The organism is Mucilaginibacter dorajii (assembly GCF_024808255.1).
In the GTDB taxonomy this organism is placed as follows: domain Bacteria; phylum Bacteroidota; class Bacteroidia; order Sphingobacteriales; family Sphingobacteriaceae; genus Mucilaginibacter; species Mucilaginibacter dorajii.
The window spans coordinates 1-57,671 of record NZ_JANTYS010000033.1; the positions used below are offsets into that span (position 1 = coordinate 1).

At 42.2% G+C, this 57,671-nt stretch carries 42 protein-coding genes (1 of these 42 running past the window's edge); 25 read left to right on the top strand and 17 right to left on the bottom strand.

The window, feature by feature from the left end; genetic code table 11:
- Nucleotides 1-188 precede the first annotated feature (188 nt).
- The 4 genes from FHS10_RS26985 to FHS10_RS27000 form a co-directional block, all read right to left on the bottom strand.
- On the bottom strand, nucleotides 189-1,751 hold the full coding sequence (locus FHS10_RS26985; protein WP_259097119.1) for a M20/M25/M40 family metallo-hydrolase: 1,563 nt from the start codon (nucleotides 1,749-1,751) through the stop codon (nucleotides 189-191).
- 146 nt (nucleotides 1,752-1,897) lie between these two features.
- Nucleotides 1,898-2,287 (bottom strand): LiaF domain-containing protein, encoded by a 390-nt coding sequence (locus FHS10_RS26990; RefSeq protein ID WP_259097120.1) that lies wholly within the window; start codon nucleotides 2,285-2,287, stop codon nucleotides 1,898-1,900.
- A 140-nt stretch (nucleotides 2,288-2,427) separates the two neighbouring features.
- Complete coding sequence (locus FHS10_RS26995; RefSeq protein ID WP_259097121.1) at nucleotides 2,428-3,378, bottom strand: GNAT family N-acetyltransferase; 951 nt, start codon at nucleotides 3,376-3,378, stop codon at nucleotides 2,428-2,430.
- Nucleotides 3,365-4,372 (bottom strand): polysaccharide deacetylase family protein, encoded by a 1,008-nt coding sequence (locus FHS10_RS27000; RefSeq protein ID WP_259097123.1) that lies wholly within the window; start codon nucleotides 4,370-4,372, stop codon nucleotides 3,365-3,367. Before FHS10_RS27000 ends, FHS10_RS26995 begins: the two co-directional genes overlap by 14 nt.
- 228 nt (nucleotides 4,373-4,600) lie before the next feature.
- Here FHS10_RS27000 and FHS10_RS27005 point away from each other — a divergent pair, with 228 nt between their 5' ends.
- Nucleotides 4,601-6,967 (top strand): ABC transporter permease, encoded by a 2,367-nt coding sequence (locus FHS10_RS27005; protein ID WP_259097124.1) that lies wholly within the window; start codon nucleotides 4,601-4,603, stop codon nucleotides 6,965-6,967.
- Nucleotides 6,968-7,033: 66 nt separating this feature from the next.
- Here FHS10_RS27005 and FHS10_RS27010 read toward each other — a convergent pair whose 3' ends face one another.
- Entirely contained in the window at nucleotides 7,034-8,215 is a 1,182-nt protein-coding gene (locus FHS10_RS27010) for an acetyltransferase domain-containing protein (protein WP_259097126.1), read from the bottom strand.
- Between the two features lie 251 nt (nucleotides 8,216-8,466).
- On the opposite strand from FHS10_RS27010, the gene kduI reads away from it, so the two are divergent.
- From kduI to FHS10_RS27065, 11 genes are all read left to right on the top strand, one after another.
- Nucleotides 8,467-9,297, top strand: coding sequence for a 5-dehydro-4-deoxy-D-glucuronate isomerase (kduI, locus tag FHS10_RS27015; RefSeq protein WP_259097127.1), 831 nt, complete (start codon nucleotides 8,467-8,469; stop codon nucleotides 9,295-9,297).
- A gap of 29 nt (nucleotides 9,298-9,326) precedes the next feature.
- Nucleotides 9,327-10,142, top strand: a complete 816-nt coding sequence (locus tag FHS10_RS27020) for an SDR family oxidoreductase (RefSeq protein ID WP_259097128.1) — start codon at nucleotides 9,327-9,329, stop codon at nucleotides 10,140-10,142.
- A 201-nt stretch (nucleotides 10,143-10,343) separates the two neighbouring features.
- A complete protein-coding gene (locus FHS10_RS27025; RefSeq protein WP_259097129.1) occupies nucleotides 10,344-11,387 on the top strand; it encodes a LacI family DNA-binding transcriptional regulator in 1,044 nt (347 codons plus the stop codon).
- Nucleotides 11,388-11,554: 167 nt separating this feature from the next.
- Nucleotides 11,555-12,361 (top strand): hypothetical protein, encoded by an 807-nt coding sequence (locus FHS10_RS27030; RefSeq protein WP_259097130.1) that lies wholly within the window; start codon nucleotides 11,555-11,557, stop codon nucleotides 12,359-12,361.
- Between the two features lie 23 nt (nucleotides 12,362-12,384).
- Nucleotides 12,385-13,413, top strand: a complete 1,029-nt coding sequence (locus FHS10_RS27035) for a LacI family DNA-binding transcriptional regulator (protein WP_259097131.1) — start codon at nucleotides 12,385-12,387, stop codon at nucleotides 13,411-13,413.
- Between the two features lie 44 nt (nucleotides 13,414-13,457).
- On the top strand, nucleotides 13,458-14,786 hold the full coding sequence (locus tag FHS10_RS27040; protein WP_259097132.1) for a BNR repeat-containing protein: 1,329 nt from the start codon (nucleotides 13,458-13,460) through the stop codon (nucleotides 14,784-14,786).
- An 18-nt stretch (nucleotides 14,787-14,804) separates the two neighbouring features.
- On the top strand, nucleotides 14,805-16,037 hold the full coding sequence (locus FHS10_RS27045) for a DUF2264 domain-containing protein (protein WP_259097133.1): 1,233 nt from the start codon (nucleotides 14,805-14,807) through the stop codon (nucleotides 16,035-16,037).
- Nucleotides 16,038-16,053: 16 nt separating this feature from the next.
- Complete coding sequence (locus FHS10_RS27050; RefSeq protein WP_259097135.1) at nucleotides 16,054-17,160, top strand: glycoside hydrolase family 43 protein; 1,107 nt, start codon at nucleotides 16,054-16,056, stop codon at nucleotides 17,158-17,160.
- Nucleotides 17,161-17,164: 4 nt separating this feature from the next.
- The gene (gene rhaM, locus FHS10_RS27055; protein WP_259097137.1) at nucleotides 17,165-17,479 is read left to right on the top strand and encodes an L-rhamnose mutarotase; all 315 of its coding nucleotides are present in this window, start codon (nucleotides 17,165-17,167) and stop codon (nucleotides 17,477-17,479) included.
- 465 nt (nucleotides 17,480-17,944) lie between these two features.
- Nucleotides 17,945-18,880 (top strand): ring-cleaving dioxygenase, encoded by a 936-nt coding sequence (locus FHS10_RS27060; RefSeq protein WP_259097139.1) that lies wholly within the window; start codon nucleotides 17,945-17,947, stop codon nucleotides 18,878-18,880.
- A 2-nt stretch (nucleotides 18,881-18,882) separates the two neighbouring features.
- Entirely contained in the window at nucleotides 18,883-19,509 is a 627-nt protein-coding gene (locus FHS10_RS27065) for an alpha/beta hydrolase (RefSeq protein ID WP_259097140.1), read from the top strand.
- A gap of 402 nt (nucleotides 19,510-19,911) precedes the next feature.
- Here FHS10_RS27065 and FHS10_RS27070 read toward each other — a convergent pair whose 3' ends face one another.
- The 8 genes from FHS10_RS27070 to FHS10_RS27105 all read right to left on the bottom strand — a co-directional run bounded on the left by FHS10_RS27070 (nucleotide 19,912) and on the right by FHS10_RS27105 (nucleotide 30,206).
- Complete coding sequence (locus FHS10_RS27070; RefSeq protein ID WP_259097142.1) at nucleotides 19,912-20,244, bottom strand: DUF5655 domain-containing protein; 333 nt, start codon at nucleotides 20,242-20,244, stop codon at nucleotides 19,912-19,914.
- Between the two features lie 65 nt (nucleotides 20,245-20,309).
- Complete coding sequence (locus tag FHS10_RS27075; RefSeq protein WP_259097144.1) at nucleotides 20,310-21,077, bottom strand: DUF6882 domain-containing protein; 768 nt, start codon at nucleotides 21,075-21,077, stop codon at nucleotides 20,310-20,312.
- Nucleotides 21,078-21,284: 207 nt separating this feature from the next.
- Entirely contained in the window at nucleotides 21,285-22,691 is a 1,407-nt protein-coding gene (locus FHS10_RS27080; RefSeq protein ID WP_259097145.1) for an efflux transporter outer membrane subunit, read from the bottom strand.
- 31 nt (nucleotides 22,692-22,722) lie between these two features.
- Entirely contained in the window at nucleotides 22,723-25,884 is a 3,162-nt protein-coding gene (locus FHS10_RS27085; protein ID WP_259097146.1) for an efflux RND transporter permease subunit, read from the bottom strand.
- A gap of 30 nt (nucleotides 25,885-25,914) precedes the next feature.
- A complete protein-coding gene (locus FHS10_RS27090) occupies nucleotides 25,915-27,102 on the bottom strand; it encodes an efflux RND transporter periplasmic adaptor subunit (RefSeq protein WP_259097147.1) in 1,188 nt (395 codons plus the stop codon).
- 192 nt (nucleotides 27,103-27,294) lie between these two features.
- Nucleotides 27,295-27,882, bottom strand: coding sequence for a TetR/AcrR family transcriptional regulator (locus FHS10_RS27095; RefSeq protein ID WP_259097148.1), 588 nt, complete (start codon nucleotides 27,880-27,882; stop codon nucleotides 27,295-27,297).
- Between the two features lie 92 nt (nucleotides 27,883-27,974).
- Entirely contained in the window at nucleotides 27,975-29,018 is a 1,044-nt protein-coding gene (locus FHS10_RS27100) for a ligand-binding sensor domain-containing protein (protein WP_259097149.1), read from the bottom strand.
- Between the two features lie 81 nt (nucleotides 29,019-29,099).
- A complete protein-coding gene (locus FHS10_RS27105) occupies nucleotides 29,100-30,206 on the bottom strand; it encodes a WD40/YVTN/BNR-like repeat-containing protein (protein ID WP_259097150.1) in 1,107 nt (368 codons plus the stop codon).
- A gap of 711 nt (nucleotides 30,207-30,917) precedes the next feature.
- On the opposite strand from FHS10_RS27105, the gene FHS10_RS27110 reads away from it, so the two are divergent.
- On the top strand, nucleotides 30,918-33,638 hold the full coding sequence (locus tag FHS10_RS27110) for an NACHT domain-containing protein (RefSeq protein ID WP_259097151.1): 2,721 nt from the start codon (nucleotides 30,918-30,920) through the stop codon (nucleotides 33,636-33,638).
- Nucleotides 33,622-34,998, top strand: a complete 1,377-nt coding sequence (locus FHS10_RS27115) for a hypothetical protein (RefSeq protein WP_259097152.1) — start codon at nucleotides 33,622-33,624, stop codon at nucleotides 34,996-34,998. Before FHS10_RS27110 ends, FHS10_RS27115 begins: the two co-directional genes overlap by 17 nt.
- Nucleotides 34,999-35,540: 542 nt before the next feature.
- Here the strand turns inward: FHS10_RS27115 and FHS10_RS27120 are convergent.
- From FHS10_RS27120 to FHS10_RS27130, 3 genes are all read right to left on the bottom strand, one after another.
- On the bottom strand, nucleotides 35,541-36,392 hold the full coding sequence (locus tag FHS10_RS27120) for an SDR family NAD(P)-dependent oxidoreductase (protein ID WP_259097153.1): 852 nt from the start codon (nucleotides 36,390-36,392) through the stop codon (nucleotides 35,541-35,543).
- Between the two features lie 9 nt (nucleotides 36,393-36,401).
- Nucleotides 36,402-37,517 carry an aldo/keto reductase gene (locus FHS10_RS27125; RefSeq protein ID WP_259097154.1) on the bottom strand — a complete coding sequence of 372 codons (1,116 nt, stop codon included), beginning with the start codon at nucleotides 37,515-37,517 and terminating at the stop codon, nucleotides 36,402-36,404.
- A 63-nt stretch (nucleotides 37,518-37,580) separates the two neighbouring features.
- Nucleotides 37,581-38,456 (bottom strand): helix-turn-helix domain-containing protein, encoded by an 876-nt coding sequence (locus FHS10_RS27130; RefSeq protein ID WP_259097155.1) that lies wholly within the window; start codon nucleotides 38,454-38,456, stop codon nucleotides 37,581-37,583.
- Nucleotides 38,457-38,945: 489 nt separating this feature from the next.
- Between FHS10_RS27130 and FHS10_RS27135 the strand changes: the two genes are divergently transcribed.
- From FHS10_RS27135 to FHS10_RS27180, 10 genes are all read left to right on the top strand, one after another.
- The gene (locus tag FHS10_RS27135; RefSeq protein ID WP_259097156.1) at nucleotides 38,946-39,383 is read left to right on the top strand and encodes a MarR family winged helix-turn-helix transcriptional regulator; all 438 of its coding nucleotides are present in this window, start codon (nucleotides 38,946-38,948) and stop codon (nucleotides 39,381-39,383) included.
- A 236-nt stretch (nucleotides 39,384-39,619) separates the two neighbouring features.
- Complete coding sequence (locus FHS10_RS27140) at nucleotides 39,620-40,117, top strand: ester cyclase (protein ID WP_259097157.1); 498 nt, start codon at nucleotides 39,620-39,622, stop codon at nucleotides 40,115-40,117.
- 68 nt (nucleotides 40,118-40,185) lie between these two features.
- Nucleotides 40,186-41,112, top strand: a complete 927-nt coding sequence (locus tag FHS10_RS27145) for an SDR family NAD(P)-dependent oxidoreductase (protein ID WP_259097158.1) — start codon at nucleotides 40,186-40,188, stop codon at nucleotides 41,110-41,112.
- A 117-nt stretch (nucleotides 41,113-41,229) separates the two neighbouring features.
- Nucleotides 41,230-41,985, top strand: a complete 756-nt coding sequence (locus FHS10_RS27150; protein WP_259097159.1) for an SDR family oxidoreductase — start codon at nucleotides 41,230-41,232, stop codon at nucleotides 41,983-41,985.
- A 99-nt stretch (nucleotides 41,986-42,084) separates the two neighbouring features.
- A complete protein-coding gene (locus FHS10_RS27155) occupies nucleotides 42,085-42,369 on the top strand; it encodes a zf-HC2 domain-containing protein (RefSeq protein WP_259097160.1) in 285 nt (94 codons plus the stop codon).
- A gap of 305 nt (nucleotides 42,370-42,674) precedes the next feature.
- Nucleotides 42,675-45,629: a discoidin domain-containing protein gene (locus FHS10_RS27160; protein ID WP_259097162.1), complete on the top strand. Its 2,955-nt coding sequence runs from the start codon at nucleotides 42,675-42,677 to the stop codon at nucleotides 45,627-45,629.
- A gap of 375 nt (nucleotides 45,630-46,004) precedes the next feature.
- Nucleotides 46,005-46,880, top strand: coding sequence for an alpha/beta hydrolase (locus FHS10_RS27165; RefSeq protein WP_259097164.1), 876 nt, complete (start codon nucleotides 46,005-46,007; stop codon nucleotides 46,878-46,880).
- 322 nt (nucleotides 46,881-47,202) lie between these two features.
- Nucleotides 47,203-49,344 (top strand): glycoside hydrolase family 43 protein, encoded by a 2,142-nt coding sequence (locus FHS10_RS27170; RefSeq protein WP_259097165.1) that lies wholly within the window; start codon nucleotides 47,203-47,205, stop codon nucleotides 49,342-49,344.
- A 669-nt stretch (nucleotides 49,345-50,013) separates the two neighbouring features.
- Nucleotides 50,014-53,157, top strand: coding sequence for a SusC/RagA family TonB-linked outer membrane protein (locus tag FHS10_RS27175; RefSeq protein WP_259097166.1), 3,144 nt, complete (start codon nucleotides 50,014-50,016; stop codon nucleotides 53,155-53,157).
- Nucleotides 53,158-53,168: 11 nt separating this feature from the next.
- Nucleotides 53,169-54,722, top strand: coding sequence for a RagB/SusD family nutrient uptake outer membrane protein (locus tag FHS10_RS27180; protein WP_259097167.1), 1,554 nt, complete (start codon nucleotides 53,169-53,171; stop codon nucleotides 54,720-54,722).
- Between the two features lie 700 nt (nucleotides 54,723-55,422).
- Here the strand turns inward: FHS10_RS27180 and FHS10_RS27185 are convergent.
- On the bottom strand, nucleotides 55,423-56,901 hold the full coding sequence (locus tag FHS10_RS27185) for an RICIN domain-containing protein (RefSeq protein WP_259097168.1): 1,479 nt from the start codon (nucleotides 56,899-56,901) through the stop codon (nucleotides 55,423-55,425).
- A 717-nt stretch (nucleotides 56,902-57,618) separates the two neighbouring features.
- Here FHS10_RS27185 and FHS10_RS27190 point away from each other — a divergent pair.
- Nucleotides 57,619-57,671: the 5' portion of a hybrid sensor histidine kinase/response regulator transcription factor gene (locus FHS10_RS27190; protein ID WP_259097169.1), read on the top strand. The gene runs 4,054 nt beyond the window's last position; 53 of the gene's 4,107 nt are visible here — the first part of the coding sequence; the start codon lies at nucleotides 57,619-57,621; its stop codon lies beyond the right edge, outside the window.

A 57,671-nucleotide genomic window follows, 5' to 3' on the forward strand; every position in this document is an offset into this window, starting at 1 on the left:
TTGCTGAGAAATTCAACGAAAACAGATAAACATGGAGCCAATACGTTGCAAACATAGAGGCCGCATCATTTGAATTATGATACGGCCTCTTTTAGATATATTTAAGGGGCTGTCGAATAAAAAGAGTCCTTATTCTTCTGTCCAAAAGTCTTTTGTCCAAAAATCCTTTCTCCTTAATTCCAAAAAAACTATTTATCCAATCCGCCCCTTCGTGTGGCCTTGGTTTGAACAGGCCATTTTAAGCCCTCTGTTTTGGTATTGGTTGTTTTAACCGGGTCTTCGCTGGCCATGTAAGTCATAATTGCCGCTAAAATCGCGTTGTTTTTAAGATCGTCGAAAACCACCTTATCGTAAGTATCACGGTTGGTATGCCATGTATAAGCACCGTACGACCAGTTAAGCGAGCTTAATGAAAACCCAGGTGCGCCGACAGCCACAAACGAAGCAAAGTCAGATCCACCACCACCTGGAGTTCCTGGAAAATTGGTTTTTATCCTGTTTTTAATGGTATCGGGCACTGCTGCAAGCCATTTGGTTAAGTAATCTTTTGATTCAACAAAACCCTGGCCGCCAATATTAACCACACGGCCGGTGCCGTTATCCTGGTTAAACAAAGCCTGCAGGTTTGCTACAATTTCGGGATGATCTTCAACAAACGCGCGTGAACCGTTTAATCCTTCTTCTTCGCTGCCCCAGTGGCCAACTAAAATGGTACGTTTTGGGTGCGGGTAAAATTTCTTTAGCAAACGCATGGCCTCCATCATGGTTAACGTACCTGTGCCGTTATCTGTTGCACCGGTGCCACCGTCCCATGAATCAAAATGTGCCGATAGCATTACGTACTCATTTGGCTTTTCGCTGCCCTTAATCTCGGCAATGGTATTGAAGGTTGGTACTACGCCAAGCTCTTTTGATTCGCAGTGGATAGCAATTTTAGGGCTTTGGCCGCCATCAGTTAGCCGATAAAGCATGCTGTAATCTTCCAGGGCAATATCAACCGTAGGCACTATTTTGGTATAAGCGCCAAAAATCTTATCAACCCCAAATCCTGCCGACCAATTGCTGGTAATTATACCCGCTGCGCCCGCGTTTTCAAGTGCTACCGGTAAGGTTTTATTATTAAAACCGGTTTTGCTAATACGTTTTTTCCAGGCATCCGTTTGGGTAGTACGGTCGGCCTTCATTTTATCAAATGATTCTTTGGTGGCAAATTCCGTCCAGTTGTAATCCGGGCGACCAGTTGGCTGGCACATGGAGATCATGACAAACTTGCCTTTAACCTTTGGCAACCATTGCTGAAAAGCAGCAGAATCGGCCAGATCAGGTAAAATGATCAGCTCGGCAGTAACTGTTTTATTGCCCATACCGGGGCTCCATGCTAATTGCGTACCTTCTAATGATTTTACACGGGGCGAAATCATATCAATATGCGAAACGCCGCGTTCCCAACCGCGCCACTCGCCCCATTTTTCGTTATGGGCCTGTATATCCCAGGTTTTATATTTGGCTACTGCCCAATCATTGGCCTGCTTCATTTGTGGTGTACCCACTAAACGCGGCCCGATACCATCAAATAGCTCATGTGCCAGTTTTTCCAGCTGTGAGCTGCTGGTTTCTTCGGTCATGATGTTGTTAATAACAGGATTGCTTGATTGCGCGCCAGCAATGCCGCCGCAAAGCATCATGCCGGCAACAATTGGCAGTGCCTTTTGCCATAAATTGAAGCCCAAATTTGTGTTAAAGTGTTTCATGAACCTAATTTATAAAAAAGCGGGGAGCTTACTGTCAAACAGGTTCCAGGTAGAATAATTGTTACATAAAACCATGCCTGTAAATGAAAAATCCCGCTTATAGAATAAGAGGGGCGTGATTATATATGTCGTTTAGCTCAAAGAATTTAATCATCCTCTTCTAACTCATTCACAATTTCAACAGCACCGAAAACAGAAAGGCCTTTAAGCACCAATACTTTGCTTGATCTGTTTTTGCGTACAAGGTAGCTCCGGTCGTCTTCTACTTCAGATAGGATGTGCGTAGTGTCACTTTCAACTCTCCAATCAATTGGTATAGCTATGGTTACCTGGCCAAAGGCCTGTGAAATATCTAAGATGGCTGTGCCGATAATATCGGCATGGGTAAAATCAAGCTCGGTGCTGCCAAATACATTTTTAACACTGCCGCCTTTAAAATCTTTTGAAAGGATGGTCCTTTTTATTTCGCCGAAAATTGTGGTGGTATTAAAGCTGCTATCGGCATTTTGTATGGCTGTTCCTGATAAAATATTCATGAGCTTGATGTTTAATGTGATACAAAAGTATGCACTATCGTCGCCCTAAAAAGTGTATGTCTGTGGGATGAACAAAGTTGTCGGTAAAAGCCGGGAAAATATCGGTGAAAAAGTATTGACCGGTAATTATGGTTAGCCGTTCAAAAAATATCGATATCAGCAAAGGTAAACCTGATACTATCTGTAGGGATTCCGCTTCCCAGGTCTTTAAAAATAACAGGAAAGGAATTTATGGCTTTATAGCGTTCTGCAAATAATTCATGAAGTTGTGTGCCACGGCTGGTGTGATACTGTATTTGCTGCAAGCCAAGCTTTTGAGCGAGTTTTATTAAATTGTCAATTGTCCCGGCGAAGTTCGCCGGTGTTACTGATAAATCACCGATGATGAGGCCGCTGTTTATTTTGATCCATATTTGAGCATTATTAATACTAATCACCTTTGTATGCGAGTAGGTTTTATTTTGCAGGTAACCATCGTTTCTGCTCAATCCATCAAAACCCTCATTTAAAACGGTGCTGCTTATCCCTGATTTTGGCGAGCGATATTTTCTAAGAATCATGGTAGTATAGCCCGTATACAGCCTTTTTAATACCGGCAACTTTGCAACAAGTTTAGCCAGGGGAATGGTCTTTACCGGTATCACAAAACAATCCATTTGCGCAGTCATTTGCCAGTCAAGTTTATTAACAAAACCGGGTAGTGAATTTTGATTGGGGAAGCCAAACAGAAATTTGATACCGGATTGCGTACATAGTTCAAAAGTGCGCTTAGCCAACTCAACAAAAAGACCTTTGTTACGATAATCAGGATGCGTCATGGTATCTGCCGATTGCGCGCATAATACTTCCTTGCCGTCAATCAGCATAAAACATGGGATCACCCCATAAAAAGCGATAGGTTTAATCTGCCGGTTGTAGGCTATAAAACCAATGTGCTCAGCCGAGGCGTAAGCCGTATTGTATTTGCGTTCAAAAAATCCCGGGGCCGGTGTTTTGCCATAAACGGCCGCGTGCAATTTGGTAACATCGCCCAGGTTGGCTGCGCTCAGTTTGTTAATGCAAAGGACGCCACTGTTATCAATGTTGCTCATACCTGCGGGTTATAGTAGCGTGCATCTGATTAATTGGCGATATAAATGGGTTTACGGTGAATCGCTCGCGCATGGCATCATCGTATTGATCTGTATCTAACAAAAAATCCATAGCCAGTAATTGACCGTAGCCGGCATTTTTAGCCGTGTCAATCACCGGTTGTGAATAGCTGCCATAAGGGAAAGCCAGGCTGTTTACCGGCTTTTGAATTATATTTTCAAGGAATTTTTTCGACGATTTTAGCTCCCACATAACATCGCTGATATTGGCGCGCGCCAGGTCATTATGGTAATAGCCATGTGCACCAATATTCACCAATGGCGATGCTGCTAATTTCCTGATTTCATCGGTTGTCATCTGTAGCCAATAATCTTCAACTGCTTTGTTGCTTTTAAAGGGGACTAAAGGATATAGCACATCCATCATCTCCGCTTTTTCATTAAAACCAGCCGACCGGAGTTTTTCTGTCAAGCCGATCCCATCGATTGTCGAAATGTATTTATCATACAGTCCCTTAATATATTGCTCACCTTTATAGTCAATTGCGCCTGGCCCATATTTGCCTACGATCCCTAAAAAATCGTTCCATAAAACATCGTAGCCGGCATCTCGGATGCCGGTTATAAAAAAAGTGGCAGGCAACTGGTATTGCTCCAGTAAGGGCAACACGTATTTATAATTGTTGGCAAAGCCATCATCGAAAGTAATGCAGATGTTAAACTTATCACTGCTGAAATTTTGGCTATAGTAGTCATCTAAAGAAACTACGTTACAATACTTTTTATACAAAGCCAGGTGCGCTTCAAAAACCTTGGCCGTTAAAAATATAGGGTTAAACAACGTATGATTTTTTTGGCAAATACCGTGATAAATCATGATCCGGCTTCCCCTGGCGTTTTTTAAAAAGCGCTCGTAAAACCCCAGCGCATAGCCTATATCCATGCTTAAGTACTTGGCTTCCCGGTAAAGTTTTGCGCGGATCCTGTAGATCATAAGAGTGTTTATATAATCAATACGCCTATCGGTACAAATGGTTGCCTGTACAGACTCGTCCGGAAAAAACTATACATTAAAAACGAACGGCAAATGTACGCTTTCGATACAATAAATTACAAAGTATACTGATGTAAGTATTTGATTATAAATTACTTGTGATTAAGGCATGGTATTTTCTGCTTTAGATTCCGGTAGTCCGGTGTTAAACTCCTAAAACTCAGCATTATGTTCAAAAACTATTTAAAGATCGCGTTTCGTAACCTTAAAAAGGATAAGCAGTTTACGTTTTTAAATGTACTTGGTCTATCGGCCGGTTTGGCTTGTACCTTGTTAATTTATTTGTGGGTACATGATGAGCTGAGCTACGATCAATTTTTTGACCATAACGACCAGGTGTACCAGGTAATGGAACACCGTACCGGTAACGGCGGCCAACAACTTACCGATGAATCATCGGGCCTGGTGAGTGAGTCTATTAAGTTAATAGCACCCGAGATTTTGTATGCCGCCCCGGTGGCCCCGGCAGATTGGTGGCAAAAGTTTACGCTCACCGTTGGTGATAAAAACCTCAAAGCCAGCGGGCAGTACGCCGGTAAAGACTACTTCAATATTTTTTCCTTCAAAATGCTTAATGGCGAAAAGAGTAAAGTGCTCGATGAGAAAACCAAAATAGTAATATCCGACGAACTGGCTAAGAAGCTTTTTGGCACCACACAAAACGTTATTGGCAAGGCAGTAAAGTTTCAGCACGATAAAAACTTTTTTGTATCGGGGGTATTTGAAAAAACGCCGGTGCATTCATCGCAGCAGTTTGATTTTGTGCTATCATTTGATTACCTGGCCGATGTGCAGCCCTGGGTAAAAACCTGGGAAAATGGCGGTCCGCATAATTTTGTATTACTCAAAAAAGGAACTGATGTTGATGCCCTGAACCGAAAAATTGCAGCTGTGGTTTCAAAAGGGAGCGGCGATACTACCCGAAGCGCCTTTGCCATGCGTTTTGCCGATAATTACCTGCAAAATACCTTTAATCACGGTTCGCGGGTTGGCGGCAGGGGCGAGTATGTGAAGTTGTTTTCTATTATCGCCATATTTATACTGCTGATAGCCTGTATCAACTTCATGAACCTGTCAACCGCCAAAGCGTCCGGCCGGATGAAAGAGGTAGGTATCAAAAAGGTGGTAGGAGCCGACCGCAGCCAACTCATCATCCAGTTTTTATCAGAATCGGTGCTGATGGCTGTGTTTACCATGCTGATAGCCATTGGTATTGCCTGGTTATTATTACCCCAGTTTAACCAGCTTACCGGCAAGGATATTCAATTGCGCTTTGATACGCAGCTGATTATGATGCTGATAGGGATCACCCTGTTTACCGGCCTGCTATCCGGTAGCTACCCTGCACTTTATCTTTCCAAATTCAATCCATTGGCTATTTTAAAAGGAAAGCTCAGCTCGTCATTTGCTGAGCTGGTTGCCCGTAAAGGTTTAGTAGTTTTCCAGTTCACGTTATCGGTTGTATTGATCGTATCGGTATTGGTGGTTTATAAACAGATCCAGTTTATCCAGTCGACAACGCCGGGCTATAATAAAGATAACGTGATCCGTTTTGACTCGGAAGGCAGACTGGCCGGTAACGAAGAAGCATTTACGGCCGAACTGCGCAAACTGCCCGGCGTAGTAAATGCAAGCTTTACACAACATAACCTGGTTGGTCGTAACTACGGTACTGCCGCGCTTAACTGGGATGGTAAAAACCCCAACCTGGATGTATATTTTGAAGGATTTTATGGTGGCTTTAATTTTATTGAAACTATGGGCATGCAAATGGCAGCAGGGCGTTCATTCTCAAAAAGTTTTGGTGCCGAGAGCGGTAAAGTAATGATCAATGAAGCGGCTGTTAAAGCCATGCACATTACAAACCCCGTTGGCCGTACTATTCGCATCTTTAACAACCCGGTGCAGGTTGTTGGCGTGGTTAAGGATTTTCATTTCGAATCATTACATGAAGTTGTGCGGCCATCGTTTATATTGTTGGCGCAGGGCAGCAGCCCTTATTTTAAGATCATGGTACGCCTGAAGGGTACACAACAAAAAGAAACTATAGCGCAAATACAAAAACTGTACGAAAACTATAACCCAGGTTTTCCATTTACGTTTGGTTACCTTGATGAAGCCTATCAAAAACAATATGAAACCGAGGTACGGGTTTCAACGCTATCAAAATATTTCTCATTTCTGGCCATTCTAATCTCTTGCCTGGGCTTGTTTGGTCTGGTGGCATTTACAGCGCAAAAACGTCAAAAAGAAATTGGCATCCGTAAGGTAATTGGTGCTTCGGTAAACAGCATTACGCTAATGCTTACGCAGGATTTTCTGAAACTGGTAGCCATAGCGATACTAATAGCTTTCCCGATGGCCTGGTACATGATGCAACAATGGTTGCAGGGTTTTGCTTACCGTATAGATATTGGTCCGCTGGTATTTATCATTGCCGGCTTATCAATTATCGCCATTACGGTGCTTACGGTAGGTTTCCAGGCTATTAAAGCGGCGATTGCAAACCCTGTTAAAAGTTTGAGGAGCGAATAGTTGGTCATTGGTCATTTGCTTCGCGTCATCAGTCATTGGATTTGAATTGCGCGGCGATTTTAGCTTCTACAAATAACTTAGCCACCATTGGGTATGCGTTTTTTTGTATTGGCTGAACCACCTGCAGGGCAGGTAAAGGGCGGTAATTACAATAATCCAGATGACGTATACCCCAAACAGCGAAAAGCCATAAACTGCAGGGGGATCAAAAGCGCCTATCAGATCTTTGATTTTGAAACCCTGTATGGGGAAAGTAATGATGTTAATAACCCTGAGCAGGTACCAATGACATACGTAGTAAAAGAAAGGCACATTGCCGTATACTATTAAAATCCGGGTAAACTTATTGTCTGCATTTTCTAAAAGTGATAAAGCGCTTATCGAGATGCCGAGCGTCATACAAAGGTACAGGAGCGAGCAGGGATATTTGGAGACATTAAAAAACGAAATGATGGATAATGCGGTGTTTTTTTGAACCGACCACGGGGCTGGATCGCCATAAATATTAAATGCCCTTAACACAACAAAAATCAACAACAGGACAATTCCCGTATACAGTAATACGCGTTGCCGCCGGGCCGCTTCAACAGTTTTTTTGTATAACGAACCAAATACGTAGCCTAAAAGCATAACGCCCGTCCACGGCAGCACGGCGTAAGCAATAAGTACGCCATGGGTTTTATCTAAAGCCCAATACTCACCAAAACCTTTCGACGAAACCATCATTTTCCAACAAAATGTCTGTCCAAGGGAGCCAACATTTACATAATCGAATATGTTATGACCGAAGAAAATAATGATGCCAATGATGCCTGTTACAGGTAGTGGTGCCAATACCAGCAGCCCAAGCAAAATCATACTGCTACCAATGGTCCAGATCACCTGCAATACAAAAAGGTGATAACCGGGATCGAGTGTCATGGCAAAATTGATAATCAGGAGTTCTACCACCAGTAGCCATGCACCTCGTTTAATAAGGAAGGCGCTAAGCTGCCCTTTTGTGCGCCGTGTGCCGGCAAGATAGGCAGATACGCCACTCAGAAATACAAACGTAGGTGCGCAAAAATGCGTGATTAAGCGGGTGAAAAACAAAAAAGGGGTTGTTATGGCCAGGTCAGTAGCATCGGGATGCCCTATGTGAAAATAATCGCGGCAATGATCAATGGCCATGATCAGCATAATAAATCCTCTTAAAATATCAATGGAGGTAATCCGGTTTTTTACCGGCGCAACGGCAATTGATGTCATTGTAATAAGTGATTGGTAAGGGCTTGTAATTCAGTAATAACCAACGGGAAATTACACTTTATTTTAAATAAAATAATATACTTTTTTGAGATACATGCTTGTGCTGTAAATAGCAGGTTTAAGTTTCTTTATGGGCAATGGTAGCCCTGCACTATAACGATGAAGTGAAAATAAAAGACCAATACTTTCATAAATAATGGTTAAGGTTGTACAATTGCAATTTGTAAATTGAATCTTTAAAACATACCGCCTTGAAAGTTTTACACAGCGTACATCCCCAGGATTTTAAAACCTATCAAACCGGGCTCATTCGTGAGCGCTTTTTGATAGATAAGCAGGTGCAGCCAAACCAGGTTAACTGTACTTATACGCATTATGATAGGATGATAGTAGGCTTTGCCAACCCGGTTGATACCGAACTGGAGCTGCCGAATTACCCGAATTTACGCGCCGGATATTTCCTGGAACGCCGCGAAATAGGCATCATTAACGTTGCTGGCGATGGTGTTGTAATTGCCGATGGACAATCATTCGAAGTGAAAAAGCTGGATTGCCTGTATTTGGGTAAGGGCATTAAAAGTGTAAAATTTGCAAGCAAAAATGCGGACGCGCCTGCGGTGTTTTATATGTTATCGTCGCCTGCCCACGCGCCAAAGCCTACAACTTTGTTAACCCATGCCGATGCCGTAAAGGTTACTTTAGGTTCGGCATCTACAGCCAATCATCGTACCATTAATAAATACATCCACCTGGAGGGTATTCAAAGCTGCCAATTGGTGATGGGCTTAACCATTTTGCACGATGGCAGTATTTGGAACACCATGCCATCGCATGTGCATGACCGCCGTATGGAAGCTTACTTTTATTTTGATGTGCCGCAGGGACAAAAGATATTCCATTATATGGGCGAGGGTAACGAAACCAGGCACATCACTATGGATAATTACGATGCGGTGGTGTCGCCGCCATGGAGTATCCACTCGGGTAGCGGTACAGCAAGCTATAGCTTTATATGGGGCATGGCCGGCGAAAACCTCGATTATACCGATATGGACCCCATCGCCATTACAGATCTCAGGTAAATTATTATTAATTAACAAAGAATTTTAAAGTGGAAAATAACTTCTCATTAGCCGGTAAGGTAATTGTAGTAACCGGCGGTACAGGAATATTAGGCAATGCTTTTGTAAACGGTATTGTTGCCGCGGGCGGCGCGGTTGGTATTTTAGGCCGCAACGCGCAGGTTGCCGAAGAACGCGCAGCAGCTATTAACCAAAACGGTGGTAAAGCAGTAGCCCTGGTTGCCGATGTTTTGAATGAGGCTGATTTAGAAGCCGCAAAAAACAAACTGTTGGATACCTTTGGCAAACTGGATGGCCTGGTGAATGGGGCAGGGGGCAACATGCCGCAAGGCGTTTTACAACCCGATGAAGATATTTTTAAAATGAACATAGCCGGCATGAAAACCGTTATGGATTTGAATACCTGGGGAACCATCATTCCTACCCAGATTTTTGGCGAAGCTATCGCCCAAACAGGTAAAGGGAGCATCGTCAATATTTCGTCAATGAACTCCAAACGTGCTATCACCAAAGTGTTGGGCTATAATATTGGCAAGGCTGCGGTTGATTGTTATAACCAATGGTTTGCGGTTGAGCTGGCTAACCGGTATGGTGATGCCATCAGGATGAATGCCCTTGCACCCGGCTTTTTCCTTACCGAACAAAACCGTAACCTGTTAACCACGCCCGATGGAGGATATACCCAAAGAGGGCAACTGGCCATTAACCAAACGCCGTTTAAACGTTTTGGTCACCCCGATGAATTGATTGGTGCATTGGTATGGCTGTTAAGCGATGCCTCAAAATTTGTAACCGGATCTATGATCTGTGTGGATGGGGGATTTTCGATATTTGGCGGGGTGTAGATTTCTTTTTCTGTAGAGACGCAATATTTTGCGTCTCCCGCTATACAGGGCGAATTTACATAGCCCATTTGCTTATTCGATTTGCACGCGGGAGACGCAAAATATTGCGTCTCTACGGGGGGCAGCCCTTTAAATTTTAGGTTTATTTCACATTTTTAGCTATTAGTTTTAAACTTGTGAAATAAATCTAAAGATCTGCTGATGAAGTTTGGGGCTGTTACTATAAAAGATATTGCCAGGGAATTAGGGATCTCCACTTCGGCGGTTTCAAAAGCGCTGAAGGATAGTCACGAAATAGGCGAGAAAACAAAAAAACTGGTGCTTGAATGTGCCCAGCGCCTAAATTATACACCAAACTCTATGGCCCAGAGTTTAAAGCAGGGCAACAGCAAATTAATAGGCATCGTAGTATCTACTTTTGATAATAACTTTTTTGCGCAGGTAATTGACGGTATCGAATCTGTGGCTTATGATAGGGGCTACAACGTGTTTGTTACCCAAACGCATGAATCATACGAATTGGAGAAGTTAAACGTTCATCATTTAACTTTTCGTTCTATCGACGGGTTGTTGATCTCTCTATCAACTGAAACCCAGGATATCAGCCACCTCAAAGTATTACACGAACAAGGTTTACCTATTGTTTTTTTTGACAGGGTGAGCGATCAGATCGAAACCCACAAAGTAACCTCCGATAATTTAAAAGGGGCTTACGATGCCACAACGCAGCTTATAGAGGCTGGTTATCACAAAATCGCACATATCACCAGTTCGCACAATGTTTCTATTACTACCGAAAGGTTAAAAGGCTACAGCCTTGCATTAGAGCACCATGGCATCGCCGTAAATGAAAATTACATCAAATACTGCCTGCATGGCGGCAAGGATGTGCCCGAGATTGAAAACGCGCTAAACGAATTGTTTTTATCTGCAGATAAGCCCGATGCCCTTTTTACCGCGTCTGACAGGATCACCACCACAACCCTTAAACTATTGCACAAACTGGGATACCAGATCCCGACTGACATAGCGCTGTTGGGTTTTACCAATACCCAACTGGCCGATGTAATGAACCCATCCTTGAGCACAGTATACCAGCCTTGTTTTGAAATGGGTAAAAAGGCCACCGAAATGCTTATTAACTTAATAGAAAGCCGGCGACCCGTTACCGAATTTGAAACAATAGTGCTGCCAACCGAGGTTTTTATCCGCGACTCATCGCAACCAACCAAATTTAACCTCTAAAACGATTTTTTTTCAATCAAATGGCTTTTTTTCAATTTCTTAAGCTATCTTGCTACGCAAACGATGTAGTAAATTATCTTTGCTCATATTTTGGTAAAGCCTATGCCCCGCAATATATTTGATAACCAATTGTTAAAATAATTAATTCAAAAAACGAAGTCGTAATTATGAATCAGAATCACAGGTTATCTTTTAAAAAAATATTATTGTGGTGCCTTCTGGTATTGCCTGCATGTTTTTCAGCAAACGCGCAGGTAGTTACTTTAGATTATTATTTTAATCACGAAGTACACACCAATGCCGATGGCCAAAAGCAACGCTTTCACTATTTGTGGGACGAAACCGCAAACACAGGTTTTTCTATATGGAGGTATGCCTTTAAAAAATTGGGGGCAACATTGGATACCCTTGGCGAAGCCCCAACCGTAGCTAACCTCAAAAAGTCGGCGGTATATATTATTGTCGATCCGGATACCAAAAAAGAAAACCCCGATCCTAATTATATTAATGAAAACGATGCCTCGGCTATTGCCAGATGGGTAAAAGGTGGTGGAGTACTGGTAATGCTGGCTAATGATAGTGCCAATGTGGAACTGCCTCATTTTAATATCCTGGCTGCAAAGTTTGGAATGCATTTTAACAACGATTTGCAAAACCACGTGATAAATGACGATCATTTTGATGACGGCGCCATTGTTACCACTGGTAACGCCATGTTTGCCACTGCGGGCAATATTTTCATGAAGGACGTATGCTCTATAGCAATCAGCGGCCCTGCAAAGGCGGCCCTAAAAAAGAATGGAGTGGTTATCATAGCCACGGCAAAATATGGCAAAGGAACAGTGATGGCCGTTGGCGATCCCTGGTTATACAACGAGTATACAAACGGGAGGCTGCCCGTCCGTTTTGAAAATGATAAGGCAGCAAATGATGTATCGGCCTGGTTGTTAAAACAAATACCGGCCCCCCAATAGACGTATTTTATATCGCGGCGTAAATGAAAAAAAAGGTTTCCATTAAAGATATTGCTGCACAGCTAAATATTTCTATCACTACCGTTTCGTTGATCTTAAACGGTAAATCAAAACAGGTTGGCTTAAGTGAAGCCCAAACCGAACGGGTTTTAAAGTATGTGGAAGAAATTGGTTACAAACCCAATATGCTGGCTAAAAGCCTGCGTACCGGTAAAACCAAAATTATCTGCCTGCTTATTGAAGATATTGCCGATCCGTTTTTCTCAACAGTGGCAGCCCACGTAGAAGAATTGCTGAATCAGCATGGCTACAAGATCATCTACGGCAGCACCAAAAATCAAACTGCCAAAGCCATCGAACTGATAGACCTGTTCAGAGACAGGCATGTAGATGGCTTTATTATATGCCCGCCAGAGGGTTTAGAAAGTGATATCACCGGTTTGCTTAATGAGCGTATCCCCCTGGTTTTGTTTGACAGGTATTATAAAACAATCGATACCGATACGGTAATAGTTGACAACCTGGAAAGCGCCTGCAAAGCGGTGAACTATTTAATTGAGCATAATTATAAGAATATTGGCTTCGTAACGCTCGATTCTGAACAAACCCAAATGCAGGACCGTTTGCAGGGCTATGAAAAAGCTATTACCGATCACGGTTTTACATCTTATATCAAAAAGCTAAGTTTTTCCAAGGTAAATCAAACCGGTATTGACGATATTGTTCAGTTCCTTACCGAAAATCCACAAATAGACGCGCTTTTTTTTGGAACAAATTATCTTACCCTTAAGGGTATTGAGGCGCTTGATAGATTGGAGTTGAGTATCCCCGGGAACATGGGCGTGATTTCTTTTGACGATCATGATGTGTTTAAACTGTTTAAGCCCGGTATCACCGCCATGGCGCAACCCATATCGCAAATATCAGAGCAAATGGTGAACCTGCTTTTAGAGCAGATAGACAGTACCGAAGCAGATCGTAAAAGGAAAAAGATCATTGTTCCTGCCATTATCAGGATCAGGCAATCATCGGTAACAAAAACCGATAATTAATTACCCGATCTGCGTAAATATTATCCTTTAGCTTGAATATATAGATGCTGCTAAACCATTATAAAATTAAAAGGATATTTTTGTGTTTGCTGATGGCAGTGGTTTATCAAACAGCCATTGCGCAGGTAAGCACCATTGCTGCTAATGGTTGGGCCAGTAATTCTATCAACACAGTTATCTTTCGTAAAAACTCATTGGTTACGTTCAAGGGGATTCAATATGCTGCCTTTTATGATGATGAGCAATATGTGGTGCTGGCAAAAAGGAAACAAACCTCATCAACATGGCAAACCCGGCGCACGGTTTATAAAGGCGATGTGGCCGATGCCCATAAAAGCATCAGCATTATGGTTGATGGCGATGGATATTTACATGTAACCTGGGGGCACCACAACCAGCCCCTGAATTATTGCCGGAGTTTAAGTCCGGGCAGTTTGGAGCTAACCCCAAAAATGCAGATGACCGGTGCAAAAGAGGATAAACTAACTTATCCCGAATTTTATAAAATGCCAGGTGGCGATCTGTTGTTTTTTTATCGCGATGGTGCATCGGGTAATGGCAACCTGGTGTTGAACAGGTACCAGCTAAAAACAAAAACCTGGGTACAAGTGCAAAACAACCTTATTGATGGCGAAGGCAAGCGTAACGCTTACTGGCAGGCCACCATAGATGCAAAAGGTACGTTGCACTTATCGTGGGTGTGGCGCGAGTCGCCGGATGTAGCCAGTAACCACGACCTTTGTTATGCGCAATCTACCGATGGCGGTCTAACCTGGCAAAAGCTTTCCGGCGAGAAATATGTACTCCCCATTACCGCGACAACTGCCGAATATGCCTGTATCATCCCGCAAAAAAGTGAGCTGATTAATCAAACTTCTATGTTTGCCGATGATGAAGGGCATCCCTATATCGCCACTTACTGGCAAGGCGCAAATGATAAGGTGCCACAGTATCAGCTTGTTTATAATATTGGCAACCAGTGGCAAATAGCCGATCTTGGTTTTCGTAAAACGTCATTCAGCCTGGGGGGGACGGGTACCAAAAGCATCCCTGTTTCGCGGCCCCAGATATTGGCCTGGAAGCGCGGAGCAAATATAGCTGTCGCGCTGGTTTTTAGAGATGAAGAGCGGGGTAGTAAGGTATCTATAGCTATAAATGATAATTTGAAAAGTAACAACTGGCAACTTAATGATCTCAGTACTGAGTCGATAGGATCCTGGGAGCCAACTTATGATACTGAACTTTGGAAGGATAAAAAGATCCTTAACCTGTTTGTGCAGAAAACCACGCAAATAGATGGCGAAGGCAACGCCAAAACTACACCACAGCCGGTGCAGGTGTTAGAATGGAAACCATCACCAGAAAAAAAGTAATGTTTAATTGAATTGCTGATGAAAAAGATCATATTTTATTTTCTGCTGATAGCCTCACCCTTTGTATCATCGGCACAAAAAAAACATGATGAACCAGCATCAACCCGAAAACTTTGGCTAAACTACCTGGATAGGGTAGCCCGCCCGGTAATGTCAAACCTGGCTGCCGATCAGTTGAAGGAAAAAATGCCCATGCTGCTATCCGATAGGGTAGATAACAAAGAAAGCCGTACTAAAGTGGGTTACCTGGAAGCTTTCGGCCGCACGTTAAGCGGTATATCCCCGTGGCTGCAGCTGGAAGGTGGCGATGCTGATGAGGTAAAGCTGCGCGATCAATACCGCCAATGGGCATTAAAGGCTATTGCCAATGCCGTAAACCCGCAAGCTAAAGATTATTTGCAATGGACAGGTGGGCAACCGCTGGTTGACGCATCATTTGTAGCCCTGGCATTGGTGAGGGCACCCTGGCTATGGGAACATTTGGATGAAAAGGTTAAGGGACAGGTAACCGATGTGCTGAAAGCCACCCGTAGCACAGTGCCGGTATACTCAAACTGGATATTATTTTCGGGGATGATAGAAGCCTTTTTATGCAAGTATGATTTGGGGTACGATCTCGTACGTGTGGAGTTTGGCATCCGCGAATTTACCCAGCACTGGTATGTAGGCGATGGCATGTACGCCGATGGGATGAATTTCCATTTAGATTATTATAACAGCATCGTCATTCAACCCTATCTGAGCACTATTCTGGATGAAATAAACGCTAAAAAGAAGACCTATCTGCATGAGCAGCAACAGCAACTCATCATCGGTCAGCGTTATGCCGAAATATTGGAGCGCTTGATCAACACAGACGGCAGTTATCCTGCAACAGGCAGGTCAATTGTATACCGGAGTGGTGTTTTTCATCACCTGGCCAATGTGGCCTATAAAAAGCAATTACCCGAAAGTTTGAAACCGGCCCAGGTACGATGCGCCTTAACCGCCATGATCAAAAAAACATTAGGTGCCCCGCAAACTTTTACTGCAGATGGCTGGCTTAACATTGGCTTATATGGTAAACAACCGGGTTTGGCCGATTTTTATATCACCACGGGCAGCCTGTATATCTGCAGCAATGTATTTGTGCCGCTTGGTTTGCCCGCAACGGATTCGTTCTGGGCCGATCCTGATGAACCCTGGACTGCAATAAAGATCTGGAGCGGACAGGATGTGCCCGCCGATCATGCCCTCGACATTAAAAAATAACTGGATACACTATACTATGAAACCATACCGATTTTTATTGTCTGCCTTATTGCTTTTAAGCAGTCTGGCAAACGCCCAAAGCAAATTAATCGCTTTTACCCCAGGCACTATATGGCCCGATAATAATGGCTTACATATCAATGCGCACGGCGGCGGAATGCTCTATAAAAATGGCACCTACTACTGGTTTGGCGAACATAAAATAGCTGGCGATGCCGGTAACCGGGCAATGGTTGGCGTGCATTGCTATTCGTCGAAAGATTTGTATAACTGGAAGGATGAGGGAATAGCGCTGGCTGTTTCGCCCGATTCTACCAATGATATTGCCAAAGGTTGTATCCTTGAGCGCCCCAAGGTGATTTATAACCCAAAGACAAAAAAATATGTAATGTGGTTTCACCTGGAATTGCGTGGCCAGGGTTATAAAGCCGCCCGCGCCGGGGTAGCCACGGCCGATAAAGTTTCTGGTCCGTATACTTTTATCAAAAGCTATCGCCCTAACGCGGGGTTTATGCCGCTATATCCTGAAGGAACGCCCGATAATGAGAAGGTAAATTGTACCCATCCAACAAATGAAAGTGAAGGCTTCTTTTGCCGTGACCTACCCGGTGGACAAATGGCCCGCGATATGAATGTGTTTGTAGATGATGACGGTAAGGCTTATCACATATTTTCGGCAGAAGAGAATTACACGCTGGATATTGCCGAGTTAAATGATAACTACACCGGCCATACAGGCAAGTTTGCCCGGGTATATGCCGGTCACCAAACCGAAGCGCCTGCCATATTTAAACATAAGGGCATTTATTACATGATTGGCTCGGGCACAACGGGCTGGGCACCAAACCCGGCACGCTGGTTTACAGCCAAATCTATTTATGGTCCCTGGACGTACCACGGTAATCCATGCATAGGTAAAGGATCTGAAATTACTTTTGGGGGCCAAAGTACTTACGTGCTGCCGGTAACCGGTAAAAAAGACGCCTTTATTTTTATGGCCGATAAATGGACTCCTAAAGATGCGATAGATGGTCGCTACCTGTGGCTGCCTGTTACTTTTAAAGGTGATGATATCGAGATCAGCTGGATGGATAAATGGGATTTAAGCGTATTTAAAAAGTAAGCATATGCAACAATTGGCTTTTAAAATGAAACTCTTCCCCGGCAAAGCGCAGGAGTATAAAAAGCGCCATGATGAGATCTGGCCCGAGCTTGTGGCATTGCTAAAACAAAGTGGCATCAGCGATTATTATATTTACCTGGATGAAGAAACCAATATCCTTTTTGGTACTTACAAGGTAGCCGATATTGATGCGCTTGAGGTATTGCCGCGAAACCCGGTTATGCAAAAATGGTGGCAGCACATGAGCGATATCATGGAAAGCAATACCGATCATTCGCCGGTTAGCAGTCCGTTGGTTGGTATGTTTTATTTGGAGTAGGTTTTAGATTTAGAAAACGTTTTTTACGAATCGTCGTTCCTTCCCTCCATTACAAATCTACGATGTCATTGCGAAGCAATCGCGAACTATGCAGATCCGCCCTGTATAGCATGCGATTGCTTCGTTCCTACCCATGACAAATATAAAAATATGTCATTGCGAGCGCAGCGTGGCAATCTCGTAGCCATACAGAGCGAATATGCATGGCGACGAGATTGCTTCGTTCCTCGCAATGACAAGAGGGCGATGTTGTCATTTCCACCTTCACAGTCCGCGGATTTTACTACTCGCAATGACATGGCTTTATATTGTGATCCCACCTCTATAGTCCCCGGATTTAACACCAGCAATCCCAATCCATTAAAGCCCGTACAAAAAATTCGGACCTTTTCATTTCTTGTTGTAGGTCAAGTTTTGTGGGGATATTGCACCGTAAATTTGATGTCAATAAACAAAAGCAACATCATGGAAAATACAATCAACGGCATTCACCACATTACAGCAATAGCAGGTAATGCTAAACGCAATTATAATTTTTATACCAATGTTTTGGGACAGCGGTTAGTTAAAAAAACAGTGAATTTTGACGACCCTGAAACATATCACTTATACTACGGTGATAAACAGGGTACTCCCGGTTCAATATTAACTTTCTTCCCCTGGGAAAACATCCAGACCGGCAGGAGGGGGGCACGCCAGGCTACCGAAATTGGTTACTCTGTGCCAGAAGGCAGCTTTGATTTTTGGCTGAACCGTTTTGAAAAACATAACGTGATCTACAACAAAGTATCCGAAAAATTTGGCGAGCCATATCTTACCTTTTTAGATCCTGATGGTTTAAAACTGGAACTGATAGCATCAAAAAGTACGGATACCCGTTTACCATGGGAAACAGATGAAGTAAAGGCCGAAAACGCTACCAAAGGTTTTCACAGCGTTACCATCACGACCAATAAAATGCAGCCTACTGCCGATATTTTAACCGGCGTATTTGGTTACCGTTTGTTGGAGCAACACGTAAACCGCTACAGGTTTATTACCAACGCGGTTGAAAACGCAGCCATAGTCGACCTGGTTGAAGTTGCAGGCGAAGTTGCCGGGCATGTAGCAGGCGGTTCTGTACACCACGTGGCATTTAGAGTTAAAAACGAACAGGTGTTGATGGAATACCGTGAAAAAATAGCCGCACTTGGTTTACACATAACCGATAAAATTGACAGGAGCTATTTCTATTCATTATACTTCCGTGAACCAGGTGGTGTGTTATTTGAATTGGCTACCGATAATCCAGGTTTTGATGTAGATGAACCGGTTGATGAATTGGGCACGCATTTGAAATTACCTGCACAACACGAAAGGTTCCGCAGTACACTCGAAAAAACATTACCTCAATTATATTGATCATGTACACACATCAATTTAAATATATAACAGCAGGCACCCCGGCAAAAAGCGCCGGGGCTGCTTTGATCATGATTCACGGCAGGGGCGGTACCGCGCAAAATATAGCCGCTTTGGCAAATGAGTTGAATGTAAAGGATTTTGCCATTTACGCCCCGCAGGCCACCAACAACAGCTGGTACCCATATAGTTTTATGGCACCCGACGAGGAAAATCAGCTCGCGTTAAATTCGGCTATTGAAGTGATAGGTGAACTGGTAAATCAAGTTAAGGCCGATGGCATTCCCGAAGAAAAGATCTATTTCCTGGGTTTTTCGCAAGGCGCTTGTCTTACGCTTGAATACATTACCCGCAATGCTCAAACCTACGGTGGCGCGGTAGCCTTTACAGGTGGACTGATTGGCGAAAAACTTATCGCCGGTAACTACAAAGGCAATTTTAACGGCACCCCCGTATTGATCACCACCGGCGACCCTGACCCGCATGTACCGGTTAGTAGGGTAGAGGAGAGTGTAAAAGTGATGCAGGGCCTGAATGCCAGCGTTACCCTTAAAGTATACAAAGGCAGGCAGCACACCATTTCGATGCCCGAGTTAGTGTTGGCTAATGAGTTGATTTTTAATAAGTAATAAGGGGGCCTTGAATTGAGTTTGTAATGTTCGATGTAGGTGCGTATGTATCTTATTCCTTATAAAAAGGAATCGCACCACCAAACAAAAATATGGTCATTTCGAACAAACCGTTAGGCAGGGGGCAGGGCAAACGCATCTAATTGGGTTAACATAACTTAACATATTTCAAGTATTTATTTATAAATATTTAATAATCAGTGTTTTATATTTTTACATGGTTAACACAAAATTGATGTATTTCGAAATTTAGGCGCATCTAAATATTGGGGCCTGTTATTGCCCAATCCATCTCTGGTTTATCGAAATGACATTTTTTTACTAAGAAAGATGTGCACACAAAGTAGGTTTAAGAAGAATTTTTGTTTTCTAAATATTATACCGTAAACTACTATCAATGTCCTACAATAATTCATATGATTCCCTGATGTATTTGAACATGATAGGGGTTAGGTCTTCCAATTTTGAAACCCTGAAATGGTTGGCGTATCTGCCCGAATAAATTAAGCTTTTATATGGAACAAGTCCGGCTAATGGTGAGGTTGAATAAAACTTTACATCCAATGTGGCTTTCATGGGCTTCACCACTAAAAAGGTTTGATCGTGTACAAATACCACGCAGTTTGGCGTGGTGCTGATGGCTACATCGTCCCAATCGGCTACAAATAAAAGCAGTTTATCAAACGTAAGCAACAACTCGTCGCTTTTGCCTTTAAACAATGTATCGAGGTTCACTTTGGCACAATAATGTGTCTGTTTCTCACTCTTTAGCTCCCGCTCGCATTTTGGACAAACCCAGGTCATTGCAGTTTTTTATTTGTTTGGTTTCTTTCTTTAATTTCAAAATAGCATTGATCGCAAACCACTTTAATATTTGCGAAAGCCATAGCCTCCTCAGTCCATTCACCTTCCTTAAGTCTTGTTTTTTCACATTTATTACACCAGGCCTGGTGCTCATCCTCGGTTTCTATCGCCGGATCGGAATCGAAAGCTTCATTAAAGCCGGCACAAGTATTCGTGATCAAGTGCTGGCACACAAACGCCGTCCGGGCCGAAACATGATTGTCGCATTCGATATATTTATCTTTTAATGCGTCGCATTGTTCTTGTGTTAACTCATTCGTGAAAATGAAATAAATAAAAAGATGTTCATGAGGGACCTGATAAGCGCCAATCGCATTTAACAACTTTAACGCGATAGCAGTCATTTCCCAGCCTGTATATTCATCACCTTCAAAAAGACCGGTGGTTAATTGCTCAAAGTTGTGTATTGCTCCAAAATCCTTTACTTTTTCAAGGGCCCGGCTGACGTGTTTGGGGGTAGTTGGGTTATCCCATGCCCAATTCCATGTATTAGTTTTAGTTGAAAATGAGCCAACATCAACATATTTAAAATACAGGTTTTTTCCACTGATTGATTTAAAATGGAAGGCTCCTGTGCCATGATCATAAAACCAATCCTCATATGCGTTAACGTCATGCAGCTTTATAAATTCAGGCTGTAATGACGTTAGATCTGCTACACAATTATCTTTATAATCTTCAAAACTTTGCCCTGATAAATACATACGGTTTGGGTTACATGTAGTTTATTCAAATTAAACAATATTTCTCATAACAAAAAAAATTTAATGCGGGTATAACTCCAATATATGTCATCCGTTTTAAACCCTGTGCAGAAGTCGGACCCACAAAAATCAATCTCACCCAATATACTTTAAACCAACAAAGCCCTCCCGATTTCCCAGGAAGGCTTTGCTTTTTATTTTACCTCTTTATTTCCAGCCGCCGCCCAAAGCACGGTAAAGGTTTACCGCCGCCTGTAGTTGTTGTAGCTTATCATTTACGCCACTTAACTGCGCTGCCAATAAGCTTTGTTCAGATGTTAATACATCGGTATAGTTGGTTGCCGAACTATATTGCATTAACTTTTTGGTAAAATCAACCGATTGTTCAAGCGCTTTCACTTGTTTATCGCGGGTTTGTTGTTTACTTACCGCGTTTTGGTAGGAGTAAAGCGCGTTTGATACTTCCTGCCCGGCAGTTAATATCGTTTGCTGGAAGGTGTTAAACGCTTCGGCCTGCTGTGCCTGTGCAATATGATAGCGCGATTTGTTTTGCCCCTTGTTAAATATTGGCTGTGTTAAGCCACCCACCAGGTTATAAAAAATGGAATTATCAAACAGGTTTTTCAATTGCAATGATGATATCCCACCCTCGGCTGTAATGGTAAGCGTTGGATAAAAGTAGGAGTGGGCCACATTGGTATTCTCAAACGCCGAGCGGAAGGCGTACTCAGAAGCCTGTACATCGGGCCTGTTACGCAACAGCTGGGTAGATAAACCTTGTTTTAAATCGGTTACCGGTTGTTGCTGGCTAAGGGTAGCGCGTTTGATAGGGCCGGGGGCACGGGCCAGCAGCACGCTCAAAGCGTTCTCTGTTTCGCGGATGCTTTGTTGCAGGTCGGGTATCGTAACCTCTGCCGCGTAGCGGTTGGCTTCGCTTTGTACAACAGCCGCGCCGTTTACAACCGCGCCTTCTTTAAGTACCTTCATGGTTTCAACATCGGCAATCCTGTTTTTTACCGTTTGCTGTGTTATGGCCAGTTGCTGATCGAGCGACAGCAGGGTATAGTAATAATTTGCAATATCGGCTATCAGCTGGGTTTGCACGGCCCGTTTGGAGGCGTCGCTTTGCAAAAAGTTAGCCAGTGCCTGCCGTTTCAGGCTGCTTAGTTGTCCCCATACGTTTACTTCCCAGCTTGCACTTAGTGATCCCTGGTAGGTGGTGGTATTTAGGTTGATGCCTGTACCTGCCGGGAAGTTAAGCGCCGCCTGTGATGTTTTGGCCTTGGTAACCTGCACCCCTGCGCTCAAAGTAGGCAGATAAGCCATTTTTGCCGACCGCAACGTAGCCTGCGCTTCGGTTATCTTCAATATGGCGGTTTTCAGGTCAAGGTTTTTATCGATGCCCTCCTGTATCAGCCTCTGTAAAACAGTATCGGCAAATAATGATCGCCATGGCAAATCGGCCATTGATGTGGTATCGGTTCCTGTGCTATCGCGATACAGGTTGGATGCGGCTACATCCGGTCGTTTATAGGTTTTGGTAACCTGGCACGATGCTATGATAGTTACCCCGGCTACAGCCAGGATAATATGTTTAAAATATGTTGTTGTCATTGCTTTTTAAAACTTAAATAATTGTCCCTTACTATTCCTCGTCGTCATCATCATTATCCACAACTTCGGGCACAAACTTGGGTTGCCCGCTGATGCGCTCCTGTAAACCCTGGAAAATGATAAACAATACCGGGATCACAAACAAGCCGAACAGTGTACCGATGAGCATACCGCCAACAGCACCAGTACCTATAGACCGGTTACCCACCGCGCCTGCACCAGATGCCACCATCAGCGGCACCAAACCCAGTATAAACGCGAAGGAAGTCATCAGGATTGGCCTTAAACGCGCGGTTGCGCCTTCAACTGCCGCCTGCACAATGCTTAAGCCATGCCGCCTGCGGGCCACGGCAAATTCCACAATAAGGATGGCGTTTTTAGCGAGCAGGCCGATGAGCATAATGAGGGTGATTTGCAGGTAAATGTTGTTCTCTACCCCGAAGATCTTAGCGAAAACAAACGCCCCGGCTAAACCTATTGGCAAGGAAAGTATTACCGCGAATGGCAGGATATAACTTTCATACTGCGCGCTTAACAGGAAGTAAACAAATATCAAACACAGCATAAATATAAAAATGGTTTGGCTGCCGCTTGATAGCTCCTCCCGGGTAAGGCCCGAGTATTCATAACTATAGCCGGCAGGCAAGGTTTTGGCCGCAACCTGCTCAATAGCCTTGATCGCGTCGCCGGAGCTGAAACCCGGTTTGGGCGAACCCTGTATGGCGATAGAAGTAAACAGGTTGAAACGGTTAATAGCCTCCGGACCGTAAACCCTTTTCAAAGTCACGAATTCAGATATTGGCGACATCACGTTATTGCTGTTGCGCACATAAATGTTGTTCAGGCTTTCGGGGGTGCCACGATATGGCGCGTCGGCCTGTATCATTACCCGGTATTGTTTGCCAAACTCATTAAAGTTTGAGGCATATAAACCACCGTAATAGCCCTGCAGCGTACTTAAGATAGTACTAACTGATACACCAGCATCTTTACTTTTAGGTACATTAACATCTACCTGGTATTGCGGAAAATTAGTATTGAAGGATGTAGCGGCGTACAATATTTCGGGGCGTTGATTAAGCGCGCCCAGGAATTTCTGGCTTACCTCGCTAAACTTGGTTACATCGCCGCCGGTTTTATCCTGTAGCTGAAACTCAAAGCCACTGCTGTTACCAAAGCCTTGTAAAGTAGGGGGAGCAAAAAATAGCACCTGTGCCGATTTTATGCCGGCCGTCATCCCAAATAGTTTACCCGTTAAACTATTGATATCCTGCCCGTTTTCTTTACGTTGGTCCCAGGGTTTTAGTTTGATAACGATCATAGCATAAGAGCCGCCTGCGCCCGCGATGAAGTTTTGGCCGGTTATGCGCAGCGTCATATCTACTTCGGGTAGTTTCCTGATGATGTTGTCAACCTCTTCGGCAACAACCGCGCTGCGCTCTAATGATGAGCCCGCCGGCAAGCTAATGTTGGCAAACATTACACCCTGGTCTTCATTAGGCACAAAGCCGGTAGGGGTGGTTTTAATCAGGATCCAAAAAATAACGCCAAATACTACAATGCCCACTACAGCCAGCCATTTGCGGCCGATAAGGAATTTAACTGAACTTTTATACTTGCCGGTAACCGACTCAAAAGCGGTGTTAAAGGCATCGTAAAAACGTTGTAAGAAGGTGGTTTTATGGTGCTCGCCTGTTTTATGCGGTTTAAGCAGCAAGGCGCATAAGGCCGGGCTTAGGGTCAAAGCGTTTACTGCCGATATTACAATGGCTATGGCCAGCGTTAAACCAAACTGTTTGTAAAATACCCCTGCCGAACCGGTAATGAAGGATACAGGCACAAACACCGCCGCCATTACCAGTGTAATGGAAACAATAGCCCCGCTAATACCGTTCATGGCGTTAATGGTGGCTTTTCTGGCCGATTTTGCGCCTGCATCTAACTTGGCGTGCACGGCCTCGACCACCACAATGGCATCATCCACCACAATACCAATCGCCAGCACCAAAGCAAACAGGGTAAGCAGGTTTATGGTAAAGCCAAACAGGTTAAGGAAAAAGAAAGTGCCCACGATAGCAACCGGCACGGCTATGGCCGGGATCAGCGTCGACCGGAAATCCTGCAGGAATATAAATACTACGATAAATACCAGTATAAAGGCTTCTATTAAGGTATGTACCACTTTTTCTATCGAGGCATCTAAAAAGTCGTTAGCGTTAAGTAACGATGAGTATTTAATCCCCGGAGGGAATGATTTTGACTGCTCATCAATAGTTTTTTGCAATTGTTGGATAAGCGCATGCGCGTTTGAACCGGCGGTTTGGTTAATAGCCACGCCGATAGATGGATAGCCATTGGTTTTGGTATTGCCCGAATAGCTTTGCGCCCCCAGTTCAATGCGGGCCACATCTTTCAACCGTAACAGCTGGCTCTTATCTGCCGATTTGATCACGATGTTTTCAAACTCGGCAACGGTTTTTAAACGGCCTTTATATTTAATGGTGTATTGAAACGATTGGTTATCATTCTCACCAAACTTACCTGGTGCAGCTTCCACGTTTTGCTCGGCAAGGGCGGCGTTGATGTCATCGGGTATTAAACCATAGGTAGCCATTACCGATGGTTTTAGCCAGATACGCATGGAATAATCTTTAGTGCCAAACACGCTGGCATCGCCCACGCCGCTAATCCTTTTAATTTGCGGCAGCAGGTTAATGTTGGCATAGTTTTGCAAAAAAGTTTGATCATATGATTTATTCTCGCTGTATAACGAGAAGATCATCACCATACTGCTTTGGCGCTTACTGGTTGTAACGCCGGCCTTGGTAACTTCGGCAGGCAATAAACTGGTAGCTTTTGATACCCGGTTCTGCACGTTTACCGCGGCCAGGTCCGGGTCGGTACCTAATTTAAAGTAAACAGTAATGGTAGCCGTACCATCGTTGCTTGATGTTGATGTCATGTAGGTCATGTTTTCAACACCGTTTATTTGTTCTTCAAGCGGTACAATTACGCTGTTCATCACCACATCGGCATTGGCACCGGTGTATGCGGCCGAAACCTGTACCGTTGGCGGCGCAATTTCGGGATATTGAGAGATGGGTAGTGAGGTAAGCCCCAGGATACCCAGTATAACTATGATAACGGATATTACGGTAGAGAGTACCGGCCGTTCTATAAATTTTCGTAACATGGCAAATTTTTTAAAGTTTTGGGGATGCTTTTAATTGTTAAGCTGTTGGTAAACTTTGTCGGGCGTGAGTAATTCTGGCTTTATCTGGGCCGAATCTTTTAAAGAAGTTGTACCATCCAAAACAACTTTATCGCCATTTTTAAGGCCCGATGTCACTACATAGTATTGGCCCGCGGTAAGGCTCATGATCTCTATTTCGGCGCTTTTTACGATGTTGTTTTGATCAACAACGTAAACAAAATGCTTGCCCTGTAATTCATAAGCCGATTTTTGCGGTATCAGGATGCCATCTTTTATTTGTTGCGGAATACGAACGCTGGCACTGCCGCCACTGCGGATAAGACCAACGGGGTTGGGGAATGAAGCCCTGAAACTTGCCGATCCGGTTTCGGTATTGATGAGGCCGGCAATGGTTTCAATGCGGCCTTTTTCGGGATAAACAGACGCGTCTGATAAAATCAGCGTAACCTGTGGTGTATTGGCCAGTTTTTGGTTAAGGGTGCTGCCTTTAACATTGCGCGAAAAATCAAGCAGCTGCTTTTCATTTAAAGAGAAATAGGCATAAATTTTCCCGATGTTTGAAATGGTGGTTAAGGGGTTGGTATTGGTGCTGCTTACCAAACTTCCGGTTTTGTAGGGCAGCGTACCTACTACGCCATCAACCGGACTGGTTATTGCCGTGTAGCCTAAGTTTACTTTGGCGGTTGCCAGGTTGGCTTTGGCCTGTGCCAGCGCTGCCCGGCGCGATTTTAAGGTGTTTTCTGCCGATTCCAGTTCATAATGACTGATGATATTGCCCTCAACCAACGGCCTGGTTTTATTAACCGTTAATTCTGCCGAGCTAACATCCGCCTCGGCACTGCTGATGGCTGCTGCATAGTTATTTACATCCTGTTGGTACTGCGGCGCGCTGATGCGAAACAGTAATTGTCCTTTTTTTACAACGGCACCTTCGTCTATATAAATTTTATCAACAAAGCCATCTACTTTGGGCCTGATCTCAATGTTTTGTTCGCCCTGTAAGGTGGCCGGGTAATCGCTGTTTAAGGTAGCCGATTGTGCCGAAATGGTAAATACCTGGTAGGCGGCCGGCGGCTGTGCCGCTGCGGCAGCCTGTTGTTTGTTACTCCCTCCGCAAGAGGATAGGGCCAATATGCTGATGCCTGTAATGGCAATGGGAGCTATCGTTTTTCTGATGGTTATTAAGAAGGTTATCATATGAGTTGCTATTGTGTTGTTTTTTATTTGAAGTTTTAGTTTGACGTTTGTGTCAGTTTTTGGAGCAAAAAAATATTCTTTCTGGTGTGTTGTAATTAAAATTGTGAGTGCTTTTGATGATTTTCATATGTGATATAATTAATGTATTGAAGTTTTAGTTTGACACTTTCGTCAGTTTTTGATCAAAAAAAATTAATTGAATAAAATATCGACTATCATTTTTTTACGCTCGTTAAGCAGTTTGGTGTATTGCAGGTCATCAAGCTCAAATATGATTTTGAAAAGCGGGCGGGTTAGTAAAGGGTAAGCCATTAACGCAAACAGGTTAAGTAAAAAATTCATTGGCTTCATTTTTTTTACAGCATCCTTTTCCATCTCGGTCTGAATTTCTTTCAAAAAGGCGGCAAGGACGTTTGGCCTATCTTTCTTTTGGAAGCTAAATCCGTTTGAATTGATCTCGGCAATCATGAAGCTTTCCTGGTAAGGGTAAGTGGCAAGCTGTGTGTAAAATACCTCTATAAAGCGTTCAATTTTTTTCTTGAATGGAAGTGTCGATTGGATCACTTCGTCCATTCGGTTACCCATATCGTGCATCGATTCGTCAAAAACCTGTCTAAACAAAACGTCTTTTGACCGGAAATAATAGTTAACCAAAGTACGGGTAACACCCGCGGCATCTGCAATATCCTGGGTGGTTGCATTGAGTTTGCCTTCTGCAAAAAAGATCCGTTTGGCGGTGTCTTTTATCAATTGCTCGGCCCCTGTATCTCTTATTGCCATGGCTGACTATTTTGTTTGACTAATTTGTCAGACAAAGAACGGGGTTTCCCGCTTTTTTATTGCCAGTTTATTGTCATTATTAGCTACCCAAATTATCTGTGATCCTGTTTCTCTTTAAAGTTGGTAATGGTATTTCCATCATAACGATGCACCCCGTCAAATGTGCCAAACCAAATACTTCCTTTATCATCTTCTAAAATCCCGAAAATCATTCCTTTATTTGTTATTTCGGTTACAGTTGGCTTTTTATCAGACAAGGACTTTTCGTCATACCGGGAAAGTGCCCAAGCTTGGATATTCCCCGTTTCTGTACTAACCCAAGCCGGGCTATTAGCGCTTTCTGAACTGGTCCAAATATTACCTTTTTTATCCTCGATTATATGACCAACAAACTTCTGGGTAAAATTAGTAAACGTTTTGCCGTCATAACGCCAAAGGCCATCACCTCCGCCAAGCCAGATATTGCCTTTTTTATCTTCGATTATAGAACGAACATTGGTAAAAGGTTTACCGTTATGGATGAAAGCGGCAAAAGTCTTTCCATCATATACGAAGGTATTGCCTCCTGTAGCAAACCAAAACTTGCCTGTTTTATCTTCAATAACAGAATTAACATTGTTATTGGAAAGCTCGTCTTTCGCTGTGAAATTTCGAAATGATTTGCCATCGTAACGACTTGCTCCGAACCAAATATTGCCTGTTTTATCTTCATAAATACAAGTAACGCTGTTTCCGGCAAGTCCATCTTTAGTTGTAAAATTTTGAAAGGATTTGCCATCATAATAATAGACACCTGAACCAATACTTCCGAACCATAAGTTGCCTCTTCTATCTTCTAAAACAGAAAAGAACCGGGCCGAACTTACTTTACCGGTAATATTGGTAAAAGATTTTCCATCGTATTTAAAAATACCATCAAATGCAGCAATCCAAATGTTGCCCTTTTTATCCTGTATGATATTACGGGTGATGAGGTTAGGTCCGCTGGAAGTGATCACGCTTTTGGTTGCGGACTTAATAGTGTCTTTTGGCATCTCTGTTTTGACTTGTCCTCTGCAGGAAGTACAAAAAACAAGCATCAGGAACAAAGGAGCACTAATTAAAATTAAGTAATTGGTTGTTAGCTTGTTGTTCATACTACAGAAATGATATTGATTAATAATGATTACCAATGCTTTAAAATCGGCGATACACATTGTTTCTGAGTTTGGATTTTTTTAACATCCTTTATTTGGTATGGCATACATCACGTTGCCCGAAACAGATAAATTGAAGCCATAATTTTCTATAGCAGGAAGTAGTGATAGTTTTTCCCATGTTTTGCCCATGTCGGCTGACCGGAATATGCCATCTGAGCGGCCACATATTAAATATTTACCCATTTGTTTAATTGATAAAATATCCGATGAAGATTTAAGTAAGCCTATTTTTTTCATTAATAAACTACCCCAGAAAGGTTGAAGTTCTTCGCCTATGGCATTCCAGGTTTTTCCACTATCCAGTGAAATGTGCATGCTGTTTGTGTGGGTTATTGTGTTGTTGACTATAGCAGCAAATCCTCCATCTATACGCTCCACAGCGGTGCCTGCACTCCCTTCACTAATCACACGATCCCAGTTTTCACCATCATCGGTCGATCTTAATATTCCCTGTGTGCTGACAGCCAGGAGTACACCGTTTGACTCTACCAATTTCATTACCCAGCCTCTAACATGCACATATTTCCAGGTTTTTCCACTGTTAGTGGATTTAAAAATGGCGTTGTTGGAGCCGATGAAAACTGTGCCTCCCGTAGTTTCAAAAACGCTGCTTACTTGTCTCTCTTTATAGTTTTTGTACATCCAATCTATCGTTTTGTTAAGGCGTACGGCTTGCTCTTGAAAATTGGTGTACACGGGCGACCAATCACTCTTTCCGTTTGTTTTTTGTAAAAATTGACCCCTGAAATTATATGCAAGTATCCTATTCTTGCCAGGAGCAATGTTACGTTGCTCACCAGGGAAAATTTCTTTTGTCCAAAAAGGAGTTGTAGAATTTGGTTCATTGTGATAAACCCCATTGCCGGCACGTAAATATAGCCCACGGTCATTTGCAAATAGACCATCTCTCCACACACCTTCTCTCTGCAAATTTTCAGGCAGTCCTTCGCTAATGTCCTGCCATGTTTGTCCGCCATCAGCAGATTTAAAAATGATGTTGACAATCGCCGATGATTTGCCTTCTTTTATTGGTTTCTTTTTTGCTTCCTTTTCTTTTAGCACAAAAGAATTTAGTAGAAATAATACCAGGAAGATTGCCGGAACAAATACAAATAATCTTTTCATTTTTTTAAATTTAAGTGAAACATATGCTTCATAATCTATTTGATGATCCTATCAGAATTGATGCAGCAAAATTACTTTGATATCATCCGGCGCAGGGAATTTGGATTGTAAATAAAAGTGTAAACTTTGTAAATAAAACGTTGATAGGATGCCTGATGCCCGAAATCTCCTTGCTGGAAACTAATACCTGAAATTTAGAGGGTTAACATAACTTAACACATTAAAAATGTAATTAGTTGATTATGAGTAATTTGTGTCGTTTTTCTTTAAAAAGTGTTAACCCAAACTGCGGGCTGAATTATAGCATAAACTAAATACGGGGACGCGACACATTTAGTAGAATCACAAGTCGTCGTTTTAGCGCGGGGGCTTGTGTTGAGGAAAGAAGTGATAGCTGAGCTGTGCTTTACGATGTGATTGGTTTACTAATTCACATAGGTTATCCCACATTGCATCGTTCAACACTTGCGATAAGGAGGGGGCGTTTTGCCCGTTGTTGGTGTTGTCACCAATAACTTTTCCGGCGCTATTTCGCTAAGGAATATTTAGGTAGTCGCAAAAAGCAGGCAGTCGCTATCCCAGTTGCTTTATAGGAAACGACAACAGTTGGCTGTCCGACTCTGTTGTTGGTGACAATACCAACAACGGGCGGAATTATTTCTAATATATTTTATAACAAATCTACTATCGATAAATATTATTGTATTTTTAATGTTAGATAAAATTGTTATTGAGCCAATGACCTATCATTCTCCTGAACTCCACTTTCCTGAACGGTTTACCCAAAAATTATCTCAAGGTACAACCTTTGATTATCAACAGATTTTAAAAAACTTAAAGACAAAAATTACCGAATTTATTTCAACAGGAAATACTTATCAAGAGTTTTTTAAAGACTACACTAATCATGGCATTAGCCATATTAACGAAGTACTATTAAACGCGGATTTTTTAATACCGGCTCATACCTTTGAGCAACTAAGCGTAAGTGAGGTGTTCTATCTGACATCATCGATACTTTTACACGACATCGCGCTACATATACCTTGGCCGGTATTTTATTGCTTACTAACAGGGAGTAATGTCAAAATTATCGAAAATAATAAATCGTTGGACGATGGGCTATCCTGGGAAGCCGCATTTGAAAGTTATTTAGCGGAACGGAAAGAACTACAATTACTAAATAAACCAAAAGAATGGGAACCAGGCGATAAAGAAAAAAGAATCGTTGGCGAATTTATACGGAAGAACCATCACCGTTATGCTCAGGAAATTGCGGAAGTTGGTATTTGTGATCCCGGGCGAGGTCGTTGTGAAAGTATTTTTTATCCGGATATCCGGATAGAGGAAAAACGGATTATTGGGATTATCGCCCGAAGCCACAACCATAATATGAATGATCTAAAATTGCAAGCATATATGGAACAAAATTGGGGAGAAACGGAACGGCCGTTTGGTGTACGTATTAAATATTTGATGGCTGTTTTGCGTATTGCTGACTATATGGCAATAGACTCTGAACGATCTGGCTTGAATTTATATCGTTATATCGAATCTAAGAGATCGTTTATTGAACATTTAAAACATAAGATGATCAAGCCGGTTATTCGATCCGAAATTGTTAATAAAGTATTAGAAGTGCATGTTTATGATCCCACAAGCATACTGGAGGCCTATACTTTGGCAAGTGAGTTACATAAGCAATCGTTTTCTTTGCCCGACGTTGTAAACGAAGTCAGGTTATTGCTGATTGATATTCAACGTGAAATTAATGGTGGAACAGAGATTGTTGCAGCGCTGAATAAAGAATATCGTGAAGATAGGTTTGAATTAAATCTCGAGGAGATTAATTGGAAAGGGCTGTCATATTGTCCTAAATATAAAAACCCGACGAAAGGCATTTATAAATTGCTTCCTTATCGTTATCCTGGTTATTTAATTGACAACTATCTGCAATCTGTTACTAAAACGACCAATAATATTGACTTTTACGTAAACGACGACTGGCACCCTGTCAAAAGTCCTGATTTGCAGGAAATTTACTATCCGCTTTCGTTCAAAAAACTTAAAGGTACATTTTCAAAAAAAATTGTTTTTGAATCAGATATAGAAACACCCATTGAAAATATTATGGCGAGCGAACGCCCGCTTACATCAGTCAAGGAAATCTCTCAAACTGTATCAGGTAATGTTATCGACGCAGTAGAAACAAGTAGCCATATTGAAATGGTTCGGGACATTTTCAGAAAAGAAAACATGGGAACCGGTATTATTGCTGACCTTGGTTTCGGAAAAACTGTACTTTGCAAAGCGCTGCTCCATTTTTTTAAACTTCGCTCCACAAATAAAAGAGAATTGGAAAAGGAATTTTGGGAAGATTTAGGTCATCTTGAAGAACTGCAATATATTCCTTTGTTATATACTTGTCGTTCATCACGACGAGTAAGAAAATACACATCTGTAAGGGATTTTATCGCTGATGCACTCTCGGAGATAATTGATGAGGATAGTAAAAAGTATAATCTACTGATTAATGAGTTTGCGAAGATATTCCACGAAAAGTCCCACCGAATCTTGTTTATTGTAGATGCCATTGACGAATTAGAAGATCGTTTGGATGGCGATATTATACGTGAGTTCATGAAATTTTTAATGACACATATTGTTGATGATGGTTTTCACACGCTGGTTTTTACTAAAAGAGATGGATTAGAAACCCAACATAAGGAAGATACATTAAGATATTCTATTGAACAATTAAATGAAGAACAACAACAATGCATCGTGTTGAAATTATGTAATTTATATGATATAAAAGATGAGGAGCAAATTCGTGACTACTTGGATGTTTTAACTGGCAATAATACAAGCCTACAGCTAAAAAAAAACGTGCTTAATCTTACAAACAGCTTTATTTATTATCATAAATTCAACAAGCCACCAACTATAGATCAATTTGAAAAGGAATTAATACGAATTTTTTTTGCCAGAAAGAACGTCGTTTATACAGAAGAAATGCGTCTATTTTTAACTGAAATAGCTTTAAAAATACGGGCTCAAGGAGATGGAAGATATGTCAAAGAGAATGAATTATTGGAATTGGCCGAACAAAACTACGAAAAGCTCAATTTCACCAACGCCCGTCTATTAATTGACTTATTGACGCATAGAGTAGGTATTTTAAAGCGTAGGGTTGAAATTATAAAGGGGGAACGCACCATTATTTATGAATTTAACGAAATAAAACAATATCAAAATCTATTGGGCATGAGAGATGCAGAAGGTATCACCCATGTTGATCAGATAAAACCTAAAATTAATGAGCTATTAGGGCCTGACGTCCTTTTAGCTATGGATCAATTGCCGGAATCGGTTAAGAGGTTGATTATAAATATATTAAAATATTTAAATCGCGATGGAGGCGATCATTAAAAAGATGAACGAATCAACAAAATTTATAAACGAAGTACTTGATGATCCGTTTAAAAACCTGGGGATCAATACTCGTGCAAGCCTTGATCTGGCTGTCGACTACCTTGTTCGATCTCATGATAGAGAAGACCAACCGCTTCTTGAGAAAGTAGTTAAAATTCTTTTTTATGAATTTGACAATGAGCATCATAAACAGTTTAACTCCTCGGATGATTCATTTGAAATGATAAGCCGATTGTTAATGAATAGCTTTTGGGGTGATGAAACATTGCTAATATTAACCAAACAATATTTGTACGAGCCAGCTAAAAACAATGATTTTCATGATGTTTTTATGGAATACTTACTTGTTAAACTGGAACGACGATCTCGTTACCTCATCACAGAAAATTTCGGTTATTTTGAAGAAATGTTTTTAAATAATCCTATTGAGTCTTATTCCGAGGTAGAACAGGCTATTTATTGCATGCATGCTTTGAACGCTTATTTTCTTTACTTTGGTAACAAACTTGAGCTTTCGGCGCAAGAGTTTTTGCAAATCACACGGGAAAATCTTTGGAAAATATCTTCTCACCAGCAAACGAAACTACGTCGATTGGCCATTTGGGCATTGTATTGGTGTGATAATGGCACCGACGATAAATCAGGATTGCTCAAACTTAATAAACAGGAAGCCGATGTCCTTTCTAATGGTACCATTAACAATCCAGACCAGATGACCAACGGGCGGATTACTTGTATGTTAATTAAAAACAATCATAAATTGCTAAAAACTGTTATTGCTGCGAGAAATGCAATTGACGGCTGGGAGTTTGATATCAACAAAAAGGTTGATTTGTTTGCTATTTCACACGTTAAAACGCCTTATCATGCCATTATCGAAACGGTCTGTCTGGACATATTAAGTTTGACCGAAAGAAAAATTTGGTTGGAAAAAATGGTTATACCATATTTAACCCTTTTTGCTTCAAAAAATACAATTCGTAAATTATTTTCATATCTACTAACTAATGGGATGCAACAGGAAGCTGCCTTTATTATTTTGGGTAGTTTAGGCCATCTTCAGTCGAATCAAGTTAACGAAGAAGTATATGCTAATTTTCCTAAAATAATTGATAGGATAATTAGTAGAAAGGGCGATTTGATTCATAAACTTAAGGCCAAAGACACAACAGGGAGATGGGCTTATTATTTTGTCTTGGTTCCGGCCTCAAGAGAGGCTGCTTTTCTGCATTCAATTGAAGGAGACGGAACTATTGATTTGGAACATTATGGAAAAGTTGTCGCGTCTTGTTATGGTGAGTCCCCTACTCAAGAAGTTAAAGATTACTTAAAAGAAAAATATAGATTCGAAGTTTAGATAAGGTTAAAGTGTGTTCATTTGCTTACTCTATACGCAGTAAAAATCGATCTATTATGAGATGAAAGAAATGTTATGGTTTCAGAAATGGTATTTATAATAATTTAGCTTAATAGACGCATAGGGATTTTTATTCATAAGGTAATATTTGAATAAAAATCCCTTATAGGTTATTTTGTCCTCAAAACCGACATTGCCACGAACCGATTTTTGATATTGCCGCTAAAATTTGTTCCATAAAAAAAAGTAGCCCATAAATTGGTTATTTGTTGTTAGTCGTACTCATCGTCGGAGTCGAACCGACGTGTTTTTTCATGTATTTTAGATCAATTCGCCTATAGGTACGCTTCGCCGGTTGTTTGTGTTCTGCCCGTTGTTGGTGTTGTCACCAATAACTTTTCCGGCGCTATTGTCGCTAAGGAATATCGATGTAGTTCCAAAAAGCACACCGCCGCCATCCCAGGTGCTTTAAGGGAAACGATAATCGTTAGTAGCCCGACTCTGTTGTTGGTGACAACACCAATAAGGGACGGAAAAAAGAATTATAAATTGGCTTTTGCCTCGTTATAAGCTAACGATGACGACAGTTTACGATAAGCCTCTGTCTGCCCTTTAAGTGTTTCAATCACTTGTTCAACAGTATCAACAGCATCTGCACCCGCTAAGAATCTTTTAGGCGGATTTGACTGATCAATAACATTTAACAAAGCCTGTGCAAGCTTTGCCGGATCACCACCTTGTTGTCCGTTGGCACCCTTCCAAAATTCTAATTGCTGTTTTCTGCCTTCTTCATAATCGTCAATTTCTTTTGTGCTGTATTGGGTTGATTCTTCCGTCAATAATTCGGTACGGAAAAAGCCAGGGTTAACGATCGTAGTTGAGATTCCGAATTGTTCGACTTCTGTTTGAAGCGATTCCATCCAGCCTTCAATGCCGAATTTTGAAGCCGCATAAGCCGAACAAAAAGTATAACCTGTTAAGCCCGCGGTAGATGATATCGTTACGATATGGCCTGAGCGCTGTTTACGCATGACAGGTAAAACCGCTTTGGTAACTTTCATAGGGCCGAATAAGCTTGTTGCAAGTTGACCTTCTATTTCTTCCATAGAAAGCTCTTCAAAATATCCTGCATTGAAGTTTGCAGCGTTATTAACTAACACATCTATTTTACCAAACCTTTCTACGCCTGCATGAACAGCCGCTTCGGCATCTGCAATGTTAGTAATATCAAGCTTTACCACTAATAGGTTTTCATGATTGCCAAGAGCCTTTAATACATTGCTTGGCTTACGTCCGGTAGCAATGACCTGATGTCCGGCATTAAGTACTGCTTTTGTTATATCTACGCCCATGCCGCGTCCCGCGCCTGTAATGAGCCATACTTTGTTTGTCATAATTTTAGTTTAAATTGTATAGTCGATGGAACTCATATGTGCTTGACCCATCCGGTCGCCAAATACTGGGTATTTCGAAAGACAAGTTTCGATTTCCTGAACATCTGCGTTGGTAAGGTGAAGGTTCTGTGCGCCCAAATTCTCTAACAAATGTGTTTGAGTACGTGTGCCAGGTATCGGAACAATGTTTGGGCTTTTTGCCATTAACCATGCGAGTGAAATTTGCGAAGGCGTAGCGTTCTTTTTGGCAGCATAACCTTTAAGCCAGTCAATAATAGGCATGTTCAGCGGCAAAAATTCTTTGGAGAAACGGGGAAATCCAGCTCTGAAATCTGATTTCTCATCAAACTTTGTGTTGATATCGTACTTGCCCGTTAAAAAACCTGCACCCACAGGCGACCAGGGTACAAACCCAATGCCCAGTTCGTTGCAGGTATTCAAAACTCCGTTTAATTCTACATTGCGTGTCCATAAAGAATATTCAGACTGGACGGCTGATACCGGCTGAACCGCATGTGCGCGGCGAATGGTTTTAGCACTCGCCTCTGAAAGGCCGAAATGCAGGACTTTTCCTTGCCGGATCAGTTCATTGATCGTGCCGGCCACTTCTTCAATGGGCACATTCGGATCAACCCGGTGCTGATAGTATAAGTCGATACGGTCTGTCCGCAGCCGTTTTAAAGATTCCTCAACAACTCTTTTGATCCGTTCCGGACGGCTATCCAGGCCGACCGTGCCATCGATAGCAAACCCGAATTTGGTGGCGATCTTTACCTGGTCACGAAACGGCTGTAACGCTTCACCAACTAATTCTTCGTCTATGTAAGGGCCGTACACTTCAGCTGTATCATAAAATGTAACACCGTTTTCAAATGCTTTACGTATGGTGGCAATAGATTGCTGGCGGTCGGCCGGCGGATTATAATTGCCGGCCATATTCATACATCCGAGTCCGATCTCGGATACTTCTAAAGTACCCAGTTTTCTTGTTCTCATTTTGTTTTCTCCTTTTATCAATTTTTCAGCGCCGGCAGACCACAAAGGAGCAGTCATCAATCCAACACTGGCTAAAGTTGTTAGTGTCAAAAAGTCGCGACGGTTAATTGCCTGCATGTCGTTATTCATCAGACAAAGGTCTCCATAACTATGCTACTGCAATAAAGGAAAACAAAGAAAAAATTATGATTTTCAAAGATTGGCGGTCCGTATTGATTTTGGAACTGTCCCGGTTCTTTTTTTGAAGAAGTTATTAAAATAGGTGGGGTATTCAAATCCCAGGGCATAGGCGATCTCGGAGATATTCCAGTCTGTATGCATAAGCAATGCCTTCGCTTCACTTATGATACGTTCGCCAATATGGGTGGTAGTTGATTTACCGGTAATCTCCTTCACCGCACTATTCAGATAATTGATGTGAACCGATAAATAAGCGGCATAGTCTTGTGCACTTTTTAAGCCTAACGGCCGGTTGGCGTTTTCTATGGGAAACTGTCGTTCCAGCAATTCTAAAAATACAGATGTTATGCGCGCCGAGGCATTGCTATATTTGAAATTATTCTCTGAGGGCTGGATCTTTAAGGCCTCGTGGATCAATAGGCTGATGTAGTTGCGGATCATCTCATCCTTGTAGGTATATTCGGTATCCTGTTCCGCTAACATTTTCTGAAACAGTTGGGTAAAAGCATCAGCCTGGGCTTTATTCAAATTGAAAATTGGGTTACCGCCGATCTTAAATAAAGGTGATTGCAGTAAACTTTCAGACCGCTCGTTGGGCTTTAAAAAGTCTCCTGAAAACAGGCAGGTATAACCGTTGTGTGCTTCAGAAATTGCATCGCAAGAGTAAGGAATATGGGGATTGCCAAAGAATACAAATATATCATCCGTTTCAAAACTCCTTTCAGCATAGTGGAAAACGAAGTTACCGAAAGTGATATTGATCTTATAAAAATCTTTGCGGCTATAACTATGTCCGGCCGAGTTACTGTCGGTTTTATATACTTTAAAGCCTTTTAATTTTAGTTCAGCATTAAAGTCTGAGCCGCTGTCTGTCACCTGTTTCTCCACTTTGCAAAAGTAAGAAAAACAAAGATAATTCATCAATCTAACTTTTGTTGTCCCGGCAGTAAAAGTTTTGCCCGTTGTTGGTGTTGTCACCAATAACTTTTCCGGCGCTATCTTAGCTAAGGAATATTGATGTAGTTCCAAAAAAGCAGGCAGCAGCCACTCGTGGCTTTGCTATTTACATTCGAGTTCCCTCAGGGGGCTCCTGGAAAAGGGACCCTGAGGCTTCGAATACCGTTATCATAATGCGAGCCGCTTAGCAGGCGGGCGCAGTGGCCCTTTTCCAGGAGACCCTGTGCGGACGAAATCCTCAGTTGGAGAAGATCCATTTGAAGACCTTTCACTGTTGATTTTCTGCCGGTGCTTAAAGGGATAATGGCGAATAAAAGGGAAATACCGGATTAAGGAACACTAAATTTTTTGAATTTAATCGTCTATTTTTGTAACGTACGGTAATCGTTTAAAATTTTAAAGTTCAGTTAAAAAATCAATATGATAGTAGAAGCGGGAAATGCGGAAAAGTTCATATCCGTCATGTTCAACTTGAATAGTGCGATAAAAAGTGAGTCCGAGTATTGTTGCAAGATATGTGGTGATCTCAATGAAAAAGAATTATTCATTATCGCGTTTATCGGGGAAAAAAGGAGTGTCAAAATGAGTGATATAGCTGATTATTTACAAGCGCCCCTGAGTACATTGACCACCATTGTTGATAAGCTCGTCACCAATAAATTCCTTTTACGGTATAATTCTAATGACGACCGGCGTGTCGTAAAAGTTGAACTTGACCGGAAAGGAAAAGACTCTTATAAAGAATTCAAAAACAGGAGAGAAATCATGGCAAAAAAGGTATTAGGCCATTTAAGCGAAGCGGAGCAGGTAACACTTATTGCTAATCTCGCCCAACTCGTTGCTTCAATGCGGTTGTAAATTTTTTTGTTTATTTATTTCGGCAACGGTAATATTTTAATTTCGTAATAAAAGATGACATATACAGATTTACTACAGATCCCGTAAACGAGAAATATACTTATTCGGCTACCAATGTCATTTGAATTTAAAAATACGATTTTCGTTGATTATTTACTTCGATAATAGTACTATTGCATAATCGAATTAATAATTCAATGTCAGTTATCTATTAATCACAACTAAAAAGAGAGAAAATGAAAACACTAAAAATTACAATACTCGCCATGTTTATGGCAGCAACTAATTTAGTATGTGCACAAGGACTTCAATCTAAAACCGCAGTAAACAAATCAACAATGGAAAAAAACAAAGAAGTAGTAGTCAGATTCAACAAGGCGTATTGGGAATCTGGAAATGTAGAAATCGTCAAAGAATTCTTGGCAGATAATTATGTAAATCATTTTGCGCCACCCAATGGACCCAATGATGCGAGTCTAATGGTTCAATTCATAACTGGCTTTAGAAAAGGGTTTTCAGATGTTACCATTGAATTTCACGAAGTGTTAGGCGAAGGAGATAAAGTGTCTTTGATAAAGACAATAACTGCAACTCATACGGGTGATTTTATGGGAAAAGCAGCGACGGGAAAAAAAGTAGTAATAAATATAGTTGAAATTGACACGTTGAAAGATGGCAAAATAACAGACACGTGGGCTTTAAGCAATTTTCCACAGGTAATTCAGGCACTTTAAACTAATAGAGGGCGGAAAAAATAATACTTATGAAGAACAACAATTAGTAACCTAAAAAGATAGAAAAAATGAACGAAAGTATATTAATAACCGGAGCAAATGCTGGGCTTGGGAAAGAGACTGCCCGACAGTTGGCATTGAAAAAAGAAACAAAAAAGGTGATTCTTTTCTGTAGAAACCAGGTGAAAGCCGAAGCAGCAAAAAAGGACCTTGAGAAGCAAACGGGAAAAAGGATTTTTGAAATTGTAATTGGGGATGTTTCGGATGCCAATTCTGTGAGAAATGCAGTAGAAAAAATAAAGGAACCTATTGATGCAGTAATTTTAAATGCGGGTGGAGTAATTGGCAAAACGGCTGCGAAAATTACGCCTTCTGGTATGAATGTATTAGCTGCTACTAATATTTTAGGTAATGTAATCTTAGTGGAAGAATTAATAAAACGTGATTTGTTAAAAAAAGCAGTACTATCAGTAAGTGCGGAAGCTGTACCGGGAGTAAAGATGCTCGGAATGAAACCGGTTGCCATGAAGACTTCTTCTGTAGGCGAGTTTGCTGCTGTTCTTGATGGATCATATTTTGGTGATAAGTTCGAAGCAATTCAAGCATACGGATATGTCAAATATGCAGCAACCATGTGGACCTTATCAATGGCAAGAAAATATCCTGACCTCAAATTTGTTGTTATGAGTCCCGGGAATACGGGGGGAACTAATGCACCAGATAGTTTGCCCCCGGCAATGAAATTTATGTTGAAGTATTTGATGATGCCTATTGTATTTCCATTGATTGGAGGAATGGTGCATACGTTAGAAGTAGGTGCCAGGCGCTTTGTAGATGGCGTTTCGGATGAGAGATATAAGAGTGGCGTTTTTTATGCAAGTAAAGAGGGTAAATTATCAGGGGACGTGGTTGACCAAAGCACTTTTTACACTGATCTGAAAAATACTTCATTTCAGGGTAATGCCGATGAAGCAATTCACCGTTTCATAAAATAGGTTTGAGAAGCATCACATAAATGAGACTCCAGAACAATCATAGTAATGAATAAGCGGCAGTTATTATAGGATTGGATAGTAGTTTATTATGCTTAAAACAGGTAGAAATTAGAAAAAATGAAAAAACACGAAAACAAAGTCGCAGTCATCACAGGAGGAAATAGTGGTATTGGCTATGGAATAGCCAGCGAATTAATTGCCGAAGGCGCAAAGGTTGTGATTACAGGTAGAAGTCAAAAGGCTGTTGAGAAGGCTAAAAAAACATTAGGCGCTGACGCTACAGGTATTGTCGCAAATCAATCAAGTCTCACAGACTTAAGCGAATTGGCAGAAAAAGTAAAAAAACAATTTGGGCACGTTGATACCCTGGTAATTAATGCCGGCATCATGCATATGTTACCTATTGAAGGGGTAAGTGAGGAGCAGTTCGACGAAACAATGGATATAAATTTCAAGGGTGGTTTTTTTACTTTGCAGAAATTTTTACCACTATTAGAAAGTGGTTCTTCCGTAATTTTTATTTTGGCGCTCAGTGCTACCCAGGGAACGCAAAACAGGTCGGTATACAGTTCCAGTAAAGCGGCTCTAAAATCATTAGCAAGGGTAGCAGCCATTGAATTAGCCCCTAAGGGCATCCGTGTGAATGCCATTTCTCCGGGGCCGTTTAGTACGCCGATATTTGAAAAAAGCGGTGCCCCCGCTGAAGCACTTTCCAAGTTTGCGGATACAATAGCCCAAAAAGTATTATTAAAAAGATACGGACAACCTAATGAAGTTGGGAAGCTGGTATCTTTTCTTTCGTCTGAAGATGCTTCCTTTATCACCGGAAGTGATTATGTTATCGACGGAGGGATGTCAATAAACTTCAGTTAACAAAGCTTGAGATATCTAACAATTACTGGGTGATCATTTACAAGGCTAAGGTAAACTTGCGTGGTTCTGCAAAAAAAACTGGAATTAAATTAAAAAAAGATGAAAGAAAGCGGATTCAAGAAAATTGTTTACAACTGTAAAAAGGCGACGTTTTTGATTGAAAAAAAACAAATCGGCAACCTAAGTATGCGTGAGAAACTGGAGTTGAAGATACATCTGGCAGGTTGCTCAGTGTGTCGGATTTTTGTGTATCAAAATATAGTGATTAATAAATTGGTTTATAATCTGTTCAATGAGCCGCAGGTCACAAAGGGTTTTAAACTTGACGACGATTTTAAAAAGAAAATGCAGGTTCAAATTATGGAGAAACTTGAAGAAAACTAAGTGTCAAATTTAGATGTTTTTTAGAAACCCCTGTTGTCATAAATAGTACCCAACGTCAGAGTCGAACCTATGCGCTTTTCACGCAATCTATGCCCGAAATAACGAGGGATCAAATAATCTGTAGAAACCATGGGAGAACACATGGCAAACCAACAGTGCCTGTCTCCAATATAAAATTCAACTATTCCAAACCCACCCAATTGAATAGTCCATCCCTTTTATAAGTTTATCCATTTTTTGAAATGCGGCTGCCAAATACATTTGCCTGCCAACAAAATCATTCCCAGTTAATTTAAAACCATCACATGTTTAAAAGCTATATTTTTAGTTTAAAAGCGCTTATTGTGGCATTTGTAGTTCTGCTGCAAGGTGCTAAATCGTTTGCCCAATCAAATATTGTTTACTTAAACAGCTCGGCCAGCCAGGTATGGAAGGTTAAGCCACAGGTTGATGTAAATAATCCAACCGATATTACCCAGGCAAATTATAATACAGCCAATTGGGTGAATGCTATAGTACCCGGAACTGTTTTTGCATCGTACGTGGCTGCCGGCTTGGAAAACGATCCCAACTTTGGCGATAACATTTATAAAGTGGACCGGGCTAAATACGACCGGAGCTTTTGGTATCGTACCGAATTTAATGTGCCCGCCAGCTATACTCAAAAAAATGTTTGGTTAAACTTTAAAGGTGTAAACCGCAAAGCCGATATTTATTTAAACGGTAATAAGCTGGGCACGCTTGATGGTTTTATGCAGCGCGGGCAAATTGATATTACGGGCCTGGTAAACCGTAAGGCTAAAAATATATTAACCGTTTTAGTGTACATCCCCAAACAGCCCCTGGCCAATGTAGGCAGCCCCAATTATGTATCGAGCGCAAGCTGGGATTGGATGCCTTATGTGCCGGGCCTAAACTCGGGCATTACCGATAAGGTCTACCTGAGCAATACCGGCGACCTGACCATCCAGGACCCATGGATTCAAACCAAACTGCCAACCAACGCCAGGGCCGATGTATCGGTGGCCCTTGAGGTTAAAAACAATTCGTCAAGCGGGCAGCAGGGCTATATTAAAGGGGTGATCAACCCCGGCAATATTGAATTTACCAAAAAGGTTTATGTGGATGCCAATGCGACAACTACTGTAAAATTCGACCCTAAGAATTTTGAGCAGCTAATGATCAATCGCCCTAAACTATGGTGGCCAAATGGTTACGGCGACCCTAACTTGTATGATTGTAAGCTAAGCCTGGTGATGGGCGATGAAGTATCAGATGTGCAAAACATCAAATTCGGCATCAAAAGATATAGCTATGATACTGTTGGGCACGTATTGCACGTAGCCATTAACGGCACCCGCGTGTTTATAAAGGGTGGCGACTGGGGTATGGCCGAATATTTATTGCGTTGCCGCGGCAACGAGTACGATACCAAGGTAAGGCTGCACAAGGAAATGAATTTTAATATGATCCGCAACTGGGTAGGATCAACCACCGATGAGGAGTTTTACGATGCCTGCGATAAATACGGGATTATGGTTTGGGATGATTTTTGGCTGAACGCGAACCCCAACCTGCCTGCCGATTTAAATGTGTTTAATGCCAACGTTATTGAGAAGATCAAGCGTTTCCGGAATCATCCGGCCATCGCGGTTTGGTGTGCCGAAAATGAAGGCTGGTCGGAAGCGCCCATAAACGGATGGTTAAAGGAAAACCTGGCAACGTTTGACGGGGGCGACCGTTGGTATCAGCCCAATTCGCATGCCGAGAACCTGACCGGCAGCGGGCCATGGGATAGCCGCGATCCGCGTTATTACTTCACCGCTTACCCCGTAGGCAGCGGTGGCAACATAGGCTGGGGGTTGCGTACCGAATTGGGTACAGCAGTTTTTACCAATTTTGAAAGCTTTAAAAAATTTATGCCGAAAGAAAACTGGTGGCCACGCAACCAGATGTGGAACCAGCACTTTTTTGGCGAGCTGGCCTTTAATGCCGGTCCGGATAATTACGACCGCAGCATTACCGTTGGCTACGGCGCGCCTACAGGCATTGAAGATTATTGCCGCAAAGCCCAGTTTGTAAACATCGAAACCAATAAGGCCATGTTTGAAGGCTGGCAGGATCATATCGGCGAAGACGCGTCGGGCCTGATGACCTGGATGAGTCAATCGGCATACCCATCAATGGTATGGCAAACCTATGATTACTATTACGACCTGACCGGTGCCTTTTGGGGAGCCAAAAAGGCCTGCGAGCCAATACACATCCAGTGGAACCCTGTTAACAATGCCGTTAAAGTGGTAAACACCACCCGTGCCGATATGGAAGGCCTGACCGCCCAGGCCGAGATCTACAACCTTGACGGGCAACTGGTAAAAAGGTATAACCAAACACAGGTGGTGGATGCGCTATCAAATAGTGCTGTAGAGTGCTTCAGGCTTAATTTAAGCGAGAGTAAGGCTAACCTGGCGCTTAATAAGTTTGTTTATGCATCATCGTCAACCAATGGCGACCCAAGCCTGGTAAACGATGGCAATAACAATACCCGCTGGGCCAGCAACTACAATGATAATGAATGGATCTACGTAGATTTGGGTAAAGAGCAGGTGGTAAATGGTGTTGGTTTAAACTGGGAAGATGCTTACCCCAAATCATTTAAGATCCAGGTATCTGATGATGCCAAAAACTGGCGCGATGTTTATTCAACCAACGATGGCAGGGCAGGGCAGCAGCAGGTATCTTTTACCGAAGCTACCGTCAGGTACGTGCGGATGCTGGGTGTTGAGCGCGCCACCTCATGGGGCTATTCGTTATGGAATTTTGAAGTTTACCAGGGCGATGTAGCCAGCGAAGGTCTTTCGGATGTGCATTTTATCAAACTGAAACTAACCGATAAAACCGGCAAGCTGGTATCTGATAACTTTTACTGGAGGGGCAACAAACGTAAAGATTATACCGCGTTAAACACCCTCCCAAAGGTAGACCTGAAAGTAAGCTACAAAACCACCCGGGCCGATGGTAAGTATCTTGTTACAGCCCAGGTAACCAACCCGGCATCGTCAAAAGCAGTGGCCTTTGGCATTAGGGTACAAGCCCTGCGGGCCTCCACAGACGAGCAGGTACTGCCGGCAATTGTTAACGATAATTATTTCTCGCTACTGCAAGGTGAAACCAAAATAGTTAAGATTGAATTTGCCGATGATGCACTGGGCAATGACACCATCAAACTTGTAGCTGATCCATACAATAACCGTAAATAGGATCATTTTTGTAGAGACGCATTACATGCGTCTCCCGCGTGCAAATCCTTCATGCATTGTCAACATAAATAAAAACAGCCTTTACAAAATGTAAGGGTTGCTTTTTGTTATGCACCCCTCGGGCAATTATCCACCAATGACATTTTTTCCGGCAGTCGACTTTAACAATTTTATTTGTTATCATTGTGTTGTTGCAACACAATGACGGCGGGCGCTACTTTTATCTTTCGGGTAGAATTTTGATCATGTCATTGCCAATATAAATCAGATTTTTTAAAAATAGATCAGCTAACTTGTAGTTTGTAGCTGCTTGTTTATTTATTATAGGTTATTTATAAATTTATTGCAGTTTACTTTCAATAATTTGGTCATTTTATGAAGCTTTTTTGCACCTTTTTTATAACCGGCGTTTTCATGGGGATGTTTGTAACAAAAGGTTTTGCCGCCCGGGTTGATACCCTGCAGGTGCAGAGTAAAGTGATGCAAAAGGTGATCAAAGCCGCCGTGGTTTTGCCCGATGCATACAAGGGTTCAACTAAAACCTTCCCGGTTATATACCTGCTGCATGGCGGAACCGGCAACTATCGCGACTGGCTTTCTAAAACCGATGACAAGCTATTGCTCCATAAACTTGCCGACCAATACCAGGTAATTATTGTAACACCCGATGGCGGGCCGATGAGTTATTATTTTGATAGCCAGTTAGATAAAGCAAGTCAGTATGAGACTTTTATAACCAAAGAGCTTGTGCAGCAGGTTGATGGTACATACCGTACCATTAACAATCGTAAAGGGCGTATTATAGCGGGCCTGTCTATGGGCGGGCATGGTGCATTATACCTTTCTGCGCTTCATCCGGATTTGTACTGCGCTGCCGGGAGCATGAGCGGCGTAGCCGACCTGAATACCGCCATCTGGCACGTGCCTGCCGATTTTGCCAAATCAAGAGATCAAAATTTTGAAAATCTTCTTGGCCCTAAAAAGGAGGGAGGGAACCCTTATCCAGGCTATTCGGTTGTGACACTGGTAGATAAGATTAAAGCCAACGATGTAAAACTGATATTTGATTGCGGCTCTGAAGATATCATGATAGAGCCCAACCGTGAGTTGCATAAGCTGCTCACCGAAGCTAATGTACCGCATGATTACATTGAACGGCCCGGCAAGCACGAATGGCCGTACTGGTCGAAGGCTGTGCCTTTTCAATTCCTGTTTTTCTATAATGTGTTGAAAGCTAACGGGGCTCTGTAAAATCTGATCAGGGTTTCAACCCTTTAAAATGGATGCGAGCCTCTGCCAACTATCGTTTTCCCTTTATCGTTATACCATTCGCGGATCTAAAGTTGGAATAGGGAAAGATGGTATGCCATAAAACGGCGGAATATTAATTGTTTAAATAACAATTAATATTCCGCCGTTTTTTTATATTGCGCACTGATACTGCGTGTGCTCTTTGTCCCCGGGTTAAGTCAATCGGGTACAGTTCCGCTGGATATCGGGAATGATGAGGTATACAATCGTATTTCAAGATTCCGTATTTGAATGACCAATTATATAAACAACAAATACATACATGAAAAGAATCGTTTTATTAGGCGTTTTTATCGGCTTTTACACCACGCTCCTGGCGCAGCCCAAACAAAATTTCAGCGCCTACCTGTTTACTTATTTTACCGGCGGAAAAGGCGGCGAACACATCCGTTTCGCGCTGAGTAATGATGGTTACCACTTTAGGGCATTAAATAAAAACCAGCCCGTGCTGGATGCCGCGCTGATCAGCGCTACCGGTGGCGTTCGCGATTCGCATATATTACGTGGAGCCGATGGCAAAACCTTTTATATGGTGGCAACCGACATGAACACCGAAAAATATGGCTGGGGACCGGATTATGCCATGGTTTTACTTAAATCAACCGACCTTGTACACTGGGCATCAACATCAATAGATATTACTAAAACGTTCAACAAGTTTGCAGGTGTAAACAGGGTTTGGGCACCTCAAACTATTTATGACCCGCAAGTTAATAAGTATATGATATATTGGTCGATGCGCTTTGGTGAAGAAGCGGATAAAATTTATTACGCCTATGCAAATAAAGATTTTACAGGTTTGGAAACCGAGCCTAAGCAGCTCTTTTTTAAACCTGATGGTGGTGCCTGTATTGATGGGGATATTGTTTATAAAGACAAAAAGTATTACCTTTTTTTTAAAACAGAAGGCTCGGGCGCAGGTATAAAAATAGCGGTGTCTGATAAGCTTACCTCGGGCTATGTACTGCGCGATAAATATGTGCAGCAAACAAAAGATCCGGTTGAGGGCGCAGGTACTTTCAAATTAAATAACAGCAACAGCTATATTTTAATGTACGACATGTATACCCAGGGAAAATACCAATTTACCCGCACTAATGACCTGGAGCACTTTAAGCTTATAGATGATGAGGTATCAATGAACTTTCACCCACGCCATGGCACTATAATGCCTATTACTGCCCGGGAGGCCGCATTGTTAACAGCCAGGTGGGAAACAACCGAGGATGTGCTGCTTTCGGCCGGAAACAAGCAAATAAAAACTATCAATATTGTATTTAATGATGCGGGTCATGAGCTTTATCTGCCTGTAAAACCGGGTACAAATTTACGCTCATTTGATCCTCAATTCACCTTGTTCCCAGGTGTTCATATCAGTCCGGCAACTCCCCGGGATTTTACCAAAGGTGCTGTTAGTTATTCTGTATCCATAGGTAATAAAAAGCCACAGGTTATTAAAGTTACGGTTGAAGAAACCCACAATCCGGCGTTGACAGGTTACTACGCCGATCCCGAAATACTATACGCTCAAAAAACGGGGAAGTTCTATATTTATCCTACCAGCGATGGGTTTGACGGCTGGTCTGGTAATTATTTTAAGGCTTTTTCTTCTGCCGATATGGTAACCTGGAAAGATGAAGGTAAGATTCTTGATTTGCCGAAAGATGTAAGCTGGGCAAAAAAGAATGCCTGGGCGCCTTGTATCATCGAGCAAAAAACCGAAAACGGGTTTAAATATTTTTATTACTTCGCCGCAGGGCAAAAAATAGGAGTGGCTACGGCAAGTGATCCTGCAGGACCGTTTACAGATTCGGGTAAACCCCTGCTTGCCCAGTTACCTGATGGTGTAAAAGGCGGACAGCAAATTGACCCGGATGTTTTTGCCGATCCGCAAACAGGTAAAAACTATTTGTATTGGGGCAATGGCTATATGGCCGTGGCCGAATTAAATGCCGACATGGTATCGTTGGTGCCGGGTACAACCAAAATTCTGACGCCATACGCGCATTACAATGAGGGCACCTATGTTTTTTACCGGCAAGGTACTTATTACTTTATGTGGTCGGAAAATGATACACGTAGCCCCGATTATAGTGTTCATTACGGAACTTCCAAATCACCTTACGGCCCTATACAAATTCCCGAAAACAACACAGTACTTACTAAAGATGCCGCTAAAGGGATTTACGGAACAGGTCATAATTCCGTTATCCAGGTACCAGGTACTGATGAGTGGTATATAGTGTATCATCGTTTTAATTACCCAAAAGGAATTACAATGGGTGATGCAGCCGGATTTAACAGGGAAGTTTGTATTGATAAAATGGAGTTTAATAGCGATGGAACTATCAAACCTGTAATTCCAACGCATTCGGGAATTAAGCCGGTACACCTGAAAAAATAAGCAAAATCCGGGGTTAAATAGCTTATGCGCTATAAAAAGGGGCTGTCTCAAAAAGGCAGCCTCTTTTTATTTTAACGCTTAATTACCAGTCTACGTTTTGCTTTCAAGATGTATGTGCTTGGATTTTTCGAAGGTGTTATGATGGACGTGATTGCAGGTGCTAAATTGGGAGTATAGGAGTGGGGGTAGTATACAAACCGGAATAGTCTATTGAATGGGATATATCGCCTTTTTTGTATAAACTTTTACTATGAAATCATTGAAAAGTGTTTTTTTAACCTAAAACTCTTTTTTTGTCCCTTCTTTTTTGCAGGTTAGCCCCTTTTGTTTTCGATGTTTTTCAAAGACTTTGCCTTCTTGAATGGATATATCAAAAGGGCCATTCGTATTAACCAATTATTCCATTAATTAAAAAACATCATGAGAAAAATGCTGAAAGTAGCGGATGCTCTAAAAAAGATGCCGCCAGCATCTTAATTGAAACCTGTTCACCAAAATGCCAGGATAAATTCCTGATCTGCGCAACTGTTTGTTATTGTTAATGCTGCGAGCTGTATTGAGTACATTGATATCATGCTTTTTGGTTGCAGGCGTGTCATCGCCAGCTGCACTAACATATAGCTGCCCTTGTTTATTGAACTAACCAGCTTGAATTTTAATAACCCAATTATGAAACGAAAATTACTTATTCCAAATTATTTTTATTCCAAGGGGTTTCGCGCCACATTTAAAACTTTGGCATTATTTATATTGCCAATTGGTGCAAGTGCGTCAACCCCTAATTTAATAACTCACAACAGTAGTACTGTAATGGCCAAAATAGCTTTTAATAAAGCTGCGATTACTGTAAAAGGATCTGTTGTAGATGCTACTGATGGCCAGCCGCTGGTGGGGGTTTCTATTAGTATAAAGGGAACCAACAAAGGAGCCCTAAGTGATTTAAAAGGCAACTTTCAACTTACCAATGTACCGGAAAATGCCGTACTTGTTGTAACCTATATCTCTTATGAGAAAGTTGAAATTGCAGTAAGCGGAAAGACTGATATTGCCATAAAACTTCAGCCCTCAATGAAAACCCTGGGCGACGTAGTGGTAGTTGGTTACGGTACGCAGAAGAAAGAAAACCTTACCGGCTCTGTAGGTATTGTAAATACACAGGATTTAGAAAGCAGGCCCTTAACAAACACCAGCCAGGCTTTGCAGGGCACTGTCTCCGGCGTTTTTGCGCTGCAAAGCTCGGGTAAACCTGGCGATGATAACACGGTTATAGACATCCGTGGGGTAGGAACTTTTGGAGATAATTCTCCATTGGTGTTAGTGGATGGTTTTCCCGGGAGCATCGGCGACGTAAATCCTAACGATGTTCAATCAATTTCGGTATTGAAAGATGCCGCATCATCCGCTATTTACGGAAACCGTGCGGCAAACGGCGTTATTTTGATTACTACCAAGCGAGGATCAGCAGGCAAAGTTCGTGTTAACTATAGTGGATATGCCGGTATCCAAAGTCCTACGAGGTTGCCCAATGTATTAAATTCTGTTCAATATACTACCCTTTACAACGAGGCGGCCGTAAATACCGGGTCGGCACCGGCGTATCCCGATTCGATCATTCAAAAATACGCGGCGCACAATAATCCATTATATCCTGATATCAATTATTTCAAGGTATACTACGGTAATGCCTATATGCAAAATCATCGTGTAAGCGTAACCGGGGGAAGTGACAACGTCAACTATGCATTTATGCTGGGCCACTTAGATCAGGATGGAATCCTGGTGGCAACCAATTACAAAAAAACAGACTTCCGTCTTAACCTTGATACTTACCACCTAAAAGATAAAAGGCTGCGTGTTTCGGGAAATATCTCTGGTAATTTAGGGGTAAAAAACGAACCAACCGACCTTTGGAACGCTGAGTGGTATTCTACCCTCGCCCCAATACATCCCCTCAAGGATGCAAACGGAAACTGGGTATCAGTTAACGGTGAACGTAATTATTATGGGGAAATTAAAGAGGGCAGTACAAGCCTGCAAAAGCGTTACAACTTTAGCGGGCAGGCAGAAGCAGAATATAAAATTCTGCCAGGGCTGAGCGCGCAACTTACTTACAATTATAGCGCTATATACACCAACACAAACGCCTTTCATGCCAATGTAACGCTGCAAAACCAAAACGGAACAGTTACACAACTGCCTTCAGATCTCAATGTAACCAACGAGCTTGACGGCCATTCGCTGCTTACCGGTTTACTGAAATACAATAAGACATTTAATCGGCATTCATTCAATTTATTAGGTGGTTATAGCGAAGAAGAGTTTACTTACGATTGGCAAAGTGGCTTTCGCTCACATTTTGTGAACAATACACAACGTGTACTGAATCTTGGCGACGCTGCTACGCAAACCAACAACTCGGGCAGTTATGACCTTGGCCTTCGTTCGTTTTTCGGCCGTTTTAACTATGCATTCGATGATAAATATTTATTTGAAGCCAATGTTAGGCGGGATGGTGCTTCCAGGTTTGCACAAGGCAAGCAATGGGGTACATTTCCGTCATTCTCGGCCGCATGGGTTTTATCGAAAGAAGATTTTATGAAAAACGTGAGTTGGCTGGATTTTGCAAAAATCCGCGCTTCCTGGGGGCGTTTAGGTAATCAAAATATAAGTAATTACTATAATGGCAGCGATATCCTTAGCTCTGGTCAAAATTATTCGTTTGGCGGAACTCTCTACTCGGGTGTTGCCATTACACAAATGACCAACAAGGATCTCACCTGGGAAACAGCTCAGCAACTGGATTTGGGGCTTGACATCTCTTTGCATAACAATATTGAAATTACTGCAGATTATTTTGATAAAAGGACTAAAAACTTACTGTTAACCCAACAGATTCCGCTAACGATGGCTGAGGCAGCGCCATGGGCTAATGCCGGCGAAGTGCAAAACAAGGGCTTTGAGCTTGGCATCACCTATAGAAAAACGTTTGACAATGGCATTAAATTAAGAACATCCCTAAATGTTTCCCACATCGTCAACAAAATTACCAGTATGGATGTGCCTCAGCAGTATACCTCGCCAAAAGCGATTGTTGTTGGCTCGGCTATAAATTCATTCTACGGTTATCAGATGACAGGTATTTACCAGATTTCTGACTTTACATGGCAAAGCAACAGCGATCCATCCATTCCTTACGCCAACCGTACTTATACGCTTAAACCGGGTGTAGTTAAAGTAAGCGATTACAATGCCCAACCCGGCGACATTAAATATGCAGATCTTAACGGAGACGGTATAGTTGACCAAAATCATGATCGCAAAATCATCGGTAAGCAGTTTCCTGATGTAACCTATGCTTTTAACTTCAATGTAGCCTGGAAAGGTTTAGATCTGGGGGTATTTTTACAAGGTGTGCAAGGCATGCAAGGTTATACCTACTATGAAATAGCTTCGCCTTTCAGTGGCTTTGCAAACGTTGGTTCATGGTGGTTAAACAGGTGGACACCGCAAAATCCATCCAACACTTATCCCCGTTTGACATTGGATGGTGTAAGAAACAATATCCACTCTTCTTTTTATGTGGAAAATGCATCATACCTAAGGATTAAAAATATTGAATTAGGATATACTTTAAGTCCGGCTGCTATTAAAAAGATAGGCTTAAGCTCGTTTAGGATATATGCCAATGTGCAAAATGCTTTCACATTCACCAAATTCAAAGGATTTGACCCGGAACAGACCACGGATCAAACCAGAGCCGAAGCATATCCGCAGGTGCGGGTAATGACCGCAGGTATAAATGTTAATTTCTAAAGGATAAAATCATGAAGACTATATATAAAATCATAATCTTAGCATCTGTTATTAATCTTGCCGGCTGCAAGAAAGACCTTTTGGATAAGACGCCAAAAGACCGTTTGTCACCTTCGACATTTTATCAGAATGAAACCCAGGTAAAAATGGCCCTGGTTGGCATTTACAATGCGCTGCCACCCAATGCAACGCCGGCTCAATTCTTCCAATTTGATTTTGAATCAGACAATGCCTATTGCCAGGATGCATGGCAGGGTTCAAAGGAAGTTGGAGAATGGCAAACAACAAGCAATAGCTGGGCTCCATATGCTAAGTGGACCCAGGATTATACCATTATTTCCAGGGCCAACGAGTTTCTGCAGGACGTTGCCGCTGCATCCATTGATGCTACTGTAAAAAGCCAAATGGCTGCAGAAGCGAAGTTTTTACGCGGTTATGCATACGCCGATCTGATCGCGTACTTCGGCGATGTACCCTTAATTACCCAGGTTCAAACGCTTTCGGAAGCGTTTGTTTCCAGAACAGCTAAGGCTACCGTGTTAACCCAGATTGTAACCGACCTTACTGATGCCGCCGCCGCGTTACCAACCTCTTATTCGGGTTCTGACGTTGGCCGTGCAACAAAAGGCGCCGCCCTGGCATATAAAGCAAAAGTGCTTTTATATAATGAAAAATGGGCCGATGCCGCACAAGCAGCGCAGGATGTGATCAGTCTTAATGCTTACAGTTTATATGCCAATTATAGTTCGTTGTTTGATGAGGCGCATGAAAACAATAGCGAAGTGATTTTCGATATCCAATATATACCAACTACCCAGCCTCAACCCTGGCCATCATCTGCCTTATCGTTAAGCGTTTGGCCAACACCAAATGTTACAACCGATTTGATCGACTCATATTATACAACCAGTGGACTACCTATCACTAACGCGGCTTCGGGGTACAACTCCCAAAATCCTTATGTCAATCGCGACCCAAGATTAGCTGCTTCGGTAGTGTTACCCGGCTCTCAATGGGGTTCAATCACTTACATTCCGGCTAATGATGTGGTGCCGTCTGGAGTGCGCCCCCGCAAATACGCGGCCATAGGTATTGCCGATCCCAATAATTGCTCTCTTAATACTATCCTGATGCGTTATGCCGACGTATTGCTGATCCGTGCTGAAGCGTTGATTGAATCTGGAAGTACCTCGGCAGAAATTTATTCATTAATTGACCAGGTGCGGGCAAGGGTAAGTATGCCTAAAGTTGAAGCTGTAGAAGGAACCGGCTTAAGCCAGACACAATTACGCGCAATTTTAAGACACGAGCGCAGGGTTGAATTCTTTATGGAAGGCACCAGGTATGCAGACATATTACGCTGGAAAGATCAGTCCCTGGTTCATGATGCATATGGCTATGACAAATCATTGCTGACTAACCCGGCAAGCGCTTCTACCTGGCAATTTAAGCAAGCTAAGTTAGAAACCCGGACATTTGATGCAGGTAAAGGATGGTTATGGCCGATACCTCAGGCTGATATTGACATTAACAAAAAATTATTGCCCAACAATCCGGGATATTAAGGTGTTTTGGTATTGCATAATTAAATGGTGTAATACCCTTCCATTTTAACGAGGTAATCCCCGATAGCGCTGCCAATGGTGGTCTATCGGGGATTTTGTTTTATAGATACTTTTGTATCTGGCTGGTACATATTAAAATTTTGCTGTTACCGGGTGAAATGGTAAGGGAACATTACAGTAAGGTGGGGTGAAGAAGATACTTCGTGTCCTACCCATTACAAGTCCACCATGTCATTGCGAGGCACGAAGCAATCTCATGCTCTACAGGGCGGATCTGCATAGTTCGCGATTGCTTCGTTCCTCGCAATGACATAGCTTTATGTTGTCATTCTACCTTCAGATTTTCGCGAAATTTTACAACTCGCAATGACATGGTGGACTTGTCATGGGTAACTTGTTTCAGGCCCCCACAGGCTTTCCGAATGATGTATATTTGGCGAGTGGGGTGCTGAAACAAGTTCAGCATGACATAGGGTTTCAAGCCACTTTGTTAATTCAACCTTCAGATTTCGAGGCTTTTACAACTCGCAGTGACGGTTTTTCAAACCGCCCCTTATAGAATTAAAAAGGCTGCCCTTTTAAGGCAGCCTTCAGCGCAGTATGTTTTGAATATTAATTAAGCAATAGCCGGGTACCATTCAGGCCAAACAGTGCGTAATTAACAATTAATTATCCGCTCCGCATCTTATTTATACTATTTTTATTGAGCTATAAGCGTCCATTGCTGATTGTAGCTTGAACCGCTTGTCCACTGTTGCATAACAGATCCATTGGCAGTTAAGCCTCCTGTATCAAGGCACTTTCCTGTAGCCAGGTTAACTATCTTATAGTATCCGCTTCCGGCCGATACTATTGACCAGCGCTGGTTAGTACTGGTGCCTACGGTGTATTGTTCAACTGATGATCCATCAGCGGTATTGCCCCCGGTATCCAGGCACTCTTTCCCGGTTACACAGCTTAGCGTATAATAACCATCGGTATAGCTTATGTTCCATTTCTGGTTGGCGCTTGTGCCCGATGCCCATTGAGCAACAGTTGCACCATCAGTTGTACTACCTAAATTATCAAGCATAAGGCCCGATGCACGGTTTTGAAGTTTGTACCGGCCATCTGCAATAGGCCCTAACCATACAGGAGAAGCAGAAAGCAACCATGACCATCTGAACATATTTGCGGTGCCTGGGCTAACCTCTACCAGGTTGTTATTTGCCTTATACCAACGATAAGTATCAATGTCATTAACACCCGACCACGCAATTGTTCCCATTGAGTTGTCGCGGGCATAGGTAAGTGATCCGGTCAGGAAAGCCTGGTCAACATATACCCCGGTATCCCATTGTTGGTAGAAACTCATGTTGCGGAATGTTTCGATACCAACTTCTGTAACTATAGTACGGGATGCATAAGAACCCGTACGGGCCGACATGATATTATAGTAACTTGACCAAACATTATACGAGCCCCAAAACCACCAATAGCAGTGTAGTCCAAGATATTGATTAACCAATCTTGAATCGGCACCAACAGCGGTTACATCAGCGGCATAACCGGTGCCATCCAGGATACATTTGCCATCTGCCGGGCTAAATGTGGTTAAGAAACCGGCATATAAATTATTCAAATCTGTACTTGAATAATCAACCGGCTCGTTTATAGGTTCATATAGCACCGATGTATTGTTTTTATAAACTGTATTTACGCTTGACCACATGGTGTGCCACTGCGCGGTATCAGGTACATGATGTACGCTAACAGGCCAATAGCAAAGAATCACCTTGCATCCATTGGCTACAATTGCATTAATGGCAGCCTGGTAAACCGGCCAATAAGTTGAGCTGGAAGGTGTCCACGGGTTTATAGGCATCCTGATAGTGGTTCCGCCGCTTGTTTTAACGGCGCTTGAAATACTGGTGGCTAAAGCGGCAGCCTGGGTTGCCGTGAGCGAAGTAGTCATACCACTGGGCAATACCACCCTTCCGTCTCCTTCGTTACCGTTTGGATCGGCCCAGTTAATGCCTCTGAAACCATTTGTATTGGTAGTTGTAAGTGCCAATGGCGTTAAGCTTTTTTTTGATACGTTCAGGGCGTTTTGCGATTGGATTATCCCATCTTTTTTAGAACACGCGGAAAGGTATAACAAGCTGGTAATCAGTAACGATATTTTAAAATTGTTTCTCATAATTTTATATTGAATGTTGAATGATTTGTGTTTAATAATCAGTTGATTGTTGATTTTCTAACATGGTGGGGAGCGGCCCGGCTTCAGCACGAAGCAGGTAATGAAGTCGGCTAATTGCAAAACAACCGAATGTATATGAAGGAGCAATTCAAATATTCTCATGGTAGTATAAGGAAAAATTCAAACCTCCCGGCCAATAATTAGCCATCAATTTACTGCCGGATGCGCCCGTCAGCAATCAGATCAGCCCGTAAAAATGGCTGCAAGCATTAACGGTAATAGGAAATTCGTGTTTATATGGTTTGATTTAAATTTCTCTTAAAAAGCAGAGATTGAAAAGGGGGAAAGCCTCAATATTGCGGGGATAAAGTGTCATTTTAATGCGTTTCTAAACCGATAACCAACTTATTTACACTTTATTAATATTTTTCTTTGTCTGAATGGCCTCAAAATACCCTGTTTTTAGAGAATAGGCTTTTGGAATTATTGTTATAAATACAATTAATATTTATTTAAATTTGAGCGCCATATAAACTTAATGAGTCAAGTGTGTTCCTCGCCCGCTTGGAATTGAGTTACCTTGAAGTATATAAGTGTAATAAGTACAATTTTTTTGCCGATCGCTGAGCAAAGAAGGTTGTGCACCTTATACATAGGCACAAATTACCGGTGATAACATGGTGTGGTATTTATTTGATTAAAAGTGATAACGGATTTATGTATAAAGCTGTCTTGTTCTTTCTGATTAACATTTTGTGTGTAGCTGGCCT

What these genes read in the sequence shown, in the direction of transcription:
- FHS10_RS27175 (WP_259097166.1), top strand. Translation starts at nt 50,014, where the DNA reads ATGAAACGAAAATTACTTATTCCAAATTATTTTTATTCCAAGGGGTTT.
- FHS10_RS27155 (WP_259097160.1), top strand. Translation starts at nt 42,085, where the DNA reads ATGAAAGAAAGCGGATTCAAGAAAATTGTTTACAACTGTAAAAAGGCG.
- FHS10_RS27005 (WP_259097124.1), top strand. Translation starts at nt 4,601, where the DNA reads ATGTTCAAAAACTATTTAAAGATCGCGTTTCGTAACCTTAAAAAGGAT.
- FHS10_RS27145 (WP_259097158.1), top strand. Translation starts at nt 40,186, where the DNA reads ATGAACGAAAGTATATTAATAACCGGAGCAAATGCTGGGCTTGGGAAA.
- FHS10_RS27165 (WP_259097164.1), top strand. Translation starts at nt 46,005, where the DNA reads ATGAAGCTTTTTTGCACCTTTTTTATAACCGGCGTTTTCATGGGGATG.
- FHS10_RS27090 (WP_259097147.1), bottom strand. Translation starts at nt 27,102, where the DNA reads ATGATAACCTTCTTAATAACCATCAGAAAAACGATAGCTCCCATTGCC.
- FHS10_RS27180 (WP_259097167.1), top strand. Translation starts at nt 53,169, where the DNA reads ATGAAGACTATATATAAAATCATAATCTTAGCATCTGTTATTAATCTT.
- FHS10_RS27050 (WP_259097135.1), top strand. Translation starts at nt 16,054, where the DNA reads ATGAAACCATACCGATTTTTATTGTCTGCCTTATTGCTTTTAAGCAGT.
- FHS10_RS27060 (WP_259097139.1), top strand. Translation starts at nt 17,945, where the DNA reads ATGGAAAATACAATCAACGGCATTCACCACATTACAGCAATAGCAGGT.
- FHS10_RS27140 (WP_259097157.1), top strand. Translation starts at nt 39,620, where the DNA reads ATGAAAACACTAAAAATTACAATACTCGCCATGTTTATGGCAGCAACT.
- FHS10_RS27025 (WP_259097129.1), top strand. Translation starts at nt 10,344, where the DNA reads ATGAAGTTTGGGGCTGTTACTATAAAAGATATTGCCAGGGAATTAGGG.
- FHS10_RS27110 (WP_259097151.1), top strand. Translation starts at nt 30,918, where the DNA reads ATGTTAGATAAAATTGTTATTGAGCCAATGACCTATCATTCTCCTGAA.
- FHS10_RS27000 (WP_259097123.1), bottom strand. Translation starts at nt 4,372, where the DNA reads ATGATCTACAGGATCCGCGCAAAACTTTACCGGGAAGCCAAGTACTTA.
- FHS10_RS27100 (WP_259097149.1), bottom strand. Translation starts at nt 29,018, where the DNA reads ATGAACAACAAGCTAACAACCAATTACTTAATTTTAATTAGTGCTCCT.
- FHS10_RS27160 (WP_259097162.1), top strand. Translation starts at nt 42,675, where the DNA reads ATGTTTAAAAGCTATATTTTTAGTTTAAAAGCGCTTATTGTGGCATTT.
- FHS10_RS27095 (WP_259097148.1), bottom strand. Translation starts at nt 27,882, where the DNA reads ATGGCAATAAGAGATACAGGGGCCGAGCAATTGATAAAAGACACCGCC.
- FHS10_RS27135 (WP_259097156.1), top strand. Translation starts at nt 38,946, where the DNA reads ATGATAGTAGAAGCGGGAAATGCGGAAAAGTTCATATCCGTCATGTTC.
- FHS10_RS27150 (WP_259097159.1), top strand. Translation starts at nt 41,230, where the DNA reads ATGAAAAAACACGAAAACAAAGTCGCAGTCATCACAGGAGGAAATAGT.
- FHS10_RS27065 (WP_259097140.1), top strand. Translation starts at nt 18,883, where the DNA reads ATGTACACACATCAATTTAAATATATAACAGCAGGCACCCCGGCAAAA.
- rhaM (WP_259097137.1), top strand. Translation starts at nt 17,165, where the DNA reads ATGCAACAATTGGCTTTTAAAATGAAACTCTTCCCCGGCAAAGCGCAG.
- FHS10_RS27185 (WP_259097168.1), bottom strand. Translation starts at nt 56,901, where the DNA reads ATGAGAAACAATTTTAAAATATCGTTACTGATTACCAGCTTGTTATAC.
- FHS10_RS27035 (WP_259097131.1), top strand. Translation starts at nt 12,385, where the DNA reads ATGAAAAAAAAGGTTTCCATTAAAGATATTGCTGCACAGCTAAATATT.
- FHS10_RS27170 (WP_259097165.1), top strand. Translation starts at nt 47,203, where the DNA reads ATGAAAAGAATCGTTTTATTAGGCGTTTTTATCGGCTTTTACACCACG.
- FHS10_RS27045 (WP_259097133.1), top strand. Translation starts at nt 14,805, where the DNA reads ATGAAAAAGATCATATTTTATTTTCTGCTGATAGCCTCACCCTTTGTA.
- FHS10_RS27085 (WP_259097146.1), bottom strand. Translation starts at nt 25,884, where the DNA reads ATGTTACGAAAATTTATAGAACGGCCGGTACTCTCTACCGTAATATCC.
- FHS10_RS27115 (WP_259097152.1), top strand. Translation starts at nt 33,622, where the DNA reads ATGGAGGCGATCATTAAAAAGATGAACGAATCAACAAAATTTATAAAC.
- FHS10_RS27030 (WP_259097130.1), top strand. Translation starts at nt 11,555, where the DNA reads ATGAATCAGAATCACAGGTTATCTTTTAAAAAAATATTATTGTGGTGC.
- FHS10_RS27105 (WP_259097150.1), bottom strand. Translation starts at nt 30,206, where the DNA reads ATGAAAAGATTATTTGTATTTGTTCCGGCAATCTTCCTGGTATTATTT.
- FHS10_RS26990 (WP_259097120.1), bottom strand. Translation starts at nt 2,287, where the DNA reads ATGAATATTTTATCAGGAACAGCCATACAAAATGCCGATAGCAGCTTT.
- FHS10_RS27075 (WP_259097144.1), bottom strand. Translation starts at nt 21,077, where the DNA reads ATGTATTTATCAGGGCAAAGTTTTGAAGATTATAAAGATAATTGTGTA.
- FHS10_RS27120 (WP_259097153.1), bottom strand. Translation starts at nt 36,392, where the DNA reads ATGACAAACAAAGTATGGCTCATTACAGGCGCGGGACGCGGCATGGGC.
- FHS10_RS27125 (WP_259097154.1), bottom strand. Translation starts at nt 37,517, where the DNA reads ATGAATAACGACATGCAGGCAATTAACCGTCGCGACTTTTTGACACTA.
- FHS10_RS26985 (WP_259097119.1), bottom strand. Translation starts at nt 1,751, where the DNA reads ATGAAACACTTTAACACAAATTTGGGCTTCAATTTATGGCAAAAGGCA.
- FHS10_RS27040 (WP_259097132.1), top strand. Translation starts at nt 13,458, where the DNA reads ATGCTGCTAAACCATTATAAAATTAAAAGGATATTTTTGTGTTTGCTG.
- FHS10_RS27010 (WP_259097126.1), bottom strand. Translation starts at nt 8,215, where the DNA reads ATGACATCAATTGCCGTTGCGCCGGTAAAAAACCGGATTACCTCCATT.
- FHS10_RS26995 (WP_259097121.1), bottom strand. Translation starts at nt 3,378, where the DNA reads ATGAGCAACATTGATAACAGTGGCGTCCTTTGCATTAACAAACTGAGC.
- FHS10_RS27080 (WP_259097145.1), bottom strand. Translation starts at nt 22,691, where the DNA reads ATGACAACAACATATTTTAAACATATTATCCTGGCTGTAGCCGGGGTA.